The organism is Thalassotalea crassostreae (assembly GCF_001831495.1).
GTDB classification, from domain to species: Bacteria; Pseudomonadota; Gammaproteobacteria; order Enterobacterales; family Alteromonadaceae; genus Thalassotalea_A; species Thalassotalea_A crassostreae.
In genome coordinates this window covers 2,768,231-2,825,901 of sequence record NZ_CP017689.1, presented here as the reverse complement: position 1 = coordinate 2,825,901, position 57,671 = coordinate 2,768,231, and the positions used below count along the sequence as shown (strand labels likewise).

Below are 57,671 nucleotides of genomic sequence, written 5' to 3'. Positions count from 1 at the left end.
GTTTGTTATGGCTTATTCCTTGGATCATCTTAGTTAAGGCGCCACCAGGTTCTCACCCTTGGATCACTGCAGAAGAGCGTGAGTACATTTTAACAGGTCAAAAGAATGTTGATGGTGAAGTGACTTGTGAAGAAGATGAATACAATCCATCGACAAAAGAATTACTTACTCGCAAACAAAGTTGGGGCGTAATAATCGCTTCAGCAGCAATCGATCCAATTTGGTGGTTGTTTGTATTCTGGATCCCAATTTACTTGAATGAAGTTTATGCAATGGATGTTAAGTCGATTGGTATTTATGGTTGGGTACCGTATGTTGGTGCAATGTTTGGAGCATGGTTTGGTGGGCTTCTGGCTCAAAACCGTATCAAGGCGGGTTGGAATACCGATAAAACTCGTAAGCTTACAATCAGCTTAGGTTGTTTGATTATGCTACCGGCATTATTAGCAATGGCAAGTCCTGGCGGCCCAACTACAGCGGTAATTATTATGGCTGTGATCTTATTTGGTTTCCAAACGGCAATCGGCAACGTGCAAACACTACCGAGTGATTTATATGGTAAAAAAGCGGTAGGTACATTAGCAGGTTTCTCTGGTATGGCTGCCAAGCTTGGTGCATTAGGATTAACTGCACTAGTACCATTTTTAACTGCGGACGGTAATTATACTCCTGCATTTGTTATTGGTGCCTCATTGGCAGTAATTGCAATGTTAGCGGTATGGGTACTTATCCCTAAAGTTGAGCCTCTCAAAAGTCTAGATAAATAGACGAGATAGATAGAACAATAGCACCTAGCTAAGCAGCGCTTAGCTAGGTGACTAATTATAAAACGTAAAGCTGTTCGGTAATTGTTATCGAACCTAATTTAATAAAAGTAAAAAGGCTGTGTAATGAAAAACATGTTTTTATTCGGCGAATGCATGATTGAGTTGATGACTACCGCCAAAGGCACGTCAGAAAACACCATGAAACAATCATTTGCTGGAGATGTTTTTAACTCTGCTGTTTATCTAAAACGTGCATTTTCCGAGGTGAGTGTGCACTTAGTAACAGCCGTAGGTAAAGACCAATTTAGCCTTAATATGATCGAATATTTCAAACGCGAAAATATTGAAACTGAATTTGTTTTCCAATCAGAAACCAAAATTCCTGGATTGTATTCTATTCAACTTGATGACAGCGGAGAGCGCAGTTTTACTTATTGGCGTGAAAACTCGGCTGCTCGTCAGGTAATGCAACATATAGATGAAGCGGCAATTGCACAACTTTCAAAAGGCGACATGTTCTTTTTCTCTGGTATTTCACTTGCTGTTGTTGAACCTGAGGCAAGAGATAGTTTTTGGGGGCTAGTAGATTCGCTTAAAGCGGCTGGAGTAGACATCGTTTTCGATCCTAACTACCGCGCCCGATTATGGCAAAGTGAAGCGGAAGCAAAAGAGCAGTTCGAAAATGCTTTTGCTCGCTCTAATGTGTTACTACCGGGAATCGAAGACTTTAGTACGTTATATTCGATGGATACTTTTGAACAAGTTAATGACTTCTTAGCCAAATTTAATATCGATGAAGTTATCGTGAAAAATGGTCCTGGCTCTGTAATCAGTGTTGAGCAAGACAACATCGAAGAACACGTCATCATTCCATCTGAAAATGTTGTTGATACAACATCGGCAGGTGACTCATTTAACGGCACCTATTTAGGCGCGAGGTTAAATGGCTTTTCAATTGCTAAGGCTATTTCATTAGCCTCTATTGCTGCGGGCTTTGTGATCCAGCATAAAGGTGCAATTGTGAATCAAGCAAGTTACAACGAATTTATTCATTATCACGTGAATAACTAATTTACTATTAGCGCTCATAGTTATGGGCGCGCTTTCTTTAAGGTTACTAGAAATGAAATCATTTCACGCTTTAATGGGTGGGCAAACATTGTTGCCTATCATTCAAGCCGATAGCGCTGAGCAAGGCGTTAAAATTGCAACTGCAATGGCAGATGCTGGTCTTACTCTAATTGAAGTGGTATTAAGAACTGAGGCTTCGCTAGAAGCGTTAACAGCGATTAAAAAGGCATTACCAAACTTAATCGTTGGTGCGGGTACAGTGACGAATGAGGTGATCTTGCAACAAGCAATTGATGCTGGTGCAGATTTTATCATCACTCCTGCAGTATCAGAGAAGCTGCTTACTCAATTAACAAAGTGCGGTTTGCCGGTTTTACCTGGTGTTTCAAATACTGGCGAGATCTTAATGGCACGCGAATTTGGTTATCAAGAGCTTAAATTATTCCCTGCATCATTATCTGGTGGTGCTAAGTTTTTAGGCGCTGTTTCGACGATATTCCAAGATATTAAATTTTGTCCAACCGGCGGCGTGACGCTAGAGAATAAGGCGGATTACCTATCTCTTCCTAATTGCTTTGCTGTTGGTGGTACTTGGGTAGCGAAGAAAGAGTGGGTTGAACAAAAAAATTGGCAAGCCATTACGCAAGCGTGTAAAGAAGCAAACCACTAAAACTATACTCTAATTTAAAGGTCAACAAATAGAAAGTTAGGCGGAGCAATATGAACCGCCTATTTTTTTAAAATAGCTCTACAGAAAAAAATCACAAAGTATGCGAATACATCTATTACACGACTACCAATATAAATTATTCTCTTAATGCCATAGTAATTAAAACGATCCCATGATCGGTGCTTTCGCCATCCCGCTCAAATATTGGATTAATTAAGTGTCGATCATAGGTATGATATTCAGATACTTGGTACAAACTGTCTTGGTAACTAGCATCAAATTCACATGACAAAAGTATGTAGTCTAAAATTGAACTGGTTTCACCATAATAATGGGTTGGGCTACGTACATTGAGCTTAGCCGCTTTTAGTTCAGCTGGCTCTGTGGATTCATTAATTTGTGCAGCTTCGAATAAATCCCATGAATCTTTTAAACAATATTTTTGCAAATAACGCTCACTATCAAACTTAGAAACAAAGCGCAGAGAATCAGTTTGCAAGTGTCTTAATATGCCATCACTAAGGGTGTTATTAAAATCCCCCATTAACACCATTGGGTTTGTGGTTTGTTCACGTCGTTGAATCATATCAACCAACAATAAGGCAGCTTCACTGCCTCGTTGTATGCTCGAGCCCCATCCTCCAGCAATACTGCCTTTAAGATGTTCAATGATTGATTTTTCTGCCGAATTTTCTAGCACTTCTTTATTAGTCACGTCATCTACATCAATCATCGAACGTTTCGATTTGAAATGCACAACATAACAATCACAATTACCTAAATGTGGTACATCAACGGTTGCTCGTAATACTTTGCGACTGAACGAAAATTCTTCGGATAAGCCAATGCTTTGAGCCAGCGTGATATCTGGCTGTACAGCATTTGCTTCGACAATAGGATAACGAGATGCAATGGCTACAACAGGACTTCGATAAATAAAGTCATCAATGACTTGTGGGGCGTCAATTACAGCAAAATAAGCATACCCTTGAGTGGCGACTAACTGCTTTAAAGAATCAGGACTAAAGACTTCTTGAAAGCCGATAATATCAGGTTGATATTGCGCTAAATAATCACTGACCCATTTCTGTTTTTTAGTCCATTGTTCAATACTGTAGATACGATCGAAGTCATAAAATGCACCGGGGGGTTCAAGATAGTTAAATAAATTAAAGGTAGCAATTTTTAATTTTGAGTTTTCCATTGCTAACTTTCCTTAACTAGCTCATTAAAATTATCTTTCAACGATTGTGTTCGCGCTATATTTTGCTTTTTAATAGTCTTGGGAAGATTGATAGTGTGGACTCTGTAGTTGTCGCAATATGTTGATTAATAGCAGTATAACCCATTTTACGTAAAGGAATTAGGTACCATTATAGAGTTTTAATGAATAAGATTATTTATTTAATCTATTCCCTCTACTTACTAAAGATATTAGTATACGCGCTGAATAAAAGTCTCTAAACATTTTGAACGTATCAAAGTTCAAATGTTCATTAAAAAAATAGGTGCAATTTATGACCGTAAATACGAGTCCTCAAGAATCAAAAAACAGTTTGTTTAATCGTTTTTTAGCTACTGTTGAATACTTGGGTAATCTTCTTCCACATCCCATCACATTATTTGCATTGTTTTGTTTATTTATTGTGGTATTTAGTGGTATTGCCGACCTGTTTGGTCTCAGTGCAATAGACCCTAGACCGATAGGTTCAGCAGGACGCGATCCGGATGGTGTTATTGAAGTTGTGAGTTTATTGAGTGCTGATGGTTTACAAAAAATCGTCACCGGTTTAGTGACTAACTTTACCGGTTTTGCACCGTTAGGTACCGTTTTAGTTGCATTGCTTGGTGTTAGTGTTGCGGAACATTCTGGGTTATTATCTGCTGCGCTTCGTGGCATGGTGATGGGCGCCTCTGAACGGTTAGTAACTTTTATGGTGGTGTTCGCAGCTATCTTATCTAACACTGCATCTGAGTTAGGTTATGTAGTTTTAATTCCACTTGCTGCGATGATATTCCACAGCTTAGGCCGTCATCCATTAGCTGGTTTAGCAGCTGCATTTGCCGGCGTATCGGGTGGTTATAGCGCCAATTTACTATTAGGTACTATTGATCCTTTATTAGCTGGCATAACCACACCAGCAGCGCAAATGATCGATCCAAACTACCAAGTAGGGCCTGAGGCCAATTGGTATTTTATGATGATTTCAACGTTTTTAATCGCCATCTTAGGTACCTTTATTACTGAGAAAATCGTTGAGCCTAGATTAGGTAAATATGATGACAGTGAAGCAAGTGAAAAAATTGAATCTAATATCAAACATCTATCTGAAATTGAACGTAAAGGCTTAAAATATGCGGGCTTAACCTTTTTGTTTTTGTGTGTTTTGCTTGCGCTAACTATCGTGCCGGAAGATGGTATTTTACGTAATCCAGAAACCGGATTAGTGAAAGGTTCACCATTTTTAAAAGGCATTGTCGCCTTTATCTTTGTGACCTTTGCAATTCCAGGTTATGTCTACGGCAGAGTTGTCGGGACAATGAAAACTGATGTCGATGTGATTAATGCCATGAGTAAAAGTATGGGATCGCTCAGCATGTACATCGTATTAGTATTTTTTGCAGCGCAATTTGTTGCATTTTTTAAATGGACTAACTTGGGTACCATTTTGGCGATTAATGGTGCTGAGTTGTTGCAAGCTCTTAATATGACTGGCCCGGAAGTGTTTGTCTTGTTTATTTTAATGTGTGCGATAATCAACTTAACGTTAGGTTCATCTTCAGCACAATGGGCGGCTACCGCGCCAATATTTGTTCCTATGTTAATGCTAGTCGGTTATGCTCCAGAAACAATTCAAGCAGCGTATCGTATTGGTGATTCAGTTACCAACTTGATAACCCCAATGATGAGTTATTTTGGTCTCATATTGGCTATTGCAACAAAGTATAAGAAAGATATGGGGATAGGTACCCTAATCGCCACGATGCTACCTTATAGTATTGCTTTCTTTGTTGGTTGGGTTGTGCTGTTTTACGTGTGGGTATTTGCTTTTGGTTTACCTGTAGGACCAGGCTCCCCAATATACTTCCAGCCATAACATAAGTTATAAATTTGTATGACTAAAAGGCTCTCTGTTTTAACTAGCAGAGAGCCTTTTTCCTTTGCTCGACGCTATTCTATCGAGCGAATGCGAGTTTGGGCTTTTTCAATGATATCATCCAGCTGCCATTTTAATTTTATCCGAACCGTTTCTAATGGTACTTTATCGACAAGATTTTTTAGTTCTTCAGGATCACTTTGATGATCGTAAAGTTCTGCGCCATAAAGTCCATCTCCCCACTCTGTGTAACGATAACGGCTTGTTCTAATTGAATGACCACGGATTTTTTTAAATGCGAATTGGTTTTGTTTGCCTCTAACTCTGCTTAATACGTTGGAGTAGGCAACGGTTCTTGTAACTACGTCAGGGTTATTCATACTCGGTGTTAAATCGACACCAGGCAAATAAGACGGAGGTGTTAGCTTCGTTAATGTCGCCAAAGTAGGGTAAATATCCACAAGCTCGGTAGGTTGAGTGATTGCTTTGCTATTGCCTTTTGCATTCGGCGCATAAATGACCAACGGGGTATGATTTGATCCTTCAAATAAACTGCCCTTTTGCCATAAGTTATGCTGACCAAGTTCATAACCATGATCTGAAAGGAATACAACAATGGTATTGTCGGCTAAGCCTAATTGCTCTAAACCATCTAATACTCGACCTATTTGAGCATCGACAAAAGATATTGCCGCATAATAGCCTTGAATAATCTTTTTACGTTGCTCAATGGTGAGATTTTCTTGGTGATCTCTATCATGAAGCGCAATCGCTGGAATATCGTACCTATCATTCTTCGGCATGATATAGGGCTGGATTTTATCAAGCGGATATAAATCAAAATATCGTTTCGGCGCTACAAATGGAGTATGAGGACGATAAAAACCAACACCAATAAAAAATGGTTTGCCGGTAATATCGGGATGGTTTTTATTGAGCATTTCTATTGCTTCTGTCGCAACTTTACCATCGGTATGTTGCTCGTCTTCACTTTCGATGGAAAGAAAGCTCAACACACCACCATAAGATTTATTCTTTAAAGCTCTAGGATTAAACGCCATTATTTGATCATCGACTTCTTTGTCGAGACCAATTGGGTTAACCCCTTGGTGCCAAGAATCATAATCGTCAGCACCCGGAGTACCGATTTGATTAGGTACACCTTGATGATAAATTTTTCCTACTCTGCCAGTAAAGTAACCTTGTTGTTTAAACATTTGTGGCATGGTAGTTACATTCGGGATGGTATCTCGAAAGTGCGGTGTTAACCGTGTATGTGAAGCGTGGGCAATGACGCCAGTTTGATCGGGATATAAACCGGTCATAAAACTTGAGCGACTTTGTGTACAGGCAGGTGATTGGCTGTATGCATTGGTAAATAAAATTCCTTTGCTGGCAAGCTTATCTATACTTGGACTGCTAACAAGAGGATGACCATAACTGCCAAGATCTGTATTCATATCATCGACAGTAATAAAAAGCACATTCGGTTGTTTCTGCGTTACCGCGCTTGCTTTATTTGCAGCTGATGCTGCACTTATTGAAAGTGAACTAAGAACAAATAATGATAGGTTGATAAAGCACTTTAACGAAGTTTTATAGGTGGTCATTTAGGTGTAAGTTCCAATTGGTATTTTTATTGTTCATAGTTTTATGATTACTACAATTATTCATTTAACCATTTGGATGATATCGTTGTCAATGTTGCAGTATTTAATAGCAGAGTAATAAAAATAATTTACCTAATAGACTAATAGATCAGGTTCAAAGCGAGGTCTAAACAAAATTAGGCCCAAAATTAGGCTCAAGTTTAGGGGCGAAATTAGGGCTAAAAATGAGGGTTAAAGTTAGGTCCAAATAAACAGAAACAAAAGCGAACATACAGGTTCGCTTTTGTGTTTTTCAGTAGTTACTAGCGCGCGTTATGCTAGGTAGGATTCGCTAGTTAACTGCAGCATCAATAACAATAATCTCGCTATCTTCTATAGCAGTAAAGGTAACAAATTTTTGTTTTGTCACTTCTGCGCCATCGCCTTTTTCCATAAGGGTAGTCGATTGATTATCGATGAGGCTAAACTTACCAGCAGATGCCAGTACATAGGCTTGATGGTTAATCTCCATTTCAAAACTTTTTCCTTTTGTCACCTTACCACCATAAATACGAGCGAACTGATTTATAAATAAAGCGTTACCTTTATCTTCTTCATACCCTGAAACCAGTAACGGTAAAGTATTGCCGCATTGTTTTTGAGAAAACACTTTACTGTCCCATCGAGGTTTAACATTATGCTTATTTGGTTCAATCCAAATTTGATAAAGGTTCAAAGGCTCTTTGCTTAAGTTGTATTCTGAATGCTCAATACCAGTGCCGGCGCTCATTACTTGCACTTCTCCAGCAGTAGTCACGCCATGATTACCAGCACTATCTTTATGAGTAATTGAACCGGTGCGAACAAAGGTGATAATTTCCATATTTTTATGTGGATGTCTAGGGAAACCTGTTCCAGGCTCAACCCAATCATCATTAATTACTCTAAGTGTGCCGAAGCCCATTCTTGCTGGGTTATAGTAATGAGCAAAACTAAAGTGATGATTCGCTTTTAACCAACCATGGTTAGCTTTACCTAACTTATCGAATTTGTAATGCTTGATCATGATTTTCTCCTAGTTGTTCAGACCTATTCCTGCTCTATCGTGAGCAATTGTAAAATTTAAATCAGGACCTTTTGGCACAACTAATGTTGGGTTGATTGTGTCATGACTCGCGTAGTAATGAATCTTGGTATACTGCAAATCAACGGTATTTGCGACGTTTTTAAACTGATACAGCTCACGAACGTAATTGCTGATATTGTGAAACGCGCTGAGTTGATTGCGGTTACATTTAAAATGGCCAAAATAAACTGCGTCAAAACGAATTAATGTGGTAAATAAACGCCAATCTGCTTCGGTTAACTTGTTGCCGAGCAAGTAGCGATTTTCCCTCAGGTGAGCTTCTAACCAATCTAAGCTTTCAAAAAGGCTGTCAAATCCTTGTTCGTATGCTTGTTGAGTTGTAGCAAAGCCCGCTCGATAAACGCCATTATTAATCGTATTGTAAATGCGCTCATTAATCACATCTATCTCGCTGCGAAGAATCTCTGGATAATAATCGTCGTTATTACCCGTTAATTCGTTAAACGCTGTGTTAAATATGCGGATAATTTCACTCGATTCATTATTTACAATCGTGTTCGTTTTCTTATCCCAAAGCACAGGCACTGTTACTCTACCTTCGTAATCGGGCGCGGCTTTTAAATACAATTGATACATGTAATCGTGATCAAATAAATCATCTGAGTATTGGCTGTTATCGCTATCGAATTGCCAACCATTTTCTCTCATTTCCGGTCTGACGACGCTCACTGTAATGATATCCTCTAACTGCTTGAGCTGGCGAAAAATTAATGTTCGATGCGCCCAAGGACATGCGAGTGATACATACAAATGATAACGACCTGCTTCTGGCGTGCACTGACTATCTGCGGAAATTGTATGACGAAAACGACTTTCTTGACGCTCGAATTTACCGTCACTGGTTTTAGTGTCGTACCATTGATCAACCCATTCACCGTTAATAATTAAACCCATGATTATTCTCCTAAATTTTGATTAAGCGCCGTCATTATTACGGCGCTTATCGCTAATAATTTTAAACGTTACTTTTAATCTTATTTTGAACCTGATTTTTCAGTTCAATTAATAAGGGTTAGTGATTATTTGATCTTACTTACAATAACGTTGTCGACAGAAAAGCGACCGCCACCTTGAAACATTAGCGCTAAGGTAATGGCAACTAAAGCCAATCCAAATTCATAGCCGTTATTGGCCATAAACAAACCGTTGTCTATATGGGCAGTAAGTATGGCAACTACCATAGTGATTGCTAGAACTAGCGCTGTTGGGCGAGTTAAAAGTCCTGCAATAAGAAGAATACCGCCAAAAAACTCTGCGCTACCGGCCATTAATGCCATTAGGTAGCCAGGGGCTAAACCAATTGATTCCATCCACTGACCCGTGCCGTCTAAACCATATCCGCCAAACCAAGCGAATAATTTCTGTGCGCCGTGAGCGATGAAAATGATACCGGCGATTAAACGCAGCGGTAATGTAGAGTTTGATTGCTCTGAAGTAAGTATATTTTTGATTGTTGCAATGTTCATAATGTATGTTCCTAGTAATTTTTAAATAACTGTCAGTATATTTAACTGATAATTAGTAAGTGAATTTAGTTTCTAAATCGCTTTTCGATTAAGTTGAGAGTATTGTATTGATAATTTCCTGATGGAATAACCATTAAATTTTGTTTAATATGTTCAATATATTTGAACAATTAATATTGGCTTAGGTGGGAAAATGAATAACTCTGCGATAACCATTGAAGCGCTTAACGTTTTGGATGCAATTGAAAGCCGTGGCAGTTTTGCTGCTGCGGCAGAGCAGCTGAATAAAGTGCCGTCCGCATTGTCTTACATAGTGCAAAAGTTAGAAGAGCAATTAGCGGTTACTTTATTTGTTAGACAAGGTCGACGCTCAGTATTGACGCCTGCCGGTAGACACTTACTTAATGAAGGCAGGCAATTGCTAAGAGCGGTGAATCGCTTGTCAGAGCAAACCCAGACGATTTCACATGGTTGGGAGCCAAAAATTAGAATTGCAGTAGATTCTATATTTCCGGTAAATCTGTTGTTTGCCCCTATGAAGCAGTTTTTAGATTTACACCCCAATATTGAAATCGATATATGTGAAGAGGTTATGGCTGGCTCGTGGGAGTCGCTTATAGATGATAAGGTCGATTTACTTATCGGCGCGCCAGAGCCTGTGCCAAACCAGCAAGGGCTTAGAGCTCAACCTATTGGCAAAATACAACAACTTCTTGTTGCAGCACCTAGGCATCCCATTACTCAACTTAAAGGGCCTATTAGTCAAGATGAAATTTCACCCTATCGAACCGTTGTTGTTCATGATTCAGTAAAAACTGCGGTAGCTCGTTCTAGTTATATTATTGAACAGAGCCAACATTTTTATGTGACCTCGGTTAGTCATAAGATAGAGGCGATTACCGCAGGAATAGGCGTTGGTTTCTTACCTAAAGTCAGGATTGCGGATAAATTAAAAAACGGTAGTCTGGTGGCGATCGAGTTAGATGAACAGCCTAGAGCAGCTGATTTATTTATGTCATGGAAGCTTGTTAACAAAGGCAAAGGACTTAAGACATTAAGAGAAATGTTGATTGAGCACATTAGCTCATTAACATAACTTGCTCGCTTGGCCTTCTTGCATAAGCTTATTGACTCTAACTTCTAGCAAAAATTTTGAATTATTTAGGTTGTAGAAAAAACAACCAATAAAAGCGAGTTTTAGATAGGGGAATTGAGCGAAATGCTGTATACTGCGCGACCTTATTATTATGAGTCGTTTTGCGCTTAAATAAAGTCGCATATAGCACATCAGCATACGAAACCTTAGCAACCTAGGAATATCCCTTTGATCTCTACATCTAACATTACCATGCAATTTGGCGCAGAGCCTTTGTTTGAAAATATCTCAGCCAAATTTGGTAACGGCAATCGCTACGGTTTAATCGGAGCTAACGGTTGTGGTAAATCAACGTTCATGAAAATCCTAAGTGGCGACTTAACAGCAACTTCGGGTAATGTCTCTGTCACCAGTGGCAACAAAGTAAGTACCTTGGGTCAAGATCAATTTGCATTTGAGCAATACAGTGTTATCGATACTGTGATCATGGGTGATATGGCGCTTTGGAATGTAAAGCAAGAAAAAGATGCCATTTATGCTAAAGCTGAGATGACTGAAGCAGACGGCATGCGCGCTGGCGATTTAGAAAGTGAATTTGCTGAAATGGATGGCTACACCGCGGAAAGTCGTGCCGGTGAAATTCTGTTAGAAGCAGGTATTGAAGAATCATTCCACTATGGTTCGATGCAACAAGTTGCGCCAGGTTGGAAACTTCGTGTTTTACTTGCTCAAGCATTGTTTGCTAATCCAGATATTTTATTGCTCGACGAACCAACCAACAACTTGGATATTCATACCATTTCTTGGTTAGAGAATGAACTGAACAAACGTAAATGCACCATGATTATCATTTCCCATGATAGACATTTTTTAAACTCTGTTTGTACTCATATGGCTGATATCGATTATGGTGAGCTGCGTATTTACCCAGGTAATTATGAATACTTTTTAGAGCAGTCGGCTTTATTACGTGAACAGTTATTATCGGGTAACGCGAAAAAAGCGGAAGAAATTGCTGAACTTCAAGACTTTGTAAACCGTTTTGGTGCTAATGCGTCAAAAGCCAAGCAAGCAAGTTCTCGTGCTAAAAAAATGGACAAAATCAAACTTGATGAAGTGAAATCATCGAGTCGTATTACCCCAAAACTTGCTTTTGCACCTGGCAAAAAGATGCATCGTCAAGCACTTGAACTAGAAAATCTTGGCCATGGTTTTGACGGCGAAGTATTATTTGAAAGCGGTGATTTGTTATTGGAAGCCGGCGCTAAGCTAGCGGTCATAGGCGAGAATGGCGCAGGTAAAACAACATTTTTGCGCTGTTTAATGAAAGAACTCGAGAACAACGAAGGCATAGTTAAATGGTCGGAAAATGCATCTGTGGGTTATTGCCCACAAGATAGCAGTCACTTATTTGATAACGACTTAACGTTGATGGATTGGATGTCACAGTGGCGCAGACCATGTCATAACGATTTGATGGTTCGCGGCATGTTAGGGCGTTTATTATTTACCGATGATGATGCTAATAAGAAAGCCAAAAACTGTTCTGGTGGTGAGAAAAACCGATTATTATTTGGCATGCTTATGATGGCAGATATCAATGTCTTGATAATGGATGAGCCAACTAACCATATGGATCTTGAAGCCATTGATGCGTTGAATAACGCATTAAAAGACTTTGAAGGTACATTGATTTTTGTTAGTCATGACCGAGAGTTTGTTTCAAGCTTAGCAACACGTATCATTGACATTAAAGATAAGCAGTTGGTTAACTTTAAAGGTTCACTAGATGAATATCTTGATAGCCAAGCACTAGCGAAAAGAGTCGCTTAACTATCACTATCCATTGTAGAGCTTAGGTAAGCATAAAGTTCAAACTTGCTTACCTAGACTATACTCAGTCTCTAAGCTTTCACTATTACTAATTATTAACGACTAGGCCTTTCAATGATTAACAACGATATACTTCGCCGTTTAAGCAAAATTTTCAATTTCGACAATGCTAAGTTGCAAACAATATTTTCTTCAAACCACTGTAAGTTGAGCAATGCCCAAATTGAGTGTTTGTTTAAAGAAAAGGATGAGGCCGATTATCAAGAGTTGTCAGACGTGCAATTCGCTAGCTTTCTCAATGGTTTAATTGATGAAAAACGCGGTTCCCAAGGCGGCAAAGTACGTCAGGCAGAACTGGCCTTAAGCAACAACATGATCTTTAATAAAATTAAAATCGCATTAGCGTTAAAAGCTGATGAAGTAATTGCCATTATTGAATCGGCAGGTTTAACCCTAGGGAAGTATGAACTGAGTGCGTTCTTTAGAAATGTGAACCATAAGCATTATAAAGACTGTAGTGATGAAATTTTATCTGCCTTTTTATCTGGCTTAAAATTAAGAGTACAAGGGTAGTTTTATGTCATTTATGACGCTGGGTTTTTGTCAGCCTATTTTAAAGGCGATTGCCGATCTTGGTTATAACCAGCCAACGGATATTCAAAAGCAAGCGATTCCAGCAATACTAGCTGGCAAAGATGTGGTTGCTGCGGCGCAAACAGGGACAGGTAAAACAGCAAGCTTTGTATTACCTATCTTAGAAAGGCTAAATATTGAACGTAAGCTGCGTGGCAAACGTATTCGAGTATTAATTTTAACTCCAACGCGAGAACTTGCAGTTCAAGTTGAAGAAAGTATTAGCCAATATGCAAAGAATTTAAATTTAAGCTCAATGGCGATGTATGGTGGTGTTGATATTAACGCCCAGAAACAGAAATTAATTTGGGGCGTAGACATTGTTGTCGCAACGCCTGGTCGCTTGTTAGACTTAGCATTTCAACGCGCATTACACTTTGATGAACTTGAAACCTTAGTACTCGATGAAGCCGATAGAATGCTCGACATGGGATTCATTGATGACATCAATAAAATTGTTGAGCGCTTGCCTGTTGACCGTCAAAATTTATTATTTTCCGCAACCATTTCCAATGAGGTTCGCCGTTTAGCTAGCACCGTGGTGAATAAAGCTGTTGAGATTGCCATATCGCCGAAACAAGCGACCGTTGCTAAGATTGACCAATGGTTAGTGACCACAGATAAAACTAATAAGTCAGCATTACTGAGTCATCTAATCAAAGACAATCAATGGCAACAAGCGTTGATTTTCATCGAAACCCAGCACGGCGCAGCAAAGCTTGTCAGTCAACTCGAAAAACGTGGCATTATAGCCGAGTCAATTCACGGCGGAAGAAATCAAGCAAATCGCGAAAAAATACTCAAAGATTTTAAATCGGGAAAGATTAAATTTTTGGTTGCAACTGGAGTCGCGGCTCGCGGTATTGATATCGGAGAGCTGGAGCGAGTGATAAATTATGACTTGCCGAGCGAAGTTGATGACTATATTCATCGCATCGGCCGTACAGGTAGAGCAGGCGCTAGTGGTGAAGCAATATCACTGGTATCTAAGGATAACTTTAGAGAGCTTTGTGCCATTGAAAGTCGATTAGGTCATATTATTGAACGTAAAGAGTTTGCTGAATTTCCAGTTAAAAAGATTGTTCCAGTTTCAATCTTAAACTATGTCCCTAAAAATAGACGTACCTAACAGTTTAAGACAGAAAAAATAGCTCGATATCAATTAAATATCAGAATATTAAAGTATTACATAACGAACCTTAGGGTTCGTTTTTTAATACTTTGATACTATCTGCTGCAACATTTTTTTAACCATGTTAGGTTAGTACATACGTTAAATTTCTTAGTGTAAAAATAAAAATTATATCAAGATAGCGCTAAGGTAAATGATGATATGGATAACTTAAAATGGAAACCTCTGAGCTATTAATCAACGCTATGTTATATGTATTTCTTCCTCTATGGGGGATTGCAGGTTTTGTTGATTGGTGTTGCCATCGAGCGACAAAAATTGAAGTCACTTCAGGTATCAAAGAATCCTTGCTGCATTCAGTAATGGGTATACAAGTTGCCATTCCTATACTGCTTTGTTTGCTTTTTAGAGTGAACGTATTGATTCTCATTTTGTGTATTATCGCCTGGATATGTCACGAGGTAGTTGCCCATCATGATGTTCGCTGCGCTGCGCCTAAACGTGAAATCTCAATTTGGGAGATGCATGCCCATACCTACCTTGGTTCCCTTCCTCTTTACATGCTTATTTCGATAGTGCTAATTAATTGGGAGCAATTTCAAATGCTTATTAATCTTGAATGGGCAGGCAATATGACACTTGAGTTGATGGAGACTCCTCATGGAACGCCGTCCTATTTAAAATACTATATAACGTTTATGTGTATCGTTTGTGTCTTTCCATATATTGAAGAAAATATTCGTTGTTTTAGAGCGTATTTAAGAAAAGTTTAAAAGGATTTCAAATGGATGTATATATAAATAGTACCGGTCATTTTTTACCTGGAGAGCCGGTCAGTAATGATCAAATGGAAGATGTTTTAGGTTTAATTGATGGTAAAAAAAGCCGCCTTAAAAATAAAATTTTAAAATCTAATGGCATTAAACAACGTCACTATGCAATTAACGACAATCAGCAAACTGAGATTTCAAATAGTGAAATGGCAGCCAATGCAGGTCAAAGTTGTATTGAAAATAGCTACGTTTCGCCAAACCAAATTCAAATGCTGAGCTGTGCAACGAGTCAAGGTGATTTGGTTTTACCTGGCTTTGGCTCAATGGTACAAGCTCAACTAAATTTATCTGAAATTGAACTTCATACCAGCCATGGTATTTGTTCGAGCAGTATGATGGCATTGAAAGCCGCTTATACCAATATCAAATGTGACGATGTTGATAATGCCTTAGTTGTTGCCAGTGAGCTAACTTCTCGCTTGTTTAAAAATAAGCGTTATGAACAAGTAGAAAATAATGAGGTAGATTTTAATGCCGAATTTTTACGATGGATGTTATCGGATGGTGCAGGGGCTGTTCTTTTAGAGAATAAACCTCGTCCAACTGGAAAAAGTTTGCGTATCGATTGGATCAAAAGTTTCTCGTTTGCCGATGTTTATCCGGTTTGTATGTCGGTTGGTATGGAAAAAAATGAACAAGCTGACAAAACTTGGCAAGATTATGAGACTTATGCTGACGCAGAAAAAGCCGGTGCTTTATTACTTAGACAGGACGTACGCTTGCTTGACAATATTGTTTCAGTAGGGGTTCAAGGCTTCTTAAAGTTAATTGCACAAGGAAGAGTAAAGACCGACAACATCGATCATGTTCTGTGTCACTTCTCATCGAAATATTTTAAAAGCAAAATCTTTGAAATGTTGGAAACCGCAGGAGCGAGCGTTCCGGACGAAAAATGGTATACAAACCTGTACGAACGCGGCAATACCGGCTGTGCATCGATTTTCATTATGTTAGATGAGTTTTTAAAAACTCACGATGTAAAACCGGGTGAAACTATTTTCTGCATGGTACCAGAAAGTGGACGTTTCAATGTCGCATATATGCATTTAACTGTTGAAGGGTAACAACAAATGGAACATGTAGTATTAACCGAAACCGGCAAACAGTGTTTGCAATCTTTACTTAAAATTTGGCTGGATTTTGATATTTCAGTAACCAAGGTACCGATTATTCGACGTTTAGAGCAAGGTCGCTTAAGTATTGAAGACTATCAAAAACTACTGCTAAATTTACGTCAGCAAGTGATCGAAGGTTCTCGTTGGATAAGTCGCTGTGCATCGAGCTTTGATCGTCAATATTCGGATATACGCTCCACTGTTATTCATCATGCAGAAGAAGAGCACAAAGACTATATGATGCTGGAAAATGATTACGTTGCAACCGGTGGTTGTCGTGAATCAATAGAACAAGCAAGCAAAAACATCGGCTCGGAAGCACTACATGGTTTTTTGATGTACCGTGCAAGTCAGCCAAATCCAGTCGACTTAATAGGTGCGATGTGGATTATTGAAGGCTTAGGCAACAAAATGGCAAGTAAATGGGCAAAACTGGTCAATGAGCAATTTAGTTTTGATACGAGCTGTACTTCTTTTATGGAGTACCACGGTGAAAACGATGAAAACCATTTATTAGAGCTTTATCAATTAATCGATCGGGTTGCAACGTCAGAGCAAAATGTGAATGCAATTATAAGAACAGCTAAAGTGGTTGCAAAACTTTATCAAGTTCAGTTAGAAGAGGTTGATAATGACAACTAAAAATTACAGTGCCTACATACAAGCTATCGCTAATGATGACGCCTTGCCGCTAGAAAAAGAAGCGGTAGATTTATGGCTAAGAGATTTAGACAATGGATTTCGTTGGATACTAAGACCCATCATGCAACTGCTTTTTGCGGTGTTATTGCATATCGTATGGTTTATCAAACGTTTACCTTTGCCGCAGTTTAGCGCCCATGAGTTTTTACAAAAAACCATCTGTTGGTTTTGTCGTCATTTTGTCTCTCCTGAAGCGAATTTATTGATTCTAAGACACTTTGCTACAGAGTCTAATATTTTAAATTTTCTTGCTGAAAATACAGGTCATGAAAATCGGGTAAATTTGTACCCAAAACAAATTAACGATATGTTGCGTGATACGTTTGTTAATCACGACCAAGAACTGTTCGATTGTTTTATTAATTTGGGCTCGAGCAAAGACACTGTTGAAAGTGCTAGCAATGGTCAATATCAATGGCAAAGTTGGCAAAGCATTGATATGAATGAGTTTCAATTAGAGCGAAAAGCGACTCAAGTTATCGATTTTGAGACTGCCCATGCCTTGTTTATGTGTCTGTTTTGTTTCCTACTTAAAAAAGATGAGTATCGAGATGCGATCAATGGCTTTAATTTAGATCAATCAATCGCCATACGGATCGGCCATATCATTAATGACAACAGCTTAGCTGAATTGGCATACAATAAATATCCACAGTACTTAGTTGGTCCTTGGAACCTCGGTCAGCGTTTTTTAATGCATGGCTTCTTCACTGAGTATCTATATGCCAAGCTAGAAACTGTGCGTAAGCAGCAATTAGGCAAAGAGACACAATCGGTTAAAGCGGTAGATGAAACTATTTAATTTGTCATTCGTGAGTATGAGCAAAAAGCAATTTAAAGCAGTGAAGATTGTTATTATCTTCACCGCTTTTGTGTTGTCCTATAACGCTCAAGCCAACAACCAATCGAATGATCAATCAAGCACTAGTACTATAGCTGCTGACAACCCATGGCAATTGCAACACTCTGAGGACAATATAAAACTATACCATCGAGCACTGAATAGCTCTGAGTATCTGCAAACTAAGGCCGAGGTGTTGGTTAACTTCTCTGCGACTAAGTTACTTGAACAGTTCCCAATAAATGGTGAATGTTGGCAATGGCAAAGTCGCTGTAAAAAATCGAAAAAAGTAAAAGATTTGTCAGGTAGCGACCGCTTAGTTTATACCGTGATTAATATGCCATGGCCTGTATCAGATCGGGATTTTGTGTTTCATTCAAGCATTAATTTTGATGAGGACTCAAAGACAACAACGCTTATATTAAAGCCCTATAAAGAACAGTATCCAGAGACTAAATATGTTCGTGGTGAAGCGAATATTAGGTATGAAATCAGAGAGTTGACCGAGACCACTAGCCATTTGACAATCATTATGCACACCGACTTTAAAGGCAGTATTTCAGCCAGTGCAATTAATTCAAAATTAATTTCGGAATTAAATGGAAATATTAAGCGTCTACTACGTTTATTAAATGAGTAACCGCTCGAAATCCAAGAATAAGAAAAGCGTAAGAAAAAATAAGAATATGTTTAACACGAATAAGAATAATAAAATAAAACTCGGCAAAGGAATGAGTACTTTCAAATGCACAAAAATTACCTTCTAATATCACTAAGTGTAATCTTGTTTGTTTCATCAAGCGCTGTTTTGATGGCAAATACGGGGAACGACACTGAACATGCTCACCAGCTAAGTCACCAATGTCATGACAATAAATTCAGCTCAAATACGAGCTTTAGTGAACGTTTAGAGCCTTTTGAAGAGCGAATGAAAACGCAAACCGGCGTCTATGTGTTGGAAGGTGAAACCGAGGCATTAGTGACACGTGCTTGGTTAACTAAGAATGCGCAGCGTACAATCGATGTTCAGTATTTTATTTTCTCTACCGATAACATTGGTTTGATCGCCACTGACTATTTAGTTAGAGCGGCAGAGCGCGGAATCAAGGTTAGAATCATTGTCGATGATATTATGGTGGATGCTGAAGGTGATGAGTTACTTAAACTAGATAGCCATCCCAATATTTCCATCAAAATTTATAATCCATTGGCCAATATTGGTAAGAACATATTGCAAAAAGTGTTTAACTTAACGGTTAAATTTCATGACTTTAATCAACGCATGCACAACAAGGCATTTATTGTCGACGGTAAAGCGGTTATTACCGGAGGTAGAAATATAGCGGATGAATATTTTGGCTATGATCATCAATATAACTTTCGTGACCGAGATGTATTTTTGCTGGGCCAAGCATCTACGCAAGTGCAAAATTCATTTGATCTATTTTGGCAGCATAAGTTAAGTGTTCCTGTTGCCGATTTAATTGACGATAAAGTCGCGCCTTTGAAAGTAGAAAACCTACATAAATATGCTTGCGATCCTAAGAACTTTTTACCAATTGTGCGTCAGCAAATAGAGCAAGTGCCACACATGTATAATCAAATGCAGCAATCCGGTCAGATTAAATGGCTTGAAGATGTTGAGTTTATTACCGATGTGCCGGGTAAAAATAGCAAAGGCAAATACCTCGCTGGAGGCGGCATTTCTACAGATAAATTGATTGAGTTAATTTCTAATGCGAAAAAATCGGTGATCATTCAAACGCCGTATTTGATCACCACCAGTAAAACTCGGAAATTGCTTAAAAAATTAGTAAAAGATGGTATAGAGATTCAAATCTTGACTAATAGTTTAGCGTCCACGGATAACTTAGAGGCGTTTAGCGGTTATCAGCGTGATCGAGAAGATTTGCTCAAAACAGGTGTTAAAATATTTGAATTAAAACCAGATGCACAAATAAGACAATTGATCATGGCTGACGCTTGGCAAACTAGCGTTGATAAATTACCTGATGTGACCTTTGGTTTACATGCCAAATCCATGGTTATCGATGATGAAATTACCGTTATTGGTACTTTCAATGTCGATCCTCGCAGCGCTAACTTAAACACTGAAAGTATCACTGTTATCCCATCTAAAGAAATCGCTTTAGATGTCAAAATAGGTATGCTTAAAGAAATGTTGCCTGAGAATGCTTGGCATGTAACGGAACAATTTAATCCAGATAGTACCGTGAGTATGTCGAAAAGAATGCGGGTTAAATTGCGTCGAATTATACCGAAGAGTATTCTCTAACTTGCAGCTTAACTTCAAGAAATAATATTAATAAAAGCGATCTCTTTTTTTAAACCTTTCCTATGCTTATTAAATACCGATAATTATTGTCATTTTCTAAAGGGCCTTTTTTGATGTTCAAAATTTTTGAGTCGTGGGTAAATGCATTACCCGACCATGAAGTAAGTCAGCCGCCATCAGGACTTTTTGCATTTTGCCGCCATTACACTAAAGGTTTTGAAGTACCGCTGATTTTAATGTCGATACTAACAGCCTGTTTAGCCATTCTTGAAGTGTCTCTATTTGGTTTTATGGGCGAGTTAGTCGATATCTTGTCAAAAAGCTCTCCTGAGCAATTATGGCAGAATAATGGTGACCAATTGATAATGATGACGGTGTTAATCTTAGTGGTTATTCCGCTGCTGGTATTGCTTCATGCGTTAGTGATTTATCAAGGGTTATTGGGTAATTATCCGATGTCGATACGCTGGCTGGCACACCGATACTTACTCAAGCAAAGTGTCTCATTTTATCAAAATGACTTTGCCGGACGGGTCGCCACAAAAGTAATGCAAACTTCTCTCGCTGTGCGCGAAACCGTAACCAAACTTTTAGATGTCTTGGTTTACATATTTGTTTATTTCACATCGATGTTAGTGCTAATCGCAAACTCGGATATTCGTTTGTTATGGCCAATGCTCGTATGGTTAGTTATCTATACCTTGCTACAGTGGAAGTTTTTACCAAGACTAAAAAAAGTATCGACCGAACAGGCCGATGCTCGTTCGGTAATGACAGGTCGAATCGTTGATAGTTATACCAATATCGCAACGGTAAAACTGTTTGCCCACACCGATCAAGAAGCGCAATATGCAAAACAAAGTATGCGCGAGTTCTTAGAGACGGTTTATAAACAAATGCGTATGGTCACCGGCATCAATGTCAGTATTCAATTTGTAAACTATTTACTGATTTTTGCAATAACAGCCATCGCAATTTGGTTATGGACGCAAAGCGCAATTACAACAGGAGCAATTGCCGTTGCCGTTACCTTAGTCTTGCGTTTAAGCAGTATGTCACAGTGGATCATGTGGGAAGTCAGCTCATTGTTTGAAAACATTGGTACCGTTGCCGACGGTATGAATACATTATCTAAACCAATCGCCATAACCGACAAAGATAATGCAGCAAAAATTAAGGTAAACAAAGGAGCCATTGATTTTAATGACGTGAGTTTTCATTATGGCGAAAACATTGGCGTTATCGATGAATTGCAGTTAAACATTAAGGCTGGCGAAAAAGTTGGTTTGGTAGGACGTTCTGGTGCCGGTAAATCTACACTGGTGAATCTATTAATGCGTTTCTACGACGTTGAAAAAGGTGAGATCCTTATTGATAACCAAGAAATAAGTAGCGTGTTGCAAGACTCACTTCGTGCTCATATTGGTATGGTTACTCAAGATACGTCATTATTACATCGTTCGATCAGGGACAATATCTTGTACGGTAAACCTGAGGCTAGTGAAGATGAATTATTAAAAGCGATTAATGATGCACAGGCCACAGAGTTTATTGAAACACTTACCGATCCATTTGGTAATAAAGGCTTAGATGCGCAAGTAGGGGAAAGAGGAGTTAAGCTTTCGGGTGGTCAAAGACAACGTATAGCGATCGCTCGAGTACTATTAAAAAATGCTCCGATATTACTGTTAGATGAGGCAACATCAGCCCTAGATTCAGAGGTGGAAGCCGCCATTCAAGAAAGCTTATATGCGCTGATGGAAGGTAAAACAGTTATCGCTATTGCCCATCGATTATCTACAATCGCTGCAATGGATAGACTAATCGTTTTAGATGAAGGCAAGATCATCGAGCAAGGGAGTCATCAACAGCTTATTGAGCAGGGCGGAATTTACGCGCAATTGTGGGCTCATCAAACCGGTGGATTTTTAGGTGTTGATTGATTTTAACTAGTTGCATCTGTACTTAACCAGTGCAAATATAGCGTTTTTAAATTACTAATTTTATAGGTGTTTCGTGTCGACAAAAAATTCAAATCAAGCATACCCTATTGGAACTCCTGGTGTGCCATGGGGTAATGTTGAAAAGCTACATTGGTTTCAACAACAAACCATAAAGCGCAGTTATCTCGATGAAGTTGTTACTAAAATCGAAACGTTAAAAAACGATTTTGAGGTCGAACAATATGGTTCTCTTCAATACACTTTAGCAGATGGTAAAGAGAATACTTACTCATTGTTTGCTGTTAAAACTCAATCATTTGATGTCAACAAACCGACGGTTTTAATTACCGGTGGTGTACATGGCTATGAAACCAGTGGCGTGCAAGGTGCTCTTCGTTTTGCGCTGACCAAAGCGAGTAAATATGCCGACAGATTTAACATAGTAATATTGCCATGTTTGAGCCCTTGGGGTTATGAAACTATCAATCGTTGGAATGTTGACGCGATTGATCCAAACCGTTCCTTTTATCAAAATTCCCCAGCTCAAGAGTCGGCGCAAGCAATGGCCTATGTTTATGGTTTAGGCGCAGAGCCGCTGGTGCATATTGATCTGCATGAAACTACCGATACCGATAACAGCGAATTTCGACCGGCGCTTGCTGCTCGTGATGCGATTGAACAAAAATCTTGGAATATTCCTGATGGGTTCTATGGTGTAGGAGATACATTACGACCACAACCTATGTTTCAAAAGGCAATCATCGAATCGGTTAAGAAAGTGACCCATATCGCTCCTGCAGATGATGACGGCAAATTGATTGGTGTACCTCTGGAACAATTTGGTGTGATTAATTATGCCTGTAAAGAGTTAGGGCTTTGTGCCGGATTAACCAATGCTAAATATGTAACGACTACTGAGGTATATCCAGATAGCCCGCTAGTTGATGACGAAAATTGCACCTTAGCGCAAGTGGCGGTTATCACTGGTGGCTTAGATTATGTGATAGATGTCGAAAATCTATAAGCCTAAATAACGCGAAATGGTAAATAAGTTGAGCAAAAGTAATCCGTGCGAAAATAATCCTCTCGAAAGTAAAAACAACATAGAACAGTTGTTGCAACATCATTTTGCAATCGATGATGTTGAAAAAGTTGAGGTGGTGCAGCAACTTTGGAGTGGTTATGGTGAAATTGCTCGTTTTCATAGTGCTAAGTTAGGCTACGATTTTATCGTCAAACAGATCAGTTTACCCAATACGGTCAGTCACCCTCGAGGTTGGCATAGCGAAATATCTAACGCTAGAAAAATAGAATCCTATCAGGTCGAATCTAAGTTTTATCAACATCAAAAGTTGCTGACGAGCACTGCTTGCAAAGTTCCTGAGTTAATTACTCTGCTGGGTGATTTAAACCAGCCTGTTATTGTTATGGAAGATCTTGACGCTGCTGGTTACTTTGTTCGACCTGACAGTATCGATAATAAAAGCATTAAATTGGTTTTACGCTGGTTGGCTAATTTTCATGGGTTAAACTTGCGGGCTAATGCAAATCCAGGCAATGAATCAGAGCCGTGCGAATATAGCCTTTGGCCAATAGGTAGCTATTGGCATCTCGCAACTCGCCAAGACGAGCTTGCTAAAATGACAGCAGGTAAATTAAAACAATGCGCCAGTGAGATAGACATACAGCTAAATGCGTCACGCTATCAAACCATCATTCATGGCGATGCTAAGCTGGCTAATTTTTGCTTTCATCATGACGGTAGTGATGTTGCAGCCGTTGATTTTCAATATGTAGGTGGCGGCATCGGCGTTAAAGATGTGATGTATTTTTTCACTAGCTGCTTAAACGCAGAGCAACTAAATGAATTAGAGCAACCACTGTTAAATTACTATTTTGAACAATTGACGTTATCGCTAAATAAACATCATCAAGGTATAGATTATGTAGCGGTTGAGTCGCAGTGGCGTAAGTTATATCACCACTGTTGGGCTGACTTTAATCGCTTTTTGGCAGGCTGGGCACCAGAGCATTTTAAACGCAATAGTGTGATGGAAAACCATACCGACATTGCGTTAACTCGCTTGAGTAACTAGTCGATTAGAGTCGACTAGACTTTCAGCTACTTATTTAATTACAGAATCGGCTTAAAATTCTTCCTTCCATATTCGACGATAGCATTACTCATCTGTTTTTGAATACCACGCTCTAATGCCCAACTATGCCAATACATAGGCATAGGCAGATGATCATTAGGCTTTAAATCGACTAACGCTCCACTTTGAATATGCTCATTTGCCTGAGTCGTTGGGATCAACCCATAAGCTAGATCAGCTAGAGCCATAGTAACAACAACCTCTGACGAGCCGATTCGATGGCAAGGATAACTTCCTCGGCGCACATTAAAGTGGGCTTTTAAATAATCACTATGCATTGTATCTCTTTGATCGTAATCGATTGAAGGCGCCTTGGCTAAACTGTCTTTAGTTATTCCGTTGGCAAAAAAGCGTTTGATAAAGTTAGGGCTGGCACACAAAATATAATCAATCGTACCTATTGGCGTCACCTTAACCCCAGCGAAACTTTTCTTTTGTGAACTCACCGCCGCAAATACTTGTCCTTTTTTCAGTAAATCTTGAGTGCTCGATTCGTTGGCGACCTGCAGGTTTAGCTCTATCGGGAACTTTGATAAAACTGCTCTAATTGCCGGAATAAGCCAACTCGCTAATGTGTCGGCATTAACTGCGATATGAATAGGCAGGGTGGCATTATTATCTTGCGGCATTATCTCACTGGCTAAGTCGTATTCTAATTGTCTAATTTTGCGAAAGTGCGACAGCATTTTTTCACCGGTTTCGGTAACTCTTAATGGCTGATCTCTGATCAACAATGGTTTTGCTACTTGCTGCTCTAATTGTTTTATTCGCTGAGAAATAGCCGATTGTGTGATGTTTAGCGCAGTTGCCGCTTTTTCAAAACTTTGCTGCTGAATTACGGTATCTAAAGCATGGATTAGTTTGTAATCAAATGGGCGCATGTTAAGTCCAATTTCTTCGAGTTATTTACTGTGGTTGAAGTAAAGCTAAGCTAAATTAAGTGTATTAGAGAAATTAATAATTGTTAAGTTTATTTAATTTTACTTAATTGGTTGGTGGGCTTATCCTGCCCCCATATTTGTTGATTAGGCGATTTTTATCGCGTTCTTTTATTAGTTTCGGTGAGGTTATTATGTTCGCTTCTATCTTTCCTGTTTTCAAAGGATTTGTAATTGGTGCTGGATTGATCATTCCAATAGGCGCTCAAAACTCTTACGTGCTTAGTCAAAGCATTAAGCGCAACCATCATTTAGTCGCAGCCACTATCTGTATCGTTTGTGACTTTTTACTGATGTCATTTGGTGTGTTTGGTGGCGGTGCAATCCTTAATAGTAATGACTTTTTAGCGCTACTCATTAATTGGGCTGGTATCGCGTTTCTAACGGTATATGGCTTTATATTTTTTAAAAGCTTTTATCAGGCGAATAAAGATTCAATGGTAAAAGAGATCACACCTAAAACGCGTAAAGCGGTGATATTCACCACGTTAGCGGTAACTCTTTTAAATCCACATGTATATCTTGATACTGTGGTGATTATTGGTAGCATCAGTGGTAGTTATCCAACGAGCGAAAAATATACGTTTTTAATTGGTATTATGTTGGCGTCTTTAGTGTGGTTTTATTCACTATCTTTTGCCGCAGCAAGAATGTCTAATTGGCTATCACAACGGAAAGTGCAGAGAATTATAAATTTAGTTGTGGCGATGATAATGTGGCTAATCGCCTGGTCTTTATTTAATACGTTATAGTAAAAACTGAAAACTTTACCTGAAACTTAACGCCTTAAGCTGTTTATCGGCCAACGATTAATATACAAATTGTTGGCCGTTCTCGCCAAAATTCAAATTAAGCCTATAATTTTAACAAACAATAAATTTTAGTAATTGAGAGCTTAATGGCTGACCCTGCAACTGATACAACCAATGCTGCTGAAAATGCTACATCTAAAGGCTTTGATGCCAAAGACCTAATTAAAGATGAGCTTGATTTGGTCAATCGCCTCTATGATTTAACAATCGAATTTTTTGCTAATTACACCATGCAGCTGATTGCTGCATTTGTTATTTTCCTTATTGGTTACTTTATCGCTGGAAAGGTATCAAATTGGGTTTTACGACTTTGTGAAAAGCACAATCTTGATGTTACCTTAAGTCGTTTTATAGCCAATGCAACCAAAATGATATTGGTTGTTCTTATTGCGATAATTGCATTAGGTAAGTTAGGCGTCAGCGTAACACCGTTTGTTGCCACACTCGGCGCATTATCCTTAGGAGCAGGTCTTGCATTACAAGGACTCTTGGCGAACTATGCCGCTGGCTTTAATATTATTATTATTCGACCATTTGTGGTCGGCGATACCATAACGGTGCATGGTGTTACTGGCGTGGTTCAAGAAGTCCTTCTTGCTTATACAATACTCATTGATGAAGATGGCGTAGAAATTACCGTACCTAACAAACATATTGTCGGAGAAATACTGCACAATTCTCATCATGATTCGTTATTAGAGTTAAAAGTTGGTATTGCCTACGAGCATGATCCGATACAAGTTATCGAGATGTTGAAACCGGTTGTCGCAGCAATTGATGAAGTTAGTTCAACCAAAAATCCGCTAATAGGCATAGACGAATTTGCTGATAGTGCCATTGTCATCGGGATCAGGCTTTGGGTGCCAACTGTAAATTACTACGCATCTAAATATGTTGCTTATGAACATGTCTACAAAGCGTTAGATGCTGAAAATATTAAAATTCCATTCCCACAACGTGATATTTATATTAATAAAGGGTAACGGTTCACTATTAGTAAATTACCTCTTTAAGTTGAGTTAATATTAGATTAATGTGTGTTTTAAAATTGCTAAAGGCGTGATCTGAGCGCTTTTACGCAACTATTTTCCGTCTCACTATTGTAAGTTAACATCAAAGAGATAATTACATGACATTAACCCAGTTTATTGAATTATTAGAAAGTAACCCGCAGACCGTTTCCTTTGCCCAGACGATGCAAGTGATTGCAGATAACTATCGCTATCAAGCAAGTCAGTTTGTTAACGGTGAATTAGACAATGCAAGTGGCACTAATGAAGGGTCGTGTAAGATTTTTGCATTTGCTCAATTAAACAACTTAACCGAGCAACAGACCCTACATTGCTTTGGTGACTATTATCGTGTTGATGTGCTAGAGCACCCAAACGGTGATGATCATGGCAATATTCGAAACTTTATCAAAACAGGTTGGCAGGGCATTAAGTTTGATGGTGTTGCATTAGAGCTTAATTAGCTTATTGATACTGATCTAATATTTAGATGATAACGTAAAGTATATGGAGCTTTTTAGGGTCTCATAACTAATGTTAACAACTTACGCTAACAACTATTTAAAATAAGAATTAATGGAATATTTTACTGCGCTAACTCGACAATTTGTCATAAGCTGTTTATTACTAAGCTGTATTCAGTTTGCCTGGGCAAATGATGGTACCCTTATGTCGGTTGATACATCTGCTGGTAAACCACGTTGGGAAGCTGGAGTTTTTACCGCAGCTTTTCGTGGCCCTATTTACCCTGCCGCTAAAGATTATCAAAATAAATTTTTGCCGATACCGTTTGCTATCTATCGTGGTGAAAAAATTCGCCTTGGTGACGAGTCTATCGTCAAAGCTATTGCGGTTGAGAAAGAAAGGTTTAAACTCGATGTTTCATTAGGCGGAGCCTTTAACGCCGATTCAGATAAATCAAAAATTAGAGAAGGGATGCCTGATTTAGATGTGATGATGGAAGTAGGCCCTAAAGCTAGTTTTTTATTAGACTCAGGCGCTGCTGATGAAACCTGGCTTAATTTGCAATTTCGTTCGGTATTTTCTACTGACTTTGAGTCTGTAGAGCATCGTGGTTATTTGTTTCAACCTGAAATCGCTTTTAGAAGAGATAACGTGTTTTTCGATAACTCCCGTTTCTTTTTAAGTTTCTCGTCGATTTGGGCAACAAAGGAAACACATCAGTACTTTTATGATGTCGAGCAGCAATATGTTACAGAGCAGCGCGGCTTTTATGAAAGCTCCGCAGGTTATCTTGGTAGTAAGTTTTCAATTGCTAATCGAGTAAATATAAGCCCTAAGTTTTTAATCATGTTTGGTGTGCAATTCGGTTTATGGCAAGGCGCTGAAAACGAAGATAGTCCTTTATATCAAGATGATTTTACCTATGCTGCAATTCTTGGCTTTAAGTGGACACTAATGCAAAGTGATAAAAGGATTAATTAACTTAGTTATATAAGTCGCCGATTATTAAAAGCTCTATATAATTATCTTTTAATGAAATCTGGTCATACCTGTTGGTTTGCGTTATGTTTAGTTAATAAATCATTCCATTTGTAGAGTCCTGTTCACGTGAGCAATAATATTTCAGCGACAAAAACTAAAGATATCGTTGAACAAAAATCTATTTTCATAGAGCAAAGTGATTATAAGTTGCATCTTCGTCATATTTATAAATGCCAAGGTGGTGTCCCGGTATTGATGGTTCACGGCATGATCGAAAACGGCCGAATATTTTACTCTGAAAGTGGCAAAGGCTTTGGTTGCTATTTGGCTGAACAAGGATTTGATGTTTATGTATTAGACCTTCGCGGCCGTGGTAAGAGTATACCGCTGATTAACGTTGAAGCTGATCATGGTCAATACGAGAGTATTACTGAAGATATCCCAAAAGCGATAGATTATATTGCCGCCAAAACAAAACAATCATTACATTTAGTAAGCCACTCTTGGGGTGGGGTACTTGTCGCAAGTGTTTTAGTTCGACATCCTGAATTAACCGACAAAGTTCGTTCTAATCTTTGTTTTGCCAGCAAACGATCTATTATTCATAAAAGCTTTGAGAAACGATTAAAACTCGATTTTTTCTGGAATTGGCTAGCCCCTAAAATTGCTAAACGTAAAGGTTATTTAGATGCCAAAGCGCTTAAATTTGGGGCCGATAATGAAACGCTTGGCTCGCTTGCCCATTGTGTTGCTTGGGTCAATATTAGCGACTGGCATGATCCGTTTGATGGCTTTGATTACTTTAGTGCTGCACAGGAATTTAGCTGGCCACCAACGTGGCACTTAACGGGTATCAGAGATACGATATTGGGTAATCAGATAGATGTTAAGCACTTTATTAAAGAGTGTAATGATAAAAGTGCCAAGTTTACTTTGCTAAGCAAGCAAAATGGAAACTTAGTCGATTATGACCACAATAATATTTTAACTCACCCTCGCGCCCATGAAGACCACTTCCCTAAAATTATTCACTGGCTTAATTCGCTTTAACTAGTCCGCGCAAATGATGGTCTCGGTTTTAGATAAACCTTTGAATTAAATATTTGATTGCTATACTAAAAATTACAATCACAAAATAAACATATAAATACCGTCGTTAAGAGCAACGACCAATTAAAGACTAAGGATTCAATATGCGCTTTTTATCCCGCCGATTGGTGATGCCAAATGACTTAAATTACGCTAACTCACTTTTTGGTGGCAGGGCCTTAGAATGGATTGATGAAGAGGCCGCAATATACGCAATTTGTAAATTAGAAACCAATGTTTTGGTCACTAAACATATTGGTGAAATAAATTTTGAATCACCGGCGTTACAAGGCGATATCGTTGAATTTGGATTAGTGACAAAAGCAGTAGGTCGAACATCAATCACAGTTAGCTGTTTAGTAAGAAATAAAGCGACAAAAAAAACTATCTGTTTTGCCGATGATATTGTTTTCGTTCAGGTTGATCCAAAAACCAGAGCTCCCGTTGCTCATGGTAAAACAACAGAGCAATTGATAGGTCAAACGGAAAGAGAATTACGTGCGATGAATATGCTCGATTAGTACGGTTTTTTAGGCTCCGACAATGTCAATGGTCAGCCGCTGTTTAGCTGTTGTTTATTCCTCGTGGGGTAGGTTAGCTGTATTCAACTAAAGCGTTGCTTTGACCAGTCGCGCTGTTGCTCTGGGGTTTTAAATGTCCAGGCGATAAAGCGGCTAGTTTTATTTCCTTGGGCCATTGTCACTGTTTTGCTGATAGTAACACCTGCCTTTTTAAGCGTTTGCTTTAATGGTTTTAAATTTTCTTTTTTTGAGATCAAACAGCTAAACCATAAAACTTGTTGCTGAAAATATTTACTTTCATTAATCATTCTACGAACGAAGGTCACCTCTCCACCATCGCAAAATAGTTCTGCATTTTGGCCGCCAAAATTAAGTTTAACGGCAGAGCTTCTTTGCCTGTTATTACTATCTTTAGCTAGTTTTTCATCGGCGCTTCTAGTAGCGCTTTTATTTAGATTTTGCCATTTTCGACTCGTACCTTTATCCGCATCTTGCTGCGATGAATGAAACGGCGGGTTGCACAAAGTGATATCAATAAGCTCATGTTTTTGGATGATGTTATTAAAATAATTCTTAGCGTTATCTTGCTGGCGAGTCTCTATATTCTCTAGTCTATTACCGTCAATTATCGCTTGGCAGTTTTTAATCGATACAGGGTCAATATCGCTACTGATAAAGTGCCAATCATATTCTCGATTGCCCAATATTGGATACACAAGACTTGCTCCAGTGCCTAAATCGAGAGCTTTAACCGAGCCTGCTTTTGGTTTTCTATTATTGTTGGTATTAAATAATAAATCAGCAAGGTGATGAATATAATCTAGTCGACCAGGGATTGGCGGACATAAATAACCTGCAGGCAAGCTCCAATGTTTTAACTGATAATCGCAATAAAGCATTGCTTTGTTAAGTTCAATAACGGCTTTAGCATCAGAAAAATCAATGGTGTGTTTTTCTCGACTGACTTTGACAAAAGGCTTTAAGTTTGGATTAGCAGCAGCTAAAACGTCAAAGTTGTAGTCTTTTTTATAACGATTGCGAGGATGCATATTATTGTTTAGAAATTAAGACTTTCGGCCAATTTTAAATTGACCGCTTTGCAAAAACTGTATCGCTTCAGGTCGTTTCTTGCCGATTAGAATTGGGCCGTCATCCATCATTAAAAAGTTCTTCCAACAACGCTTAAAGGCACCCCAATTGCATTCGATAACTTGCTTGCGACTATTGCAGTAATAAACCGTGGTATTATCTTGCCAGTCGATGGCTTGCATTATTTCTTCAGGAAGACTGTCGTCATCACTTTCCCAGCGGGTTTGCCACTCGCCAGTTTCTGTCCAATTATTCTCATCAAAAGGCCAATCTCCTTTTTTGAAAAAGTCAGGGTGATCTACTTGCCTAGAGATGAATTGTGACCACAACCCTGTCGAGCGATCTGTGGACATAGGTTTTATAGCTTTTAGATCTAGTTCACTGATAGGCAGAGCTTTAAAACGAAAAGCCCAACCGTGTTTAAGATCATCGATAGCAATATAACTCATGAAAATGTGTAGTCTCTGTATTTTAAGTATCAACAGATTATATCAATAGTTTTCCATCTTCGCTTGTATAATCATTGATAAATTATCCTGGTGAGCTGGATATATTCGTACACAAGGCCTTTCGGAATTGTTATGATCATCAAGGTCAATGTTGGAGAGAGTTATGTCATCAGATAAGTTTGGTACGAGTGCCAATTATAAACGCAAAGAAGCCGGTTACAGAGATCAGGCATTAAAATTATTCCCTTGGGTTTGTGGTCGTTGTGCACGTGAGTTTGAATATTCAAATATTCGCGAGTTAACTGTACACCACTTAGATCATGATCATACTAATAATCCCAATGATGGCAGCAATTGGGAGTTATTGTGTATTTATTGTCATGACAATGAACATGCAAAATATACTGATCAAGAACAATACACTCGGGAAGTTACTGCCGGCGATCACAATCAAGATAGTGCAACCTACAACCCTTTTGCCGATCTAAAATCGATGCTCAAAAAATGATAGAAATGACAGAAATGACAGAAATGATAAAAATGAGAATTACTAATGTCTAAATTTTTCTTTAAAGGTCGCCCTGATATCATGGGGAATTATGGTAAAGCTGGCTATGCGCCTAAACCGGCAACCAAGCTTGGTAGTGCAGCGCAGCCGTTGAATCTAACTGTGGTTAACGAACAACGTTATGCCGAAGTATTAGCGATTATTGAAGAGCATGATTTTATTGCGAATATCACAATAGATGAAGATGCAGAGGAAAACCTGCTTGAGCTAGATGCAGTAATGAATAAGCCCAAAACTCAAGTATTTGAAAAAACACCTAAGCGTAATGACCCATGCAGTTGTGGAAGTGGCAAAAAGTTTAAAAAGTGTTGTGGGCAATAACCACGAAGTTGTCCATACAGTGCGCTAGAGAGGGCAAAAAAACTATAGGCTTTAAAACGCAAACGCAAACGCAAACGAAAGCGCTAAGCAATTAACTCTTTGGCAATAAGTTTCAATAGAAACGTCTCTCGTTCAATCGACATACCTTTTTTGTCGCTGTTAGCGATAGTATTTTCATTGTGGCGAATTGCCTGATAAATATTGACCCACATAGGCGTCATGCCGTTTTCTAATTCGTGAGGTTCAAGTTTGTTTGGACCTAAATCATCATCAATCTCACAGGTATAGCAAAACGATTCCATGTGCATAATATCGAAGTCATCTTTATACCAAGGACGAAACTCTTCATAGCGACCGAAAGGTTTAATGTTGCGAATATTTTTTGCGCCAGTCTCTTCAATTAGCTCTCTGACTAACCCTTGCTGAAAATTTTCACTTTCATCGACACCGCCACCAGGCAAAGAGTAATCATGGTAGCATTCGGTATAAAGTAACAATATATCTTCACCATTTAAAATAATGCCTCGCGCCGCCTGACGATGAAAGCTAGTATCGCATTGGTTGGTAATATTCGGGTGTCTGGTACTTCGTAAAAGTCGCATATTATTTTCGCTTATTTAACTATTTATTGCTGTTTTTGATATTGATTTTGATTTTGATTGCGCCTGTGTTTGCCTTAGTTTGCGCTGATTTTATACAGCGGACCATCATGTTCGACTTGGGTTAAATACAATCTTAAATCAAATTCTAATTGATGATAGTTTGGCAACATATGTTCGCATAATTTATAAAATGCTTTGTTATGCTCGCGCTCTTTAATATGTGCAAGTTCATGAACGACGATCATTTGTAAAAATTCCAGTGGCGTATTCTTAAACATTGATGCGACACGTATTTCATTTTTCGACTTTAACTTACCGCCATGTGCCCGAGTAACATAACTATGAAGCCCTAAAGCATTGTTAATGACATGAATTTTACCGTCGAAACATACCTTACTCAGAGGTTGAGACTTTTTTAGGAACTGATTTTTTATGGCTATGGTAAATTCTCGCAACTGGTTATCATTGCCGATATGGTGTGGCATTGGATATTTATTGAGAAGAAAGTCTTTCAGTTTTTCTTGTTTTATCAGCTTTTCTACTTGCCCCTGAATATCTTCAGGGTAACTTGAAATATATTTTAGGTTTATCGACATAAAGGTTACCTATGATACGTAAATAATTGAATCAGGCTAATGTAGTTTAAGTACTGTAATTAAAAACAAGGCGATATTTTATCAGCTTTTACAATTTACTACTGTATAATAATGGCAACTTTGTTTTTAATATTTGTAGGCCCGTAAATGACTAAATCCCCAAAATACAGTTTTCGTGTTGTTGAAAAACGCAATGGTACTTGGACTGCTGAAATTCAACGTCAAGCGACGGCAAAGAAAAAAGTCGTATCAAAACGTGAAACTGGCTTTGCTACTGAAGCAGAAGGTGGCGCATGGGCAGAAAAACAATTAGCAGAAATTCTTGCTAATCATGTTGAGAAAAACAAACGTAATGCCGAGCAAAGAGCTAAACGTTTACTAGATAATCCCGAGTTAGCGGCAAAAAAAGCAGAGCAAAAGGCTCTTAAAAAAGCTGAAAAAGAAGCCAAAGCCCAACAACTTGCGAAACAAGCGGCTGAAGCGGAATTAGATAAAGATGCAACGCCTGAACAATTACTGGCAGCGGCAGAGCAAGCCGAGATCGCAGCATTAATGCAAGATGATGAAGATGATGAATTATCAGATAAGCCTAAATTTGATTTTGAAGTCGCACTTGAAGAAGATGCAATTGCTGAAAAAGAAGAAAAAAAGAAGCGTAAGCAGGGGAAAAAAACACTAGCGGTCAAAGCTAATGAAACGCCCGAAGAGTCAACAGAAGTAGAGGACAACTCTCAAACAGTCGACGGAGCCGATGAAATTAATGATATTTACCGCAGTGGTAAATAGATTAACTTAACTAGAGTATCCGTATAACTTTATGAGTTTAGGTCGATCTCGTCTTGATACTTTACTGGCAGAAAAGTTAAAGATTAAACGTAAAGATGTTCGCTTGTTGCTCGCCAAGCAACAAGTGAATGTTGATGGCCGTAGAGCCAAAGATGTCGATTTAATTGTCGATAAATTTTCATTCATCACCGTCGATGAAATGGTCGTTCAAGACAATCCTGCCCATTATATCATTCTCAACAAACCGATAGGTGTCGTCAGTGCAACAACTGATGACATTCATCAGACCGTTATTGACCTGCTCGATTACCCATTTAAAGATCAACTGCATATTCTAGGGCGACTTGATCTAAATTCTAGTGGTTTATTGTTGCTTACCAACGATAGCCGGTTTTCACAACGGTTAATGCACCCGCAAGCAAAAGTAAGTAAAACTTATCAAGTGACTTTAGACAAGCCACTAACGGAAGATATGATAGAAGCGTTTGCAAGGGGCATGTATTTTGAGTTTGAGGATATTACAACTCAGCCCGCTAAGTTAGAAATAATCTCTGAACATGTTGCTCAAGTCACATTAACTGAAGGGCGTTATCATCAGATTAAGCGTATGTTCGGTCGCTTTCGAAACCAAGTTGTAGCGCTGCATCGAGATGCCATCGGACGGTTAACACTCGATGAAACATTAAAGCCTGGTCAAAGCCGAGAACTCAGCGCTAAAGAGTTGTCTTTTTTTGCCGCAAAAGATAACTGATTTAAGCGTATTTTTGACTATAATGAATAACATCTAGCTGCTTGTTTTAAAAACATTAATTAATTGATTTCTAATGGTTAAATAATGTTGTTCAATGGTTGTTGAAATGTAAGAATGAAGAGACATTTATCTACTTTTCATTATGGGTAAATTTTTAACGTATTGCTTTACGATATCGTCAATAAGGTAAGTAAGTTCATGAGTAACATCATCGATATATCACAGTTAACTTTTGCTTGGGATAGCAAAGCCGATTTTCAATTTCAGATTGATGATTTTTCCGTTGTCCAAGGCGAAAAACTGTTTTTACGAGGTCCAAGTGGCAGTGGTAAAACAACCTTGTTAAGTCTTTTAAGCGGCGTTACCGCAGGACAGCAAGGTCATTTGAGAATTCTTGATAACGATTTATCAAAAATGACGTCAAGCCAACGAGACCAATTTCGCGCTGATCATATCGGCGTCATATTTCAAATGTTTAACCTGATCCCTTATTTAACTACGATAGAAAACGTGCTGCTTTCATGTCATTTCTCACCTCTTAGAAAGAAGCGAGCATTGCAAAATTCGGACAGCTTAGATCAAGAAGCGATTCGTTTGTTATCCCATCTTGATATGGGAGACGAGCATCTGCTGCATAAACCAGTAAATGAGTTAAGTATTGGTCAGCAACAACGTGTCGCGGCAGCTCGCGCTTTAATGGGGGCTCCGGAGTTAATTATTGCAGACGAGCCAACCTCATCTCTTGATGCAGATCGTTGTCATTCGTTTTTAGAGTTACTGTTTAAAGAATGTGAAGCCGCAGGCTCTACCTTAGTTTTTGTTAGCCATGATTTAAGATTAAAGAGTGACTTTGATCGCAGCGTTGCACTATTTAGGCAAAAGTCAGCAACGTCAATTGATACCGTTAGTATTGTTAAAGATGAGGTGGCCTAATGGCAATTGCAAATTTAGCGATTAAGAGTTTTCGTAACCGTAAACTTACGGTTTTATTGACTGTATTTTCTATTGCTTTAAGTGTCGCGCTACTGATCGCCATAGAAAAAGTAAGGGTACAAGCCAAAGACAGTTTTACTAATACTATCTCCGGCACAGATCTTATTGTTGGTGCGCGCACAAGCTCAGTCAACTTATTGTTGTCATCAGTTTTTCAAATGGGCAGTGCAACCAATGGCATTAAGTATGAATCCTATGAGGAAATTATAGATAACGATATGGTTGCCTGGTCGATCCCTTTTTCTTTAGGTGATACCCATAAAAGTTACCGAGTGATTGGCACATCCGAAGATTATTTTAAACATTATAAATACGGTATTAAACAAAGTTTAGAAACGTCGAAAGGCCATTGGTTTAAAAACAACACTGACGTAGTAATCGGTAATGAAGTTGCTAGAAAGTTAGGTTATGAAGTTGGCGATAATATCATTATCTCTCATGGAGCAGGTGATAGTTATATTGATCACGATGAGCATCCGTTAACCATTTCGGGGATTTTAAGCCCAACATCAACGCCAATAGACAGAAGCTTATTTATGAGTTTAGAAGGTGTCGAAGATTTGCATGTTGAACAAAAAATCATGGCTCAAGGCTACGATCCATTTTTATCAATTAACGTAGAAAGTGAAGCAAGACCTCAACAGCCTAAAGGCCAGGTGAAGCTGCACGAAGAGCACGACTCACATGAACATGAATCACATGAGCATGAGGAACACGATGCTGACACGCATGAACACGAGCATGTAAATGAAGAACACGGTGTAGAGGCGCATGGTCATGAGCATGTAAATGAAGGCCACGGTGTAGAGGCGCATGGTCATGAGCATGATTCTCATGGCAATGATTCTCACGGCTATGACTCTCACGGCTATGACTCTCACGGCTATGACTCTCACGACCACGCTAATCATGTACACAGTGCTGATGTTATCACTGGCTTCTATTTAGGTTTAAAGCAACGCCCACAAGCGTTGTCGATGTTGCCAGTGGTCAATAAATATGAAGGCGAAGCGTTAATGGCTGTGATGCCAGGTGTGGCGCTACTTGAATTGTGGTCAATGTTGTCCGTTGTTGAACAAACACTCTTTGCTATTTCAATGCTTGTGGTCATTATTAGTTTAGCGAGTATGCTAATTATTTTGCTAAACAGCTTGAATCAACGTCGCCGTGAAATGTCTATACTAAGAGCGATAGGAGCAAGACCAAGTCATATCTTTTCATTAATGATGGGAGAAGCGTTTGTAATTATTAGCACCGGTTTAATTTGTGGTGTTGGTTTTCTTTATGGAATTTTATTCGCTGTTAAACCTTTTATCCTTGAACATTTTGGTGTTTACTTAAGTGTAAATGCACCATCGTCGCAAGAGCTGTTCTTAATGGCATTAGTCGGCATTGCGGGTATGTTAATTAGCCTATTTCCAAGTATTCAAATATATCGATATGCATTATCCGATGGCATGTCAGTTAAAAGTTAAAATTAAGGTAGTACATATGAAAAAATTTATCGCAATGATTGCTTTATCAGCAACTGTCTTAGTGACGCAAGTACATGCTAACGAAGGTAAAGAAATTAAAGAGATTAACTGGTCGACGTTAAACGAGCATGTGGTAAAGAAAGAAGTTGAAAATCCTTTCGAAGATATGTCTATTGAACATATTCGTATGATGCAGCAAATTGCTATTGTGGATGATTACTTAGCCAACGGTGATGAAGTTGATGAAGAGTCAATGAAAATTGCCAATACGGCTCGTAAAACATTAGCAGACGCCGGTATTGATATTGAAAAATTATTTGCCCAACGAGAAGCGATCATTACTCAACGTACACAAGAGTTCGAATCAACTAACCCTGCTCTTGATAATCAGAATGTCGCCATGCGTGGTTTTTTATTACCTATCGAATTTGAAGGTAAAAAGCTAAAAGAGTTTTTATTAGTCCCTTATGTTGGTGCTTGTATTCATGAACCAGCACCGGCGCCGAATCAAATTGTTTATGCCAAACTGCAATCACCAATTGAAGTTGAAAATTTAACTACGTTTACCGGTGTAAATATCAAAGGTTTGATGAAGAATAAATCAACGGCACCTGAACTAAACTTAGTTGATGGCAGTAAAAATATCCCAACGAGTTATACCTTAGAAGTATCCGATGTTGAATTTATTGACCCATATGCGAGCAGTAAATAACAGGTTAAGGCGTTGACTGAATTTAGTATTGAGACTGAAAGATTACTGATTAGAAAGCTTACGCTCTCAGACGCCGACTTTATTTTACAATTGTTGAATGAGCCTGATTTTCATAAATATATTGGTGATAAGCAGGTAGTTGACCGTGAATCGGCCATCAATTATATAAAAAATGGCCCACATCAAATGTTTCGCGAACATGGCTTTGCTCTACATTTGGTTGAATTAAAAGATTCAAACACAGCAATTGGCATATGCGGCTTATTGCAGCGTGAAGGTCTTGATAGTGCTGATTTAGGATTCGCTTTTCTACAGAAGTACTATCAACAAGGTTTTGGTTTTGAATCAGCTCAGGCAATTATCAATGATCATTTTTCTCATGTTATTGATGGCGCCTTGACTCAAATAGACAATAACCTTGACTTGCAAATTCTCGCGGTAACTTCACTCGATAATGCGGCATCAATAGCGCTGCTGGAAAAACTAGGCTTCAAGTTTAAAACTCAAATATTTCTACCTGGCTATAAAGAACTAAGTAACTTATATGCAATAACTGCAGATATTTACTCTATCTAACTCAAATTACGGAGCGTTTATGTTATTCAGGACTCATCGATTACAAGCTGCTACTAAAATATCACTATTGTTTCTATGTGTGTTGTGTAATGCAATAATCGGCAATGCCTATGCAAATGAAGTGAACGGAGTCGATTCAGCTAGCAGCGAAGATAAGCTGGTGAATGTTCAGTTAACACAACAAGATGTGGACGCACTAAAATTAGGTCAGAAACTTCAACAGGCAATGCAGGCGATAAACCTTCCTAATGACCCTGCATCAATTCATAAAATAACCGCATTAGGTTGGGACCAAAGGTATTACGTGATGATACGTGGTTGGTTAGTCTTGCAATTGCAAGCCGATCAAAGTGCTTATACCGGTAGCCAATCACAACAACTGCTTGGCGATCGAATCGAGTTTTTGAAGTTAGCGATTCGAACAATTGATCTTGAGTAGAGCGAAATTAGTTATTCAATGCGAGCTTAGTTAACGTTTTCGAAAACACGTTATACGCAAAAATATAGATTAAAAACACCACTAAAATTAGATTTAGCGACATCGCGGCAAACAAGTCAGGCGCTTTCATAAAAGTACTCATCAAGGATTCTTGATAATAGAAAAACCATTGATGATTGTCGGGAAAAACGACTGTGTGTAAGTAGTAAAATACTTTTGTAAAGCCAAACGTGATAAACACCAATACCACAGAGACTAACAAAGTTAATATTGCTGCCGCTTTAGCCTTAAAATTTGGCGTTGGTGATTTAGTTTTTATATAAAAGATGGTCAAAATCAGAAATACTAGTCCTGCGATGATCCACACAATAAATAATTTATCAATTAAATTGGCCACATCTTGTAGGTGAATAACCTCAGCTTCAGTGAACAACAATGCACTGCCCCCATTGGTTTTGAAAGATATTTTATCTAGACCTGCGCCATGATTATTAATTGAATCAACTACTTGTTGAAATAGCTCGACATGCTGTCTTTTATCCGTATTTACGAAGCTACCTTTACCAAAACGGTTTTGTGGCGCATACCGGTCAATATGAGATTCAATCTCTAGCGTTTCATACCAAAATGAGTAAGTGAAATTGAGTTCACTATTTACTTTCCAACTTAAACCTATAGAAAAAATTAGCCCACTGAATGCGAACAAGATCCACAAGAATGCGTTACGATTGACAATTTTTCTTAAAATATTATTCATTTAATTTTCAGGGCTTATTCTAGATTTAAAGGAGTAAATACTAATTCCTTTTCAATTGCTTGCTATAGAACTTTGTATGTTTGTACAACTAAATTTAAGTCGTAATCAGCTTTTCTACTAATGTAGAAATTTGACATAACCGCTATTCAAACCTAGATTTTGATATGACTCAAGCATTTTGTTTCATAGATAGAAATAAAATGTAAAAAGGAAGACGAAGGGAATTTATCGTGCTTAATAATAGAAAACACTATTTGCAAGTGGTCGCGTTTGATCAGGTTTTAGCAAAACACTGTAGGGACGAATTGCTACCATATTGTGAGCTTGAAAATGTTTATGACATGGCGGAATTAGAATGTTCTGCAAGCAATGCTGAGGCTATTATTTATGTAATGGATTATACCTGTGCCACTCATTTACATAATATAGAGTTTATTCGAGAAAAATTTCCCCAATCACTTTTATTTGTTGCAGCCACTGCTGTTTCTATTCCTCTATTACATTCAGCAATTCACTTAGGTGTGAATGATGTGTTTTTATTTCCTTTTTCAGAGGAAGATAAAGTTTCGTTTATTTGTAAAATACAAAAAGGCACCAGCATCAAATGTCATAGTGATGAGTTAGAGGCTCACCATCAAGCTTGTTGTAGCGAAGTTACCCGAGATAACCCTATGTCTACTTTGCTAGATATTATTGAAAAAGACTATGCTAAAGGTCCTTCATTGCAGGATTTATCTCATGATATTCATCTGAGCCCAAGTCGCCTATGCCATATGTTTAAAGATATTTGTGGGATAACTTATAGTCATTATTTAATTTGTCGAAAACTCGAAGAGGGCGAACGATTATTGAGTGAAAATAAAAACTCTATTACGACTATTGCCTATCAACTTGGTTTTTCAAACCCTTCACATTTTAGTCGTAGCTTTAAAGAGCACTTTAATTTAACACCAAATGCTTATGCCCAAGGTGGTAGAGATGTTACGCAAAGCGCGACATATATAAGATATCAACGCTTGAGATCTGAATTATTGCCTAATCTAGCGCATCATCATATTGCCAATTCAATGCGAAATAAGGTTGCTAGTAGTGCGTAGTAATCGCCGGTATTCTTTTTGCAGAAGTATACCGTTAGTGTCATCAATGCTAATTTTATTAGTTTCACCAATTGCATTTTCTAGTGCGCAATTGGTTAATGACCCACAATTATTAACCAATGTTCCTGTCGATATAAGTACTGCAGGTACAAGGAACGTTGCAAACGATCAGGCAATACATACAACCAGTACATATCAGTATTTAATCACTGAAAGTGGAAAGTCGCGATTATGGTTTGAGCGAGACAACTTATCGTTATCTGGAATGTCGTTAGCTCGTCTATTGGCTGATTTAGGTTGGTATCAACCTAAAAGCTTGGTTTCTTCTATGGATGGAGCTAGAGAACAGCAAATAATTAAATTGGACCGCCAATTAACCAATGGGTTCGTTAAGTTGATGTCGATTGCTAATATTGATGAAACTCAAACAAATGAAACCTCAAACGCTTTGTATTTAGCCAACGTATTGCTTGATGCGATCAGCCAAGACAACACTGATGAGCTTTTACTGTCATTGATTCCTGAATATGACCAAATTAGTCAGCTTCGCAAGGCGATATCTGAGTATCGTTATTTGGCTAAGCACCCATGGCCTAAACTGAATAGTTCGTTTAAACCTAAACTAGGACAAAGCCATAAGTATGTAAAAGGTATTCGTGAAATATTAACAATACTTGGAGATATGCCGGAATCGGCACAAACTAAAACTCGATTAGATGTATTTGATTCGGTTGTTGTTGCATCATTAAAATCGTTTCAGCGTAGACACGGTTTGGAATCAGACGGAAAATTGGGGCCAAAAACTTATGCGGCATTGCAAGTGTCACCACAGCAAAGAGTAAAGCAATTGCAAGTGAACCTTTGGCGCTGGTTTGCTTTACCGTCCAAACCGCCAGAAAATTACCTTATGGTAAATATTCCAGGCTATCAACTCACTGTATTTGAGCAAGGTAGTATTAATTTTGATATGAAAGTGATAGTTGGTGATATCGAGAACCAAACACCGACAATGATCACTGAGATAAACCGAATCACCGTCAACCCAACGTGGACGCCAACATCTAATATTATTAAAAATGAATTGATCCCAGAATATAAGCAAGATTTTCTGTCGCTAAAACGCAAAAACTTCCAATTAGTAAAAGGTTACTGGAAAAACATTGTTACTCGCGAAATTGATGATCCGGGGCTTAATTTTAATGAATTACTTCGTTCTTACCGTTTAGTTCAAGCGCCCGGTGAAAATAATGCGCTAGGTTATTACCGTTTTAATATTCCTAACAATTATTCAGTCTACCTTCACGATACACCTGTAAAGTCACTTTTTGGCAGAGAGCAGAGAGCGTTAAGTCACGGCTGTATCCGTCTTGAAGATGCCAAAGGACTTGCTGAGTACCTGATAAAATCGGAAAACTCAGTTACTTTGCAGACGGCTCAAAGCGCACTGCAATCGGGAAAAACCACTAACTTCCCTCTAAATAAGGCTTTGCCAGTATTTATCACCTACCAAACAGCATGGATAGATAAGTACGGAAAATTGCGACTTTCACCGGATATTTATAATCTAGATCATAAAAAACAGAGCATCGCGCAACTTCGTGCAACAGTTAGCAATCCTGTGATAACCCTTTCACAAAATACGCTCTAACCTTAACCCCTGTCACTGATAGAAATATCGGTCTAATAATATGCAAAGAAAAGTGAATAACATTTTCTTTGTTGAATTAATTTCAGGAGAAATCTAAATGATTAAGTTAAAAAATTTGATGAAGGAATTCATTGAAGACGAAAGCGGCTTGACTGCGGTCGAATATGCGATAGCCGGAGGAGTTGTGGTCGGCGGGATGGCTGGAGCATTTACTTTATTAGGTCAAGGTGCTGAAGGTCAAATGGATGGCCTATGTGGCGAACTTGATGGCGGAGTCACAGCAAATACAGTAAATACAACTTGTTAATTGGAGAATAAAATGAGCTTGATAAAAGATAAATTAAAAGAATTATTAGAAGATGAGAGTGGCTTGACTGCTGTTGAATATGCGATTGCTGGTGGTTTAGTTGTTGCTGGTATGGCAGGAACCTTCGTAGCGTTAGGTGACCGTGCGGAAGACAAGATAACTTGTTTAGATCGTGCGGTAAGAAATAACGCATGTTAAAGCAGGCATCAAGTTAACCACTAATACTCATTTGGTGTTATTAAGATTGGAAAAAGGGGGGACTATGGAATCTACAAATTTTCAAATGATCATGCTACCAGTAACGTTTATATTTTTTTTGGTGGCTCTTATTTGGGATTTAAAATTCCATAAGATCCCCAATAAGCTTTGCATTGTAATTTTATTTACCGGTCTTGGATTACAGCTATTCTATCACGGTATTTGGAATGGTCTTCTAAATTTTACAATAGGATTAACTGTTGCATTTTCATGTCTTTTTCCTTTGTTTTTAATAAAAGCCCTTGGTGGCGGAGATGTAAAATTAATGATGGCTTTGGGAACTATGTTTGGCGCAGAGCTTACTTTATGGTCAATTGTTTTGGGCATTATATGCGGAATTTTCACAAGTATATTTTTAACAATTAGACAGGTTGGGATAAAGGGGATTTTAAGTACATTCCATCGATACTACCAAATATTGTTTTGTCACACATATTTTAAACCCGAAGATGGTGAAGCTGCCGCATTACGCGTTCCTTATGCCCCAGCTCTCGCTCTAGGTTGGCTTTGGGCATGTTATCTTAATGATGACGTGATGATGACGATTTCAAACCTCCGTTATGCGTTATCGATATAGGTAAAGTTATGAGCTTATTTAGTTTCGTAAATAAAGATGGCAAAGAAAGCAATAGCGCGAGTGACTCTGATGTAAAACAACAAGCTGCTGTTGATGGTGATAAATCATTAGATATGGCTCCTCCTAAGGCTAAATCATTACGTGACACTTATGTTAAAGGTGATTTAATTTCAAATAATTCCGCTACTAATAATCATCCCACTCATGAACATAATTCCAGTATCGATGTACCTCTTAATAGCAACTCTATTGCACCACAACCAATTGATGTTAAATCTACAGGTCTTAGTGAGAACTTATTAGTTTCCTTATTGTTAAAGCATTTAAACCTATCGGGTGTTTTAACAATAAGGCAGTTATCACAAAAGCTATGTTTGCCCGGTGTTATTGTCCAAACCCTTATCGATAAAGCAAAGCATCAAACATACGTTGAAAATATGGCTTCAAATGAACGTCAACAAATGCGTTATGCCTTAAGTTCTATTGGTCAATTAATGGCTGAAAAAGAATTACTAAAAAATGGTTACATAGGTCCTGCACCTGTACCCATTGCTCAATATACAAATATTTGTTTGCAACAAAGCAGTCGCAAGCATGTGGTGACTTTAGCGGAGCTAAATAATGTGTTTGCTGATATTAATTTCTCGCAAGATTTGCTTGAGAAAGTCGGGCCATCATTAAACTCGAATAAACCAATACTAATTTATGGTGAAGCAGGCACTGGCAAAAGCTATTTTTGCCGGCATTTAAATATGGTATTTGGCGACGAAGTATTAATTCCTTATGCACTAGAAGTCAATTCTGAAGTAATACAGGTCTTTGATCCGGAAATACATCATAAAATTGAGGATGCAAGTAACCATAAAATATTGAAAATTGCAGAAAGCTTTGATCAACGCTGGATTAAATGTACGCGACCTCTAGTAGTCAGTGGCGGTGAATTAACTGAACAGATGCTTGAAGTACGTTTTGATTCAGACTCTAAAACCTATCAAGCTCCACTTCAGCTAAAAGCAAATAATGGGATTTTATTGTTAGATGATTTGGGGCGACAAAAAATTAGTCCAAAAGCATTGTTTAATCGCTGGATTATTCCACTGGAAGAAAGAGTTGATTATCTAGCTTTACAATCGGGTCAGCATTTTGAAATACCATTTGAACTTGTCATGTTATTTTCGACTAACCTTTCACCCACTGATTTGGTGGATGACGCCTTTTTAAGGCGTCTAGGTTACAAAATAAACTTTACACCATTGTCAAAAGAGCTTTATCAATCTGTCTGGTTTAACGAGTGTATTACAACAAATTTAAAGTGTGAATTATCGCTATTTGAATATCTAGTTGATCATTTACATAAAATGCACGGTAAGAAGTTCTTACCGTGTTACCCGAGAGATTTAACTTCCATCATCAGCGATCAAATAAAGTTTAAACAGCTAGATTCGGAAGTAACCAAAGAATTGTTAGATTTTGCTTGGCACAGTTATTTCGTGAAGTAAGTCGTACGTACTAGTTATGTTCAGTAAATAAGGAGTATTTGTGAATAAAAATGTTGCGTTATTTATATTGCTATCTGTGGCGTTTGGATTAGGCGCCGTATATCTAGCAAATAATTGGTTGGATAAAAACCAACCCAAAGACTTACAAGCAGGACAGGCAATGGTTGTTGTGGTCAATGCGCCACTATTGACTGGTAGTATTATAGAAGCAAAGCATCTTAGTTTGAACAAAGTCCCCGAGTCTGCAGTGCCCGAAAACAGTTACAATAAAATTGAAGATGTTGTCGGTATGGTAGTGAATCAAAAGCTTTATCCTGGCGATATTGTGAGATCGGAACGAGTAAACAAAAAAGGAGAGGGTAGTTCTCTTGCAAGTTTAATATCTTCAAATATGAGGGCTGTTTCAATAAGAGTTAACGATGTTGTTGGGGTTTCTGGTTTTATTCTTCCCGGAAACAAAGTCGATATTCTCACTACGTTTAATAAAAATGATAACGTCTATACGGAAGTCGTTTTGTCAAACATTAAAATATTAGCAGTGGATCAAAAGGCCTCTAATGACGAGAACAAGCCTACCATTGTTCGCGCCGTGACTTTAGAAGTAAATATAGAACAAGCTGAAACATTAATGAATTCTCAAAGAAAAGGTGGTTTGCAGCTAGCTTTAAGAAACCCAAATGACGAGGCTATAGTTTCAACTTCAACTTCTAGTTCTCCTACTCCTGCACTAAGTGAATCTTCCAACGATGCACATTCATCTATCTTGCCAGAAACGAATGATAGCGCTTTTCAAATAGCTAAAAAGCGCTTTGATGGTCGTAATAAAGTAGAGATTATTCGCGGAATCGAGAAAGAAACTGTACAGGTTTCTAATAACCCTTAAGGACTACACTAATGGATAAATTTTATAAAGTAGTACCTATAATAATTTTTTTATCGCTTTTAACAGTGCTAAACACTAAATCAGTAAACGCTGGAGGACCAGCTATTAAGGAAGACAATGCGATAAAAGTACCTATTTTTAAATCAAGAAATTTAAAAATGAAAACTTTAGTACATCGTGTTTCCGTTGGTAATCCTGACATCGCCGATATTCTAGTGTTACGAGAAGATGAATTATATGTTGTCGGCAAAACTTTAGGTCATACCAATGTAATGATTTGGGATGAAAATGATAAAGTTGTCGATGTTTTTGATCTAGAAGTTTCTCATGATTTAAACGCCTTAAGAGAGAGATTATTCCATTATTTACCGAAAGAAAATATAGGGATTGAGAGTTCTCAAGGGCAATTAGTTCTCAGTGGCCAATCTTCGTCATTAGCTAAAATGAATATGGCAGTAGAGTTAGCGCAATCGTATGCAGATGCGGCAACAACAAATAATGGCGAAAGCAAAGTTTTAAATATGCTAAGCGTTGGTGGTGGTCACCAAGTGATGTTAGAAGTTACAGTTGCCGAGGTTCAAACAGAAGTTGCACGTCGACTCGATTCAAAAATGTTATTAAATTTTGATGGTAGTGATGGCTCTGGAGGAATTGTTTCTGGTGGTGATATATTTGACGCGATAGGCGTAAGCCCAACAATTTCTAAGGGGTTCTTTGGCACCTATTTAGATGGAGATATGTTATTTAAATTTGCTTTTGATGTTGCCAAACAACACGGCTTAGCAAAAATATTGGCTGAACCTAACATAACAGCATTGAGCGGCCAAAAAGCAGAATTTTTATCTGGCGGGGAGTACCCAATACCAGTACCTAATCGTGAGGGGATCACGATTGAATATAGAGATTTTGGTGTTGGTGTTAGCTTTGTTCCTACGATTTTAGATTCTGGTAAAATTAACTTAAATCTTAATGTGCTAGTCAGTGAGCTGAGCCCTACAGCAGCATTATCACTTTCTCCTGAAGATTCCAATGCTCGGATGTCTATCCCATCGATTATTAAACGTACTACAGCCACAACCGTAGAGCTTGGCGATGGTCAAACTATTGCTATCGGCGGTTTAATTAGCGAACGTCTGCGTGAGAGCGTTGATAAAATCCCTGGTCTTGGTGATATCCCTATTCTGGGTCAGTTGTTTCGCTCTCAAGAATTTATTAAAGGACAAACAGAGCTAGTGATTATGGTAACGCCAAGGTTAGTTCGACCATTCAATAAAAAGGGGATGGAGTTGCCTACGGACTATTTTGTTCCTGTATCAGATATGGAGTTTTATTTGATGGGAAAAATGACACCACGCGAAAAACCGGATGATGAAGATAAGAAATCTCCTAATCAAATAGAAGATACCAATGAACAGATATTGCCCGATGATGGTGGCACCCAAGAAAAATACGGTCATGAATTAAATGCTGAAGAAGCTGGAGAGTAATTATGAATAAAAGACTTGGATTTTTATCATTAGCTTTACTTTTTACTGTTAGCTGCACCTCAGTAAATGAATATCCTATTTCTGGAAGTTACGCAAAAATAAACGAAAAACAAATACTTGATCCAATGGCGCCAGAAAATAATGAAGGTATTGTTAATAATTTGGATGGTAGTTATGGAGAAGGAGTAGTTGCAAGTTATAAGAAGGCGTCTACTGCACCTACAGAAGGCCGAACTTCAGAAAATGCGGAAAGTTTAATTAAGTCTTCAAATTCATCAGGTAATAGATAAATTTTTAAAGGATTTGTTATATGTTGAAAAAGGCACTAACCAAGCAAAAAGGAAACATCTTAGTGATGTTTACTTTAGCTTTGTTTGCGCTTTTTGGTATGGCGGCTTTAGCGTTAGATGGCGGTCACCTTTTACTAAATAAAAATCGATTACAAAATATTGTTGATGCTGCAGCTCTTAGCGGCGCTAAGGAACTGGATTTAGGTAACGATCATTTTGAAGCAATTACCGCTGTGAAAGAAATGATCACCCTAAATTTAAGTCATAGCGGGTATGGTGAGTTGGATTCAGTTATTGATCTTGACTCGCACTTAACCATCCAATTTGGTCCAAGGCCACAACCTTTTAATCCAATATTAACCCCCGGTATAGACGAAGAAAATAATCGATATATAAAGGTTACAATCTCCAATTTACCCCTAGTTAACTTCTTAGCTCAAGTTCTTGGTTTTAATAAAAAGGTTAGTGCTACAGCACTTGCTGGGCCAAGTACAGTTATCGCAAGCTGTTATAGTGACTTAGTCCCTATGATGGTTTGTGCTAGAGGGCCGGAAGATGATGGTTTTTTTGGCTATGATATTGGCGAAATAACCGTAATGAAAATAGGCTCTACAGTACCCAGTGAAGTTGGCAGTGGTAATTTTCAATTACTTAATTTACCAGGAAATCAAGGTGGTAATGATATTCGAAATGCTATGGCCGGGGCTACCTTTGATGGTGTTGAAGCTTGTTTTACGACAAGTGAAGACGACTCGTTAACTACCGCACCTGGCAATAAAGTAGGTCCCTCTTTACAGGGCCTAAATACGAGATTAGGAACATCTAAGTTAGATGGTTATGAATCAGATACAGATACTTGCCAGCATGGCCGTTTAGACATTGAAAAGCATACAGGAACAATTATCAATGAAGATGATCTTCCTATCTATAGCGACGGAACAGTAATTGATGATGGAATCTTGATCCCTGAAGGAGACATAATCCCCTCAAGAATCGCTAATTTGTATCGTCATTCTCATTATGACCCTTCGATTTACGTAAGAGATGGAATAACGATTCCGCCTTTACCTAGCGGAGAATGTGTTAAAGGTGACAACCCTGTAGCTGGTGTTGACGAACGAAGAGTTATTAATGTCATTATTGCCCAGTGCGATGGTGGTACTAATGGTTCAAAACCGCCTTTTTATGAAGGTTCAGGCTGTTTTTTCTTAACGCAAGATATTGAAAATGGCGGACAAGATAGCTTTGTCGTTGGTGAGTTTATTGAAGATTGTACAGTTGAAGGGGTGGCTTCAGATATTAATGAAGACAACCCAGGTCCATATACCATAGTTTTATACCACGTTCCTTTTAGTAAGGATTCGTAACAATGACAAACCTCAATAACAGAAAATTAAAAATCAAAGGGCTAGCTGCAATTGAACTGACCTTAATTTTACCTATATTACTATTTCTTGTTTTTATTGTAGCCGAGTATTCGCGACTGCTATATCAATACAATGCACTAAATTCGACAGTAAGAGATGCTGCTCGATATTTGATTGATTATGGTACACCTGGGTCAACCAATGTCATAGATATTACCCCTGAACTGGCAAAAAATGCCAGTTATTTAATTAGCTCCGGTGAACATCAAAGCTCGAATACATTACTGCCAAACCTTGGGGCAACCGCATCAATGCCAGCAGATAGTGTGACTAATAATTATGTTATTAATGAAACTGGTTATGAATTAAGAATTACAGTTGTCGATGACTTTATTACCTTAACCGTCATTTATGACTGGCAACCAGTTTTTGCAGATTTATTACCAACGTTTTCTTCTCAAGGCTCATTCGATTTGTCATATGACTTAGTTGTTCACTATACAATGAGAGCACTATGAAGAAACAATTAAACAGCAACAAAACTAGTGCTAAGAGCAAGCAAGCTGGCCTATATACAGTTGAATTTGCAATTGTTGGCAGTTTGTTCTTTTTACTGTTTTTTGCAGCATTTGAAATTGCTCGGTTAATGTTTACTTTAAATGTGTTAACGGAAGCATCTCGCCGAGGAGCAAGATTATTGGCGGTATGTCCTTTGGTTAATGTAGATGAGGCGGCTAACGATGTGGCTAAGCTAGCCTCTTTTGATGAAGGAAAGTTAATATCACAACTCACATCTGACAATATTTTAGTGAAATATCTAACATTTGATGGCGTACCAGCAACCTCCTTTTCACAAATCAGATTAGTGAGAGTTGAAATTAGAAACTTTGAGCATAGTTTAATTATCCCAGGTTTAGATATCACTCTCAATTCACCTAGCTTTGCAACGACAATACCACGAGAAAGTCTTGGTGAAACTCGTTGGGATGATTCGGTGTGTAATTAATGGAGACTCTTTAAATGGAACGTAAATTAGTTAATTTAATAAACTCATCAGGCGCTGAATCTATGGTCTCATCAGAGAATAATAAAATGATCGCATTACCATTTCTTGTCGATTCGTTATTAGTCTGTAACGATCTGCAAGTAGAACAAGGTATCAAAGAGTTATTAAGCAATATCAAAAATTTAGAGTTAACATGTGAGAAAAAGGTCACATTTGTTACCCATGAATATCAACTTGCTATCATAGTTTATAGTGGCGATGAGCAGCAAAGCCATAATGATATAGAGAAAATAGCTAATACCTCGGCTAACATTTTATTAGTTGGAGATAATCTACCTCCGCAATTACTGCGAAAATCTTTAAAACATGCAATTAAGGATTTTATTCCTTTAAAAACTGTAGAAGAAGAATTGTTACCTACAATTGAAACACTAGTTTCGACTCTGAGTGTAAATATTGATTTAGCGCCGGTAATTACTGTTATTAATGGAAAAGGAGGGTCTGGAGCGAGTTTTATCACTAACCTGTTAGGGCAAGTAATAAGTAAACATAGCGCTAAACAAGTTGTTGTTATAGACGGTGATTTACAACATGGAACACTTGCTGACAGTATGGCCTGCGAGCCGGATTATTACCTTGATGACGCAATAAACGATGTAAAAGAATTAGATGCAACCGCGATTAAGTCCATGATGAGTTGTCGTGGAAGTGTCAGTTTACTCCCTGTAAAGCCCTATTCAAAATTAAACCATCTATCAAACCTCGATAATTCAAGTGTAAGTCAACTTATGTCAAAAGTTAGGGCTAATTTTGATTTATGTATAGCCGACTTATCTACCGGATTGGACAGTTTTTCTATTCCATTAGTAGAAATGTCGGAGCAAATATTTATTGTGATACAGCAAAATATAGTCAGCATCAGAGAAGCAAAAGCATTAATCGAACAACTTAAGCTTAATATGGGAACGGATCCTAATAAGATCCATATATTGGTAAATCGGTTTTCATCAAAACACAGCACGATTAGCTTAGCGGATGTCACGAATACATTAGGAGTTAAATCAGCTTTTAAGGTAACCAATGATTATCAGGTAGCTAGCGCTTGTACTGATTTGGCAAAAACGATAAATGATTTGCCGGAGAGTAAAGAAATTGAAAAAGAATTGATTACAGTGATCAATTCAATTATGTCGATCGACTTGCAATTGAGCAATAAACCAAAGAGTTTATGGGCAAAAATTACGGGTAAAAGCTAATGGAATTAATGAAAAAAACAAACGAAGACCGTTATGACTTCTTGTCAGCACCGGAATTAGAAATTAAACAAGAGCTATTTTCCAAATTGTTGAAAATGCTAGATCTATCCATTTTAGAAACAATGGAATCTGGTGAAGCGCACGAACAAATTAGCGATATCTGTAATCAATTACTTAATGATGTTTCTAGGCCTTTAAACTTAATGGCAAGGCAAAAAATTATAAAGTTGATTATTGATGAAATATTAGGACTTGGACCATTAGAGACATTGTTTGCTGATAATTCTATTTCAGACATATTGGTTAATCGTTTTGACAGTATCTATGTTGAACGTTTTGGTAAATTGGAAAAGGTCCCTGTTCAATTTTATGATAATGCACATTTATTAAATATCATTGATCGAATTGTATCGAGTGTTGGCCGACGAATTGATGAGTCTTCACCTATGGTTGATGCTCGATTGAAAGATGGTTCGCGTGTTAACGCCATTATCCCGCCTCTAGCATTAGATGGACCAACATTATCAATTCGTAGATTTACAGTGGAAAAGTTGAGAGCAGAACAATTGATAGAATTTGGCTCAATGAGTGAAGAGATTGGTCAATTGATTGAAGCATGTGTCCATGGGAAATTGAATGTTTTAATTTCAGGAGGTACGGGTAGCGGTAAGACGACGTTATTAAATATTTTATCAGGTTATATCCCTGAATATGAAAGAATTATTACTATAGAAGATTCAGCTGAGTTGCAATTACAACAGCCACACACCGTGCGGCTTGAAACTCGAATAGCCAATATAGAAGGAAGAGGAGAGGTTACCCAACGTGACTTAGTACGAAATTGCCTCCGAATGCGACCTGATCGGATCGTTATAGGTGAAGTTAGGGGCGAAGAAGCGGTTGACATGTTGTCAGCAATGAATACTGGTCATGAAGGATCTCTTACGACTTTGCATGCCAATAGCCCTAGAGATGCATTAGGGCGATTAGAAAATATGGTCTGTATGGCGGGGTTTGATATTCCGGTTAAAAACATTAGAGCTCAAATTGCTTCAGCAATTGATTTGGTCATACAGTTGCAACGTCACGAGGATGGACATCGCAGGATTACTAGTGTTCAAGAGGTTAATGGTATGGAAGGAGAAATTATTACCATGTCGGAAGTATATACTTTTGAGCGACAAGGTAAAGATGACGCAGGGGATATTAAAGGAACATATAAAGCGACTGGAGTGGTGCCTAACTTTAATAATAACCTTAAAGCTAAAGGGATTAACCTGCCCAACGAAATATTTGGCTTAAGTTCTGACACGATGCAGTTTTAGGAGCGAGTATGAGTAATGAATTAATTTTTCTTTTGTTAGTTTTTGGTGCAGTATTGTTTATGACACAAACGTTATTCGTCTCCGTTTATAATCCTCAAAGAACAAAAACTAAACAACTAAAACAACATCTTGATAAATTGGCGCAAGCTGATATTCAGCAAATCGATCTGATTTTGACGCAAAGGTTAAATCAGTTGCACCCAATATTTAAGTCGATTGAAAAAATTAAATTTGTTGAAAATATAACCTATAAACTCGAGATGGGAGGTAGTAAATTATTTGGTCACCAATATATTTTAATTATTTTATTAGTGGTTATTTTTATTTGCCCGCTTGTTTATAGCTTTATTCTTGATCCATTTATAACACTACTTATTGCTTCTTTTATCATTGCAGCATTTATGTTTAAACTCAAAAGTAATATTGCTAAACGCCTCGAAGAAATTGAAAAGCAGTTCCCTGAGACTTTGGATGTTTTAAAAAGGGGACTGCAAGCAGGTTATGCTTTTTCAGAAGCTTTAAAATTAGTTTGTGAAGAAACTAAAGGTGATTTGGCTGTCGAGTTTGATTTAATGTTTAAGCAAATAAACTATGGTAACGATGTAAAAACAGCTCTTTATACGTTTGTTCACCGAGTACCAACAACGTCAGCAATGGCTTTTGTTAGTGCAGTAAGTATTCAAAAAGAAACCGGCGGAAATTTAGCTGAAAAAATTGAAACATTGTCTCGAGTTATTCGCCAACGCTTTAAATTTAAACGCCGTGTTAAAACATTATCTGCCGAAGGGCGTTTATCTGCGTGGGTGTTAGTGTTAACTCCTTTTGTTTTGTTTGCTGTTCTTTATTTAACTTCGCCTAGCTATGTTACTGAGTTAATTTCAACCCCGGAAGGCATTAATTTGTTAAAGTGGGGCGGAGTTGGAATGATACTTGGTACGGTTTGGATTAAAAATATTATACAAATAGAGTACTAACTATGGATTATTTACTAGGCCTCATTAATAGTTTTTCTGATAACCCCGACACGGTTCGCATGGTTGTCTATATAGTGGCTGCAGTTTCAGGAATTACCTTATCTATAGCCTTAGGGTTATTATTTACAGGTGCTTACTCTCCAATTCGAGTACAGTTACAAAAGCTGCAACACGCACCAACCGGAACAAATGATGTTAAAGAAAATCTCACACATTCGTTAGAACATTCTCTAGACAAAATATCATTTCTCCAAAAAACCTACTCTGGAGATGAAAAAACCAAACGATTATTAATTCATGCAGGATTTCATTCAGAGCATGCATTAAAACTATATAATGCGATCAAATTGTTATTAATATTATTGGGCTGTGCAATTGGGTTGAGCATCGTGACAATGATGGTCAACCTATCCACCATAATGTCAATTTATTTGGTGGTATTAGCTATTGGTGGAAGTTATGTTCTACCTGGCATCGTATTAACTTATATTGCCAATAAACGTATGCTTTCATTACGTAAATACTTCCCCGATGCTCTAGATTTATTAGTTGTATGTTGTGAGTCAGGACTAGGTCTATTGGAGTCTTTTCAGCGGGTAGCTAAAGAAATGGAATTTGCCCAACCAGCTTTGTCTCATGAGATGACCTTAGTATGTTCAAAAGTAAGAGTAGGGTTTTCAATGCAAGAGGCCTTACACGAGTTTTCTGAACGAACAGGTTTAGAAGACATCAGAGGTCTAAATTCAGTAATTGTACAAAGTTTACGTTTAGGTACAGGGATTGCGGAAACACTAAGAGTTTACTCAGAAGAATATAGAGATAAAAGATTACAAGAAGCAGAAGAAAAAGCAGCAAAAGTAGGAGTTAAAATGATCTTTCCTATGATTTGTTGTATATGGCCGTCATTTTTTATTGTCGCTGTAGGACCAGCAGTAATCAGGGTGATGAGTGTCTGGGATACCGCCTTCTAGGAGAAAAAATTAAATGTTCAGAATAATAAAAATTCTACTAGTTTTGAGTGCATTGCTAGCCTCTGCTTGTAGCTCAACACCTGAAAGTGAAGACAATCTAAAAAATTATGCTCGAGATGATTTGTTTGGGGATAATGGTCAAACTAATGGTATAAACCAAGAAACATTTGATGATGCATTCGCAAAGGCTGTTGAGTCTGAACAGCGCGGCGAAGATGAAAAAGCACTTTATTATTATATTCAATGTCTTGAATTTGAACCTAATAATGCCAAAGTGCTATTTCGTATTGCTCGAATTCATGACAAACAAGGTAATAATCAGATCGCGATTCGAGCATACGAAGAGGCTCTCGATAATGATCCTAGTTTAATTCTTGCTCATCAATCTCTCGGTGTTATTGAAATGAAAAAGCGTCAATATAAGCAAGCACAAGGCCATCTTCAAAAAGCAATTCATTTAGATCAACAACGACTGCGAGAATTAGGTACTGAAAAAGATGGTGGCTATTATGTATTAGACACCGATTCGCCGATAAACTCATATAACGTTTCGGGTATCATTGAAGATATGCATAAGAATTATGAATTAGCGCGGGTGTATTATAATCTCGCTTTAAACGCTAATCCAGATTCGGCGAATATTTTAACTAATATTGGATATTCCCATTACCTTACCGGCGATTTAACGCTAGCAGAACGATATTTTCGCAGAGCAATTAATGTAAATAACCAATCTAAGCGAGCTTGGAATAACTTAGGTTTAGTTTATGCGCGCAAAGGGCAATACAATAAAGCGATAAAAACCTTTAAACAAGTGATGACTGAGCCTGATGCTTATAACGACCTTGGCTATTTTGTTATGCTTGAAGGGCGTTTAGACGAGGCAGAACTATTTTTTCAAAAAGCCATAGATATATCACCAAAATACTTTAAAAAAGCCTATGCCAATCTCGAAACGGTGCAAATGAAAAAGCGCGATATTTGGTTGAAGCAACAAGAACTAAATGGCACTAGTGACGAAGTCATTAGTAATGAAAATAGTCAAAATGAAACTAAAGAGAATGACAGTGCAAATAATGCAAGCTTTGATGAAAAAGGTATACAAGGATCTGCAAACAAAAATACAGAAAGTGCTATACCAAAAAACACTAGCGAAAATATTGAGAGTGATGCCATTTCAGATAGTAGTGTTTCTGAAGTTGCGCAGCAAGCTAAGAGAGATAACACCAATAACTCAATAGGTTATGCCAATAAAAAATATGTTAACTCAGGAGCAATAAGGGCAGAATTTTTACTACAACCAGAGAATGAGGAAGGCGACAGCCAAGGTGTCGACACTGAATTGGTGAAAGAAAAAAAGTCCCTAAATAATATTTTTGCTTAAAATTATTGATGAATTAATGTAGGATTTTAATGGTTTGTAGATTAATAAAGAATTCTGTAAGTGAGTGAATCAACTTAAACAAATCAGGGTCTAAGCATTATTTATGGAAAGTAATTTGAAAATCACCAGTACTAATCAGATGGCAATCGAAAGCCATGACTCAGGAAGTATCACCGAAGTTCAGGTCAATGCCGAGCATGCTGAATTAGTACTTAATCATACCTTATTCTCTGCTAAAGTTTCATTGTTTGGTGGCCAGGTTTTAAGTTGGCAACCTAAAGGCCAAAGTGAGGTTTTTTGGGTGTCTAAAAACGCAATATTAAATGGAGATAAACCAATTCGAGGCGGCATACCATTGTGTTGGCCATGGTTTGGTTCATATAAAGATGCTGGCAATCATGGTTTTGCTCGAACAAACTATTGGCACTTGAAAAGTTCCAAGATTTCAAAAGATGGCATTTTATTAGAGCTTGAATTAACCGTAGATAATCAATGCTCTCAGTGGCCATATTCTTTCTCACTCATTCAAGTATTGGAATTCTCATCGACACTTAAACAACAATTGATTGTTGAAAATACTAGCGATCAAACATTTGATTTTAGCTATGCACTTCACAGCTACTTTTCGGTAAGCTCTCCTAACGATGTGAAAATTCCTGATCTTAGTTCAGCAAATTATGATAATAAAATTACTCAATTAATTAACCGCCCACCGGCTGATGTATTGGATTGTGTTGGACCAATTGACAACATTTATCATAGTGATAAATCGCTCACTTTATTTGATAAAAAATGGAAACGAGCAATAGAGATAAATAAAGCGAATTCAGCGCAATGGGTATTATGGAATCCTGGCGAGGAAGGGGCTAAGTCATTTAATGACATTCATCAAAATGGTGAACAAGAGTTTGTTTGTTTGGAGGCGGCCAACACTCACTTTTTGCAAGTTGCAGCGGGCCAAATAGTGAACCTTTCACAAGAAATTAAAGTCTACAAATTATAACGCTTAACCTAACAATTTAAG

The 57,671-nt window shown here is 38.0% G+C and carries 61 protein-coding genes (1 of these 61 cut by a window edge); 50 read left to right on the top strand and 11 right to left on the bottom strand.

What is annotated here, in order from left to right; translation table 11 throughout:
* From LT090_RS12180 to eda, 3 genes are all read left to right on the top strand, one after another.
* Nucleotides 1-767 carry the 3' portion of an MFS transporter gene (locus tag LT090_RS12180; RefSeq protein WP_068545700.1) on the top strand. 535 nt of this gene lie to the left of the window's left edge, so the window shows 767 of its 1,302 coding nt (coding positions 536-1,302); the start codon falls outside the window, past its left edge; the stop codon is at nucleotides 765-767.
* Nucleotides 768-890: 123 nt separating this feature from the next.
* Nucleotides 891-1,838, top strand: coding sequence for a sugar kinase (locus tag LT090_RS12175; RefSeq protein WP_068545701.1), 948 nt, complete (start codon nucleotides 891-893; stop codon nucleotides 1,836-1,838).
* A gap of 52 nt (nucleotides 1,839-1,890) precedes the next feature.
* Nucleotides 1,891-2,508, top strand: a complete 618-nt coding sequence (eda, locus tag LT090_RS12170) for a bifunctional 4-hydroxy-2-oxoglutarate aldolase/2-dehydro-3-deoxy-phosphogluconate aldolase (protein ID WP_068545804.1) — start codon at nucleotides 1,891-1,893, stop codon at nucleotides 2,506-2,508.
* A gap of 136 nt (nucleotides 2,509-2,644) precedes the next feature.
* Here eda and LT090_RS12165 read toward each other — a convergent pair whose 3' ends face one another.
* Nucleotides 2,645-3,712, bottom strand: coding sequence for an endonuclease/exonuclease/phosphatase family protein (locus LT090_RS12165; protein WP_068545702.1), 1,068 nt, complete (start codon nucleotides 3,710-3,712; stop codon nucleotides 2,645-2,647).
* A gap of 313 nt (nucleotides 3,713-4,025) precedes the next feature.
* Between LT090_RS12165 and LT090_RS12160 the strand changes: the two genes are divergently transcribed.
* Nucleotides 4,026-5,606, top strand: a complete 1,581-nt coding sequence (locus tag LT090_RS12160; RefSeq protein ID WP_068545703.1) for an AbgT family transporter — start codon at nucleotides 4,026-4,028, stop codon at nucleotides 5,604-5,606.
* Nucleotides 5,607-5,680: 74 nt separating this feature from the next.
* On the opposite strand, the gene LT090_RS12155 is transcribed toward LT090_RS12160, so the two are convergent.
* The 4 genes from LT090_RS12155 to LT090_RS12140 all read right to left on the bottom strand — a co-directional run bounded on the left by LT090_RS12155 (nucleotide 5,681) and on the right by LT090_RS12140 (nucleotide 9,808).
* On the bottom strand, nucleotides 5,681-7,216 hold the full coding sequence (locus tag LT090_RS12155) for a sulfatase (RefSeq protein WP_068545704.1): 1,536 nt from the start codon (nucleotides 7,214-7,216) through the stop codon (nucleotides 5,681-5,683).
* A gap of 331 nt (nucleotides 7,217-7,547) precedes the next feature.
* Nucleotides 7,548-8,261 carry a pirin family protein gene (locus LT090_RS12150; RefSeq protein WP_068545705.1) on the bottom strand — a complete coding sequence of 238 codons (714 nt, stop codon included), beginning with the start codon at nucleotides 8,259-8,261 and terminating at the stop codon, nucleotides 7,548-7,550.
* A gap of 9 nt (nucleotides 8,262-8,270) precedes the next feature.
* Nucleotides 8,271-9,236 (bottom strand): glutathione S-transferase family protein, encoded by a 966-nt coding sequence (locus LT090_RS12145; protein WP_068545706.1) that lies wholly within the window; start codon nucleotides 9,234-9,236, stop codon nucleotides 8,271-8,273.
* 125 nt (nucleotides 9,237-9,361) lie between these two features.
* Entirely contained in the window at nucleotides 9,362-9,808 is a 447-nt protein-coding gene (locus tag LT090_RS12140) for a DoxX family protein (RefSeq protein ID WP_068545707.1), read from the bottom strand.
* Nucleotides 9,809-10,001: 193 nt separating this feature from the next.
* Between LT090_RS12140 and LT090_RS12135 the strand changes: the two genes are divergently transcribed.
* The 13 genes from LT090_RS12135 to LT090_RS12075 all read left to right on the top strand — a co-directional run bounded on the left by LT090_RS12135 (nucleotide 10,002) and on the right by LT090_RS12075 (nucleotide 24,328).
* Nucleotides 10,002-10,904 carry a LysR substrate-binding domain-containing protein gene (locus tag LT090_RS12135; protein WP_068545708.1) on the top strand — a complete coding sequence of 301 codons (903 nt, stop codon included), beginning with the start codon at nucleotides 10,002-10,004 and terminating at the stop codon, nucleotides 10,902-10,904.
* Between the two features lie 228 nt (nucleotides 10,905-11,132).
* Nucleotides 11,133-12,737: an ABC-F family ATPase gene (locus LT090_RS12130; protein WP_068545709.1), complete on the top strand. Its 1,605-nt coding sequence runs from the start codon at nucleotides 11,133-11,135 to the stop codon at nucleotides 12,735-12,737.
* 114 nt (nucleotides 12,738-12,851) lie between these two features.
* Nucleotides 12,852-13,310, top strand: coding sequence for a YehS family protein (locus LT090_RS12125; protein ID WP_068545710.1), 459 nt, complete (start codon nucleotides 12,852-12,854; stop codon nucleotides 13,308-13,310).
* Nucleotides 13,311-13,314: 4 nt separating this feature from the next.
* Nucleotides 13,315-14,499 carry a DEAD/DEAH box helicase gene (locus LT090_RS12120; RefSeq protein ID WP_068545711.1) on the top strand — a complete coding sequence of 395 codons (1,185 nt, stop codon included), beginning with the start codon at nucleotides 13,315-13,317 and terminating at the stop codon, nucleotides 14,497-14,499.
* Nucleotides 14,500-14,717: 218 nt separating this feature from the next.
* On the top strand, nucleotides 14,718-15,275 hold the full coding sequence (locus LT090_RS12115; RefSeq protein WP_068545712.1) for a diguanylate cyclase: 558 nt from the start codon (nucleotides 14,718-14,720) through the stop codon (nucleotides 15,273-15,275).
* Nucleotides 15,276-15,286: 11 nt separating this feature from the next.
* Nucleotides 15,287-16,399 (top strand): beta-ketoacyl-ACP synthase III, encoded by a 1,113-nt coding sequence (locus LT090_RS12110; RefSeq protein ID WP_068545713.1) that lies wholly within the window; start codon nucleotides 15,287-15,289, stop codon nucleotides 16,397-16,399.
* A gap of 6 nt (nucleotides 16,400-16,405) precedes the next feature.
* Entirely contained in the window at nucleotides 16,406-17,092 is a 687-nt protein-coding gene (locus tag LT090_RS12105; protein ID WP_068545714.1) for an iron-containing redox enzyme family protein, read from the top strand.
* Complete coding sequence (locus LT090_RS12100) at nucleotides 17,082-17,954, top strand: DUF6999 family protein (RefSeq protein ID WP_068545715.1); 873 nt, start codon at nucleotides 17,082-17,084, stop codon at nucleotides 17,952-17,954. Before LT090_RS12105 ends, LT090_RS12100 begins: the two co-directional genes overlap by 11 nt.
* Nucleotides 17,941-18,633: an START domain-containing protein gene (locus LT090_RS12095; RefSeq protein ID WP_068545716.1), complete on the top strand. Its 693-nt coding sequence runs from the start codon at nucleotides 17,941-17,943 to the stop codon at nucleotides 18,631-18,633. Before LT090_RS12100 ends, LT090_RS12095 begins: the two co-directional genes overlap by 14 nt.
* Nucleotides 18,634-18,804: 171 nt before the next feature.
* Nucleotides 18,805-20,289, top strand: coding sequence for a phospholipase D family protein (locus LT090_RS12090; protein WP_068545717.1), 1,485 nt, complete (start codon nucleotides 18,805-18,807; stop codon nucleotides 20,287-20,289).
* A gap of 113 nt (nucleotides 20,290-20,402) precedes the next feature.
* A complete protein-coding gene (locus LT090_RS12085; protein ID WP_068545718.1) occupies nucleotides 20,403-22,232 on the top strand; it encodes an ABC transporter ATP-binding protein in 1,830 nt (609 codons plus the stop codon).
* Between the two features lie 73 nt (nucleotides 22,233-22,305).
* Nucleotides 22,306-23,256: a M14 family metallopeptidase gene (locus LT090_RS12080; protein WP_068545719.1), complete on the top strand. Its 951-nt coding sequence runs from the start codon at nucleotides 22,306-22,308 to the stop codon at nucleotides 23,254-23,256.
* 28 nt (nucleotides 23,257-23,284) lie between these two features.
* The gene (locus tag LT090_RS12075) at nucleotides 23,285-24,328 is read left to right on the top strand and encodes an ecdysteroid 22-kinase family protein (RefSeq protein ID WP_226996477.1); all 1,044 of its coding nucleotides are present in this window, start codon (nucleotides 23,285-23,287) and stop codon (nucleotides 24,326-24,328) included.
* Between the two features lie 38 nt (nucleotides 24,329-24,366).
* Here the strand turns inward: LT090_RS12075 and LT090_RS12070 are convergent, their stop codons facing one another.
* Nucleotides 24,367-25,269 carry a LysR family transcriptional regulator ArgP gene (locus LT090_RS12070; protein WP_068545721.1) on the bottom strand — a complete coding sequence of 301 codons (903 nt, stop codon included), beginning with the start codon at nucleotides 25,267-25,269 and terminating at the stop codon, nucleotides 24,367-24,369.
* A 191-nt stretch (nucleotides 25,270-25,460) separates the two neighbouring features.
* Here LT090_RS12070 and LT090_RS12065 point away from each other — a divergent pair, with 191 nt between their 5' ends.
* The 6 genes from LT090_RS12065 to LT090_RS12040 all read left to right on the top strand — a co-directional run bounded on the left by LT090_RS12065 (nucleotide 25,461) and on the right by LT090_RS12040 (nucleotide 30,204).
* Nucleotides 25,461-26,078: a LysE/ArgO family amino acid transporter gene (locus LT090_RS12065; RefSeq protein WP_068545722.1), complete on the top strand. Its 618-nt coding sequence runs from the start codon at nucleotides 25,461-25,463 to the stop codon at nucleotides 26,076-26,078.
* Between the two features lie 146 nt (nucleotides 26,079-26,224).
* Nucleotides 26,225-27,121, top strand: a complete 897-nt coding sequence (locus tag LT090_RS12060) for a mechanosensitive ion channel family protein (protein ID WP_082897101.1) — start codon at nucleotides 26,225-26,227, stop codon at nucleotides 27,119-27,121.
* Between the two features lie 146 nt (nucleotides 27,122-27,267).
* Nucleotides 27,268-27,612 carry a HopJ type III effector protein gene (locus LT090_RS12055; protein WP_068545723.1) on the top strand — a complete coding sequence of 115 codons (345 nt, stop codon included), beginning with the start codon at nucleotides 27,268-27,270 and terminating at the stop codon, nucleotides 27,610-27,612.
* Nucleotides 27,613-27,724: 112 nt separating this feature from the next.
* Nucleotides 27,725-28,594: a MipA/OmpV family protein gene (locus tag LT090_RS12050; protein ID WP_082897102.1), complete on the top strand. Its 870-nt coding sequence runs from the start codon at nucleotides 27,725-27,727 to the stop codon at nucleotides 28,592-28,594.
* A gap of 126 nt (nucleotides 28,595-28,720) precedes the next feature.
* A complete protein-coding gene (locus LT090_RS12045; RefSeq protein WP_226996476.1) occupies nucleotides 28,721-29,644 on the top strand; it encodes an alpha/beta fold hydrolase in 924 nt (307 codons plus the stop codon).
* A 143-nt stretch (nucleotides 29,645-29,787) separates the two neighbouring features.
* Entirely contained in the window at nucleotides 29,788-30,204 is a 417-nt protein-coding gene (locus LT090_RS12040) for an acyl-CoA thioesterase (protein ID WP_068545724.1), read from the top strand.
* A gap of 83 nt (nucleotides 30,205-30,287) precedes the next feature.
* Here LT090_RS12040 and rlmF read toward each other — a convergent pair whose 3' ends face one another.
* Together rlmF and LT090_RS12030 are read right to left on the bottom strand one after the other, a co-directional pair.
* Complete coding sequence (rlmF, locus tag LT090_RS12035) at nucleotides 30,288-31,253, bottom strand: 23S rRNA (adenine(1618)-N(6))-methyltransferase RlmF (protein WP_068545725.1); 966 nt, start codon at nucleotides 31,251-31,253, stop codon at nucleotides 30,288-30,290.
* 15 nt (nucleotides 31,254-31,268) lie between these two features.
* On the bottom strand, nucleotides 31,269-31,742 hold the full coding sequence (locus LT090_RS12030; RefSeq protein WP_068545726.1) for a DUF2947 family protein: 474 nt from the start codon (nucleotides 31,740-31,742) through the stop codon (nucleotides 31,269-31,271).
* A gap of 163 nt (nucleotides 31,743-31,905) precedes the next feature.
* On the opposite strand from LT090_RS12030, the gene LT090_RS12025 reads away from it, so the two are divergent.
* Together LT090_RS12025 and LT090_RS12020 are read left to right on the top strand one after the other, a co-directional pair.
* On the top strand, nucleotides 31,906-32,250 hold the full coding sequence (locus LT090_RS12025; protein ID WP_068545727.1) for a YajD family HNH nuclease: 345 nt from the start codon (nucleotides 31,906-31,908) through the stop codon (nucleotides 32,248-32,250).
* Nucleotides 32,251-32,295: 45 nt separating this feature from the next.
* A complete protein-coding gene (locus LT090_RS12020) occupies nucleotides 32,296-32,631 on the top strand; it encodes a PBPRA1643 family SWIM/SEC-C metal-binding motif protein (RefSeq protein WP_068545728.1) in 336 nt (111 codons plus the stop codon).
* An 83-nt stretch (nucleotides 32,632-32,714) separates the two neighbouring features.
* Here LT090_RS12020 and LT090_RS12015 read toward each other — a convergent pair whose 3' ends face one another.
* The gene (locus LT090_RS12015; protein ID WP_068545729.1) at nucleotides 32,715-33,233 is read right to left on the bottom strand and encodes an NUDIX hydrolase; all 519 of its coding nucleotides are present in this window, start codon (nucleotides 33,231-33,233) and stop codon (nucleotides 32,715-32,717) included.
* Nucleotides 33,234-33,307: 74 nt separating this feature from the next.
* A complete protein-coding gene (locus LT090_RS12010) occupies nucleotides 33,308-33,829 on the bottom strand; it encodes a YgjP-like metallopeptidase domain-containing protein (RefSeq protein WP_068545730.1) in 522 nt (173 codons plus the stop codon).
* Between the two features lie 147 nt (nucleotides 33,830-33,976).
* Here LT090_RS12010 and LT090_RS12005 point away from each other — a divergent pair, with 147 nt between their 5' ends.
* The 7 genes from LT090_RS12005 to LT090_RS11975 all read left to right on the top strand — a co-directional run bounded on the left by LT090_RS12005 (nucleotide 33,977) and on the right by LT090_RS11975 (nucleotide 39,561).
* Entirely contained in the window at nucleotides 33,977-34,615 is a 639-nt protein-coding gene (locus tag LT090_RS12005) for a DUF3622 domain-containing protein (protein ID WP_068545731.1), read from the top strand.
* A gap of 31 nt (nucleotides 34,616-34,646) precedes the next feature.
* Nucleotides 34,647-35,366, top strand: a complete 720-nt coding sequence (locus tag LT090_RS12000; RefSeq protein WP_068545732.1) for a pseudouridine synthase — start codon at nucleotides 34,647-34,649, stop codon at nucleotides 35,364-35,366.
* 198 nt (nucleotides 35,367-35,564) lie between these two features.
* The gene (locus LT090_RS11995; RefSeq protein WP_068545733.1) at nucleotides 35,565-36,299 is read left to right on the top strand and encodes an ABC transporter ATP-binding protein; all 735 of its coding nucleotides are present in this window, start codon (nucleotides 35,565-35,567) and stop codon (nucleotides 36,297-36,299) included.
* Nucleotides 36,299-37,834, top strand: coding sequence for an ABC transporter permease (locus LT090_RS11990; protein WP_068545734.1), 1,536 nt, complete (start codon nucleotides 36,299-36,301; stop codon nucleotides 37,832-37,834). Before LT090_RS11995 ends, LT090_RS11990 begins: the two co-directional genes overlap by 1 nt.
* 16 nt (nucleotides 37,835-37,850) lie before the next feature.
* Nucleotides 37,851-38,546, top strand: coding sequence for a DUF3299 domain-containing protein (locus LT090_RS11985; RefSeq protein WP_157726605.1), 696 nt, complete (start codon nucleotides 37,851-37,853; stop codon nucleotides 38,544-38,546).
* 12 nt (nucleotides 38,547-38,558) lie between these two features.
* Nucleotides 38,559-39,122, top strand: coding sequence for a GNAT family N-acetyltransferase (locus LT090_RS11980; protein ID WP_068545736.1), 564 nt, complete (start codon nucleotides 38,559-38,561; stop codon nucleotides 39,120-39,122).
* A 19-nt stretch (nucleotides 39,123-39,141) separates the two neighbouring features.
* On the top strand, nucleotides 39,142-39,561 hold the full coding sequence (locus LT090_RS11975) for a hypothetical protein (RefSeq protein ID WP_068545737.1): 420 nt from the start codon (nucleotides 39,142-39,144) through the stop codon (nucleotides 39,559-39,561).
* A 7-nt stretch (nucleotides 39,562-39,568) separates the two neighbouring features.
* Here LT090_RS11975 and LT090_RS11970 read toward each other — a convergent pair whose 3' ends face one another.
* Entirely contained in the window at nucleotides 39,569-40,318 is a 750-nt protein-coding gene (locus tag LT090_RS11970; protein ID WP_068545738.1) for a lipoprotein intramolecular transacylase Lit, read from the bottom strand.
* A gap of 230 nt (nucleotides 40,319-40,548) precedes the next feature.
* Here LT090_RS11970 and LT090_RS11965 point away from each other — a divergent pair, with 230 nt between their 5' ends.
* The 18 genes from LT090_RS11965 to LT090_RS11880 all read left to right on the top strand — a co-directional run bounded on the left by LT090_RS11965 (nucleotide 40,549) and on the right by LT090_RS11880 (nucleotide 57,650).
* Nucleotides 40,549-41,415, top strand: coding sequence for a helix-turn-helix domain-containing protein (locus tag LT090_RS11965; protein ID WP_068545739.1), 867 nt, complete (start codon nucleotides 40,549-40,551; stop codon nucleotides 41,413-41,415).
* A 46-nt stretch (nucleotides 41,416-41,461) separates the two neighbouring features.
* Entirely contained in the window at nucleotides 41,462-43,063 is a 1,602-nt protein-coding gene (locus LT090_RS11960; RefSeq protein ID WP_068545740.1) for a L,D-transpeptidase family protein, read from the top strand.
* A gap of 118 nt (nucleotides 43,064-43,181) precedes the next feature.
* Nucleotides 43,182-43,370 (top strand): Flp family type IVb pilin, encoded by a 189-nt coding sequence (locus LT090_RS11955; protein ID WP_226996475.1) that lies wholly within the window; start codon nucleotides 43,182-43,184, stop codon nucleotides 43,368-43,370.
* Between the two features lie 12 nt (nucleotides 43,371-43,382).
* A complete protein-coding gene (locus tag LT090_RS11950) occupies nucleotides 43,383-43,568 on the top strand; it encodes a Flp family type IVb pilin (protein ID WP_068545742.1) in 186 nt (61 codons plus the stop codon).
* A 64-nt stretch (nucleotides 43,569-43,632) separates the two neighbouring features.
* On the top strand, nucleotides 43,633-44,205 hold the full coding sequence (locus tag LT090_RS11945) for an A24 family peptidase (RefSeq protein WP_068545743.1): 573 nt from the start codon (nucleotides 43,633-43,635) through the stop codon (nucleotides 44,203-44,205).
* A gap of 8 nt (nucleotides 44,206-44,213) precedes the next feature.
* Nucleotides 44,214-45,704: a P-loop NTPase family protein gene (locus LT090_RS11940; protein WP_226996474.1), complete on the top strand. Its 1,491-nt coding sequence runs from the start codon at nucleotides 44,214-44,216 to the stop codon at nucleotides 45,702-45,704.
* A gap of 40 nt (nucleotides 45,705-45,744) precedes the next feature.
* Complete coding sequence (cpaB, locus tag LT090_RS11935; protein ID WP_068545744.1) at nucleotides 45,745-46,587, top strand: Flp pilus assembly protein CpaB; 843 nt, start codon at nucleotides 45,745-45,747, stop codon at nucleotides 46,585-46,587.
* Between the two features lie 11 nt (nucleotides 46,588-46,598).
* A complete protein-coding gene (locus tag LT090_RS11930) occupies nucleotides 46,599-48,074 on the top strand; it encodes a type II and III secretion system protein family protein (protein ID WP_068545745.1) in 1,476 nt (491 codons plus the stop codon).
* Between the two features lie 2 nt (nucleotides 48,075-48,076).
* Entirely contained in the window at nucleotides 48,077-48,364 is a 288-nt protein-coding gene (locus LT090_RS11925; RefSeq protein ID WP_068545746.1) for a hypothetical protein, read from the top strand.
* Nucleotides 48,365-48,384: 20 nt separating this feature from the next.
* Complete coding sequence (locus tag LT090_RS11920; protein ID WP_068545747.1) at nucleotides 48,385-49,731, top strand: Tad domain-containing protein; 1,347 nt, start codon at nucleotides 48,385-48,387, stop codon at nucleotides 49,729-49,731.
* Nucleotides 49,732-49,733: 2 nt separating this feature from the next.
* Nucleotides 49,734-50,249: a TadE family protein gene (locus tag LT090_RS11915; RefSeq protein ID WP_068545748.1), complete on the top strand. Its 516-nt coding sequence runs from the start codon at nucleotides 49,734-49,736 to the stop codon at nucleotides 50,247-50,249.
* Nucleotides 50,246-50,737: a TadE/TadG family type IV pilus assembly protein gene (locus LT090_RS11910; protein ID WP_068545749.1), complete on the top strand. Its 492-nt coding sequence runs from the start codon at nucleotides 50,246-50,248 to the stop codon at nucleotides 50,735-50,737. The genes LT090_RS11915 and LT090_RS11910 overlap by 4 nt, the downstream gene beginning before the upstream one ends.
* Nucleotides 50,738-50,751: 14 nt before the next feature.
* Nucleotides 50,752-51,993: a CpaE/TadZ family protein gene (locus LT090_RS11905; RefSeq protein ID WP_082897104.1), complete on the top strand. Its 1,242-nt coding sequence runs from the start codon at nucleotides 50,752-50,754 to the stop codon at nucleotides 51,991-51,993.
* On the top strand, nucleotides 51,993-53,318 hold the full coding sequence (locus LT090_RS11900; protein ID WP_068545750.1) for a CpaF family protein: 1,326 nt from the start codon (nucleotides 51,993-51,995) through the stop codon (nucleotides 53,316-53,318). The genes LT090_RS11905 and LT090_RS11900 overlap by 1 nt, the downstream gene beginning before the upstream one ends.
* Before the next feature lie 8 nt (nucleotides 53,319-53,326).
* Entirely contained in the window at nucleotides 53,327-54,292 is a 966-nt protein-coding gene (locus tag LT090_RS11895) for a type II secretion system F family protein (protein WP_068545751.1), read from the top strand.
* 2 nt (nucleotides 54,293-54,294) lie between these two features.
* Nucleotides 54,295-55,263, top strand: coding sequence for a type II secretion system F family protein (locus tag LT090_RS11890; RefSeq protein ID WP_068545752.1), 969 nt, complete (start codon nucleotides 54,295-54,297; stop codon nucleotides 55,261-55,263).
* A 13-nt stretch (nucleotides 55,264-55,276) separates the two neighbouring features.
* Entirely contained in the window at nucleotides 55,277-56,647 is a 1,371-nt protein-coding gene (locus LT090_RS11885) for a tetratricopeptide repeat protein (RefSeq protein WP_068545753.1), read from the top strand.
* Between the two features lie 103 nt (nucleotides 56,648-56,750).
* Nucleotides 56,751-57,650 (top strand): D-hexose-6-phosphate mutarotase, encoded by a 900-nt coding sequence (locus LT090_RS11880; RefSeq protein ID WP_082897105.1) that lies wholly within the window; start codon nucleotides 56,751-56,753, stop codon nucleotides 57,648-57,650.
* The last annotated feature ends 21 nt before the right edge of the window (nucleotides 57,651-57,671 follow it).

Coding starts and splice junctions, on each gene's coding strand:
- LT090_RS12060 (WP_082897101.1), top strand. CDS start 26,225: ATGGCTGACCCTGCAACTGATACAACCAATGCTGCTGAAAATGCTACA.
- LT090_RS11985 (WP_157726605.1), top strand. CDS start 37,851: ATGAAAAAATTTATCGCAATGATTGCTTTATCAGCAACTGTCTTAGTG.
- LT090_RS12015 (WP_068545729.1), bottom strand. CDS start 33,233: ATGCGACTTTTACGAAGTACCAGACACCCGAATATTACCAACCAATGC.
- LT090_RS12050 (WP_082897102.1), top strand. CDS start 27,725: ATGGAATATTTTACTGCGCTAACTCGACAATTTGTCATAAGCTGTTTA.
- LT090_RS12070 (WP_068545721.1), bottom strand. CDS start 25,269: ATGCGCCCATTTGATTACAAACTAATCCATGCTTTAGATACCGTAATT.
- LT090_RS11990 (WP_068545734.1), top strand. CDS start 36,299: ATGGCAATTGCAAATTTAGCGATTAAGAGTTTTCGTAACCGTAAACTT.
- LT090_RS12055 (WP_068545723.1), top strand. CDS start 27,268: ATGACATTAACCCAGTTTATTGAATTATTAGAAAGTAACCCGCAGACC.
- eda (WP_068545804.1), top strand. CDS start 1,891: ATGAAATCATTTCACGCTTTAATGGGTGGGCAAACATTGTTGCCTATC.
- LT090_RS12040 (WP_068545724.1), top strand. CDS start 29,788: ATGCGCTTTTTATCCCGCCGATTGGTGATGCCAAATGACTTAAATTAC.
- LT090_RS11925 (WP_068545746.1), top strand. CDS start 48,077: ATGAATAAAAGACTTGGATTTTTATCATTAGCTTTACTTTTTACTGTT.
- LT090_RS11890 (WP_068545752.1), top strand. CDS start 54,295: ATGGATTATTTACTAGGCCTCATTAATAGTTTTTCTGATAACCCCGAC.
- LT090_RS11975 (WP_068545737.1), top strand. CDS start 39,142: ATGTTATTCAGGACTCATCGATTACAAGCTGCTACTAAAATATCACTA.
- LT090_RS12025 (WP_068545727.1), top strand. CDS start 31,906: ATGTCATCAGATAAGTTTGGTACGAGTGCCAATTATAAACGCAAAGAA.
- LT090_RS11960 (WP_068545740.1), top strand. CDS start 41,462: ATGCTAATTTTATTAGTTTCACCAATTGCATTTTCTAGTGCGCAATTG.
- LT090_RS11995 (WP_068545733.1), top strand. CDS start 35,565: ATGAGTAACATCATCGATATATCACAGTTAACTTTTGCTTGGGATAGC.
- LT090_RS11945 (WP_068545743.1), top strand. CDS start 43,633: ATGGAATCTACAAATTTTCAAATGATCATGCTACCAGTAACGTTTATA.
- LT090_RS12115 (WP_068545712.1), top strand. CDS start 14,718: ATGGAAACCTCTGAGCTATTAATCAACGCTATGTTATATGTATTTCTT.
- LT090_RS11955 (WP_226996475.1), top strand. CDS start 43,182: ATGAAGGAATTCATTGAAGACGAAAGCGGCTTGACTGCGGTCGAATAT.
- LT090_RS12160 (WP_068545703.1), top strand. CDS start 4,026: ATGACCGTAAATACGAGTCCTCAAGAATCAAAAAACAGTTTGTTTAAT.
- LT090_RS12175 (WP_068545701.1), top strand. CDS start 891: ATGAAAAACATGTTTTTATTCGGCGAATGCATGATTGAGTTGATGACT.
- LT090_RS11910 (WP_068545749.1), top strand. CDS start 50,246: ATGAAGAAACAATTAAACAGCAACAAAACTAGTGCTAAGAGCAAGCAA.
- LT090_RS12155 (WP_068545704.1), bottom strand. CDS start 7,216: ATGACCACCTATAAAACTTCGTTAAAGTGCTTTATCAACCTATCATTA.
- LT090_RS11915 (WP_068545748.1), top strand. CDS start 49,734: ATGACAAACCTCAATAACAGAAAATTAAAAATCAAAGGGCTAGCTGCA.
- LT090_RS11900 (WP_068545750.1), top strand. CDS start 51,993: ATGGAATTAATGAAAAAAACAAACGAAGACCGTTATGACTTCTTGTCA.
- LT090_RS11880 (WP_082897105.1), top strand. CDS start 56,751: ATGGAAAGTAATTTGAAAATCACCAGTACTAATCAGATGGCAATCGAA.
- LT090_RS12085 (WP_068545718.1), top strand. CDS start 20,403: ATGTTCAAAATTTTTGAGTCGTGGGTAAATGCATTACCCGACCATGAA.
- LT090_RS11885 (WP_068545753.1), top strand. CDS start 55,277: ATGTTCAGAATAATAAAAATTCTACTAGTTTTGAGTGCATTGCTAGCC.
- LT090_RS12020 (WP_068545728.1), top strand. CDS start 32,296: ATGTCTAAATTTTTCTTTAAAGGTCGCCCTGATATCATGGGGAATTAT.
- LT090_RS12005 (WP_068545731.1), top strand. CDS start 33,977: ATGACTAAATCCCCAAAATACAGTTTTCGTGTTGTTGAAAAACGCAAT.
- LT090_RS12095 (WP_068545716.1), top strand. CDS start 17,941: ATGAAACTATTTAATTTGTCATTCGTGAGTATGAGCAAAAAGCAATTT.
- LT090_RS12145 (WP_068545706.1), bottom strand. CDS start 9,236: ATGGGTTTAATTATTAACGGTGAATGGGTTGATCAATGGTACGACACT.
- LT090_RS12010 (WP_068545730.1), bottom strand. CDS start 33,829: ATGTCGATAAACCTAAAATATATTTCAAGTTACCCTGAAGATATTCAG.
- LT090_RS12125 (WP_068545710.1), top strand. CDS start 12,852: ATGATTAACAACGATATACTTCGCCGTTTAAGCAAAATTTTCAATTTC.
- LT090_RS11970 (WP_068545738.1), bottom strand. CDS start 40,318: ATGAATAATATTTTAAGAAAAATTGTCAATCGTAACGCATTCTTGTGG.
- LT090_RS11920 (WP_068545747.1), top strand. CDS start 48,385: ATGTTGAAAAAGGCACTAACCAAGCAAAAAGGAAACATCTTAGTGATG.
- LT090_RS12150 (WP_068545705.1), bottom strand. CDS start 8,261: ATGATCAAGCATTACAAATTCGATAAGTTAGGTAAAGCTAACCATGGT.
- rlmF (WP_068545725.1), bottom strand. CDS start 31,253: ATGCATCCTCGCAATCGTTATAAAAAAGACTACAACTTTGACGTTTTA.
- LT090_RS12090 (WP_068545717.1), top strand. CDS start 18,805: ATGGCAAATACGGGGAACGACACTGAACATGCTCACCAGCTAAGTCAC.
- LT090_RS11895 (WP_068545751.1), top strand. CDS start 53,327: ATGAGTAATGAATTAATTTTTCTTTTGTTAGTTTTTGGTGCAGTATTG.
- LT090_RS11905 (WP_082897104.1), top strand. CDS start 50,752: ATGGAACGTAAATTAGTTAATTTAATAAACTCATCAGGCGCTGAATCT.
- LT090_RS12120 (WP_068545711.1), top strand. CDS start 13,315: ATGTCATTTATGACGCTGGGTTTTTGTCAGCCTATTTTAAAGGCGATT.
- LT090_RS12000 (WP_068545732.1), top strand. CDS start 34,647: ATGAGTTTAGGTCGATCTCGTCTTGATACTTTACTGGCAGAAAAGTTA.
- LT090_RS12100 (WP_068545715.1), top strand. CDS start 17,082: ATGACAACTAAAAATTACAGTGCCTACATACAAGCTATCGCTAATGAT.
- LT090_RS12165 (WP_068545702.1), bottom strand. CDS start 3,712: ATGGAAAACTCAAAATTAAAAATTGCTACCTTTAATTTATTTAACTAT.
- LT090_RS12105 (WP_068545714.1), top strand. CDS start 16,406: ATGGAACATGTAGTATTAACCGAAACCGGCAAACAGTGTTTGCAATCT.
- LT090_RS11930 (WP_068545745.1), top strand. CDS start 46,599: ATGGATAAATTTTATAAAGTAGTACCTATAATAATTTTTTTATCGCTT.
- LT090_RS12140 (WP_068545707.1), bottom strand. CDS start 9,808: ATGAACATTGCAACAATCAAAAATATACTTACTTCAGAGCAATCAAAC.
- LT090_RS11950 (WP_068545742.1), top strand. CDS start 43,383: ATGAGCTTGATAAAAGATAAATTAAAAGAATTATTAGAAGATGAGAGT.
- LT090_RS12030 (WP_068545726.1), bottom strand. CDS start 31,742: ATGAGTTATATTGCTATCGATGATCTTAAACACGGTTGGGCTTTTCGT.
- LT090_RS11940 (WP_226996474.1), top strand. CDS start 44,214: ATGAGCTTATTTAGTTTCGTAAATAAAGATGGCAAAGAAAGCAATAGC.
- LT090_RS12135 (WP_068545708.1), top strand. CDS start 10,002: ATGAATAACTCTGCGATAACCATTGAAGCGCTTAACGTTTTGGATGCA.
- LT090_RS12065 (WP_068545722.1), top strand. CDS start 25,461: ATGTTCGCTTCTATCTTTCCTGTTTTCAAAGGATTTGTAATTGGTGCT.
- LT090_RS12110 (WP_068545713.1), top strand. CDS start 15,287: ATGGATGTATATATAAATAGTACCGGTCATTTTTTACCTGGAGAGCCG.